The following is a 57,671-nucleotide window of genomic DNA, read 5'->3' on the forward strand; positions in this document are numbered from 1 at the left end:
ACATCGGAAATTCTCTGCCCATGAAAAGCCGAAATGCTACATGCGTCAGCCTTGACGAAAAGTTTGCAACAGAACCCAGCCAACTGGTCAAGATTTTCAAACAGACCCTTGGTCATCTGGTAAACCCGCTCTTCGTCCAGGTCGGGACGAACGATCAGATAGTTGATAACAGACGCGGTGGTGACATCCTTGTCCTGTCCGCTGTAGGTATCCGCCGGTATCGTGTTGACCTGATAAGGCGCGCCGATTTTCTCGATGATGTCGGCGGGAACCTCAACAACGTTGATGTCCACGGAGTTGGCCAGGTCGCGCAGCGAGGCTACGCCAAGTCCGGAAGATTGCAAGGTCGCATCCAATTGGCGGTTCTTCATCAGCTCGACAGATTCTGCAAAGGGCAGATATTCGATCTTGCCGAGATCGTCATAAGAAAGTCCGGCAGCCTCCAGAATGGTGCGCGCATTCAGTTCGGTTCCCGATTTGGGCGCGCCGACGGAAAGACGTTTTCCCTTGAGATCGGCCAATGTCTTGATGCCGGATTCCTTGGAGGCGACGATCTGGACATAATTCGGATATATCGCGGCAAGGGTGCTGAGATTGGTGAGCTTCTTTTTAAAGCCCGCAGCTTCATTGCCTTCATAAGCGTCGCGCAGGGAATCTCCCAGCGTGAAGGCGACTTCCCCGCGGCCGCTATTAATTAGGTTGATATTCTCGATGGACGCCTTGGTCGCCTGAACCGAGGGGCGCACATCGGGAATGCTCGAATAGATTTTTTCCATCGCGACCCCGAGCGGATAGTAGACGCCGCTGGTGCCGCCCGTCAGAATATTTACAAATTCTTCAGCTCGTGTTTGCGTTACACCGACGGCTAATCCTAGAGCCATGGCCAGAGAAACAGTAGTTTTACGATTAAAAAATTGCATGTTCCCTCCTCACCTCGAAAGATACCGCTGGACTATCATTTCAGCGATCAGACAAAAGTCTATGCAGAATGCTTTTCTGTCATATTCGAAAATGTCCTCCCACAGACTTGCTGAACGCTACAGCATTCTTTTTAGAATCCCAAACTGTTTTGGAAATCTGACGTCATCAATATAGATTCGTGCTTTATAAAGCAGCATACGAAGCCGAAATATCGCTGATACTATATATATAACGTATTGTATTTATTATTAATAATAATATTTAGATGGGAATCAAATATATAAAATTAATAATTTCAATTATACATTGAATAAGTGACGAAAATTTCAATTTTGCTGAATGGGTAATTCTTTCAGGGCGGCAGCAGCGATAGAAGACCGATAGAGCGCTTGACAAGCGATAGCTAGCTTTTCATGCTCCAAGACATAATTTGAACAAAATTAACGAGGGAACGGAGAGAAACATGACAGTGAGAAAGTTCAGTCGTCGAGCAGCATTTGCTGTTGTTGCAGGCATGGTTGCCGTTGGAACGGGCATTGCTTTCGCGCAAACTCCTGCGTTTTTTCGCATCGGCACCGGTGGAACGGCAGGCACCTATTACCCGATCGGTGGGCTGATCGCGAATGCTATTTCCGGTGCCGGGGATAAAGGTGTCCCTGGATTGGTGGCCACCGCTGTTTCATCCAACGGATCGGTCGCCAATATCAACGCGATACAATCTGGTTCACTGGAGTCTGGCTTTACGCAGTCGGATGTTGCTTACTGGGCTCACACTGGCACTGGCTTGTATGACGGCAAGGGCAAGGTCGAAGATCTGCGTCTGATCGCGACACTTTATCCTGAAACCATACATCTGGTAGCGCGTAAAGATGCAGGGATCAAATCTGTTGCCGACCTTAAGGGGAAGCGCGTTTCGATTGATGAGCCGGGTTCTGGTACGATTGTTGATGCTCGGATCGTTCTTGAGGCCTATGGCCTGAGTGAAAGTGACGTGAAAGCAGAGCATTTGAAGCCAGGTCCGGCGGGCGAGCGTCTGAAGGATGGCGCGCTCGATGCTTATTTCTTCGTTGGTGGATACCCCACGGGAGCGATTTCGGAACTTGCTACATCGAATGGCATTTCTCTTGTTCCGATTTCTGGCCCCGAGGCTGAAAAGATCAGAGAAAAATACACGTTCTTCTCACAGGATACTGTGCCGGCGGATACCTACAAGGATGTTGGACAGACAGAAACGCTCGCCGTTGCGGCTCAGTGGGTGACGAGCGCAAAGCAGCCGGATGAACTGGTCTACAACATCACAAAAACTCTCTTCAATGATGCAAGCAGGCAGGCTCTTGATGCCGGTCACGCAAAAGGCAAGCTTATCAAGCTTGATACAGCAACCACCAGTCTTGGAATTCCGCTGCACCCAGGTGCGGAACGGTTCTACAAGGAAGCAGGTGTTCTCAAGTAAGCCTATCCTTTCCAAGTGGAATGAATGGACGCGTTGAAACAGTACTCCGAGATGCGGGCACCAGACCGGTGGCCGCGCAAGGATGGGTTTCATGATATCCAGATGGATATGAAACTAACGAGGGCTTGTGTGGTGAACGGACAAGAAACGAAACTTTCGCCCATGGAATTGGATGAGGCCAAAGCGAGAGAGCTTGAAGAGCAGTTCGATTCCGAGATACGGTTTCGCCCGCTGGCACCGATTGCCGCTCGTATCGCCGGGTTCCTGCTCATCGTTTTATCTTTGTTTCACTACTATACTGCGGGTTTCGGCCTTTTATCGGAAATGGTGCATCGCGGCATCCATCTTTCCTTCGTGTTGGGCTTGGTTTTTCTCGTCTTCCCCTTTTCGCGCAAAGGTTATGATCAGCCTGAAACCTCTTCGCTGCTAAGGCCTCTCGGTATTTCGATCATTGACTGGACGTTGGCGATTATCGCTGTTGTGGCAGTACTCCACGTCCCTTTAGTACCGCTTGACGATCTTGCTTTCCGGGTTGGCAACCCGACCACCATAGACGTTGTTCTTGGAGGTTTGTTGGTCGTAGTGCTTTTGGAGGCGACACGGCGTTCGGTGGGCTGGCCGCTGCCCATTATCTCAATTCTGTTCATGCTTTACGCGCTCTATGGACGCCACATGCCCGGCATATTGGTTCATCCAGGTGCGTCTGTAAGCCAATTGATTGATCATCTTTATCTGACGACACAGGGCATCTATGGTATCGCGCTCGGCGTCGTTGCCACCTATGTCTTCCATTTTGTCTTGTTTGGTGTTTTCGCGACCCGTATCGGTTTGGGCCAGTTGTTTCTTGATTGTGCAGCCTGGGTGGCAGGGCGCTTCGCTGGCGGACCTGCAAAGGTCTCGATTTTTGGCTCAGCGCTATTCGGTATGATCTCTGGTTCTTCAGTCGCCAACACGGTCACGGTCGGTTCTCTGACTATCCCTGCGATGATCCGGCTTGGATATAAAAGGCATTTCGCGGCAGCGGTGGAATCGGCATCCTCAACGGGGGGACAAATTACGCCTCCGATCATGGGTGCAGCTGCGTTCCTGATGATCGAATTTCTCAACTTGCCTTATACGACTATCATCCTGGCCGCTATTGTGCCGGCCTTTATGCATTTTTTCGGTGTGTTGATGCAGGTTCATTTTGAGGCCAAGCGCAATGGTTTGCGCGGCATGACCAAGGAGGAGTTGCCAGATCTCGGTGAGGCCTTTAAGCGCGATTGGCCGACAGTCATTCCACTCGTGGTGCTTATTGGTGTTCTGTTGTCCGGTTATACGCCTTATCTCGCGGCCTTCTGGGGTATAACCTTGTGTATTGCGGTCGGCCTTCTTAATCCCCGCAAGCGCATGACGGTGGGGGAGATACTTGACGGTCTGCGAGACGGTGCGAAATACGCTCTTGCCGTTGGTGCAGCGGCGGCTACTGTCGGCATTATAGTGGGCGTGGTAACGCTCACCGGGGTTGGTTTCAAAATTTCCTATATAGTAACATCGACAGCCGCCCAGCTCGCCGGCTTTACTGGGACGATCCTGCCAGTTAGCTGGTTTGGACCGCAGAGTCTCACACTCCTTTTTACGCTCATAATGACCGGAATTGTCTGCATCCTCATGGGGTGCGGCATTCCGACAACGGCGAACTACATCATTATGGCCACGATTGCCGCACCTGCTCTGGGGCTTCTTGGTGTGGAGCCCATCGTCGCGCATTTCTTTGTATTCTATTACGGCGTTCTGGCCGACATAACACCACCCGTGGCGCTCGCCGCCTATGCAGCTGCGGGTATGGCGGGGGCCGATCCATTCAAGACCGGTAATACGGCGTTTCGCTTGGGATTGGGCAAAGTATTGGTGCCGTTTGTCTTCGTTTTCTCGCCGTCGCTGTTATTGGTAACATCCAATTTCAACTGGCCTGACTTCTTTATAGCGTTTTTCGGTTGCGCCATCGGTATTACCGCACTTGGCGCTGCGCTCTCTGGCTTTTTGTTGGTGAGAACAAAGCCTTGGGAGAACATCCTTATGATCTTGGCGGCGGTTCTGTTAGTTGCACCGGAGATTTACTCATCGATGGTGGGCTTGCTCATGTTAGTTCCCGTTGGAATTCGGCAATTTTCTGGGTTAAAAACGGCAAAGATGCGTGAAGCCCACTGAAGCTCTTCCATCCGATGCAAATTGCCTCATGTTATTCTGCCCGCAACGCTCACGATATATATTGTGCCAAACGTTGAATATGACGATGGATACTGCGGCCAGTAGAGAAAGAATTGTGGCGAGAGTTGGCGATAGGACGCCGCGTCTCCCGAGACAGAATCTTGACTGGCAATCAAGGGGCATAGCGCGTGAGTAGGCCTCCCTGCGGAAGGAAGGCCAATTTCTTCACTTAGACGCGTTGGAGGCTCTCTATTGTCTGACTGAGCATCCCTCGTGCGGAAGCAAGCAGGGCCTCCGCAAATATCGGATCGTTGATGTGTGCAGCAACTTTCTTTAGGCTAACGTTGCTTGGAAAGGCGGCTTCGCATTGTTGCGCGAAGACTGGTGGAATATCAGGCCTGTAGAGCGCGCCCTTTGTGCTGTCGTGGCTGGAAAAGCCGCCCAGGGGAACAATGAAGTCAACCGGTCCGGCGGCCTCGTTGAGAATTTTGGCTAAGTGCGCTGCGAGTTTTTCCAGATCGGATTCAGTCGTCCTGACCGCTGTTAGCGCTGCGTTGTGGACGTGGAAATCGCGTCCATTGAACGGACTTTCCTGCGCCGCCATAGCAGAAGGCATGATATAGAAATCGACGTTGCCCGGAGCAAACACGACAGGCACGCCTTTCTTGACAGCTGTGGTCGCCCTGTGTGGTCCGACCGCGCAAAGACCGCCTTGCAGATAATCATTGACCTCCACCAGAGACATGTCGATGACAGCAGCGACATTACGTTCATTGACAATTGTTTCCAGCGTCAAACCGCCATTGCCGGTGGTATGGAACACCATGACCTCGAAACCGTCTGCTTCCAGACCCTCTCGCACGGCGCGACAGCAACCTTCAGTCGTGCCTAATGTTGAGATGAGGATAAGCGGTTTCTGTTCGAATGCACAGGTGGGCGCGTAGCCTTTGGCCATGCCGGCCAAAGCGAAGGCACCGTTCCGATAGACGTCTCGGGAAATCGAATTCAAACCCGAGATATCGCATACGGAATTGAGCATAGCCACATCTTTGACGCCGACGAAACCGGCGGTCATTCCAGAGGCGAGCGTGGAGATCATCAGTTTGGGCATTCCGTAGGCAAAGGAACGCATGACCGACGTGCCCATCGTTGTTCCCATCGAACCGCCGACAGATAAAATACCGGATAGGGGGGTTGCACGATGGACTTGATGCGCTGCCGCGATCGCACCTTCGATCATTTTTTCAAGGATCTTTCCTTCATGACCGATTGCTCTGATTTCCTCGAGTGTGGAAGAGGCCGCGGCTGCAACCTGATGGGGCGAAATCTCAGCGCCGCCGATAATTTCGCGGACTGACGGATCGAGATGGATGACATCACATCCGGCCTCTTCCAGGCAACCGCGCATATAGGCGGCTTCGATCCGTTTCGTATCCTGCGTCACTATCATCAGGACGCGCGGGCGTTCGTTCGACATGGTTCTCCTCCCATTTTCAAACATTACAGATATCGATGTATTGTCCAGCGTCCTTCCTGGCTTCTCTGCTGGTTCAATAGTTTTCGCACCGTTCCGCGGGCGAGAGTTCCGCGTGCGCCAACCGTTATCCGGGCGAGCAATCGTTTCAACGGAATTGAGCGGCCAGCTTCTTAAGGCGCGCCCTTCACTCCAAGCAGCCGCATCGCGTTCTCTTTAAGGATAAGGGGGCGAACCTCGTCGCGAAACGCGGCAGTCTCGAAAGCGCCCAGCCATTTCTCTGGTGAGATCATGGGCCAATCCGAGCCGAAGAGCATTTTCCGCTTCAGTAACGTATTTGCATAACGCACAAGGATGTCGGGGAAATACTTCGGCGACCAGCCGGAGAGATCGATATAGACATTTGGCTTGTGGGTGGCGACCGCTAGCGCTTCCTCCTGCCAAGGGAAGGATGGATGCGCGAGAATAATGGGCATGTCCGGAAAATCCGTCGCCACGTCATCGAGATAAATCGGGTTGGAATATTTCAATCGCATACCGTTGCCGCCCCTCATGCCGGCGCCAACCCCGGTCTGTCCGGTGTGGAAAAGCGCGGGCTTTCCAGCTTCCGCGATTGCTTCGTAAAGAGGATAGGCCAGCCGATCATTGGGATAAAAACCCTGCATGGTCGGATGGAATTTGAACCCCTGAACGCCATGGTTCTCTATGAGATTTCGGGCTTCCCGAGCGCCAAGTTTTCCCTTGTGCGGGTCGATCGACGCGAAAGGAATGAGGATGTCGGAATGCTTGGCGCAGACGGCTGCGACCTCATAATTGCTATAGCGGCGGTATCCTGTTTCGCGCTCAGCGTCGACCGGGAAAATGACGGCGGCGATATTTTGAAGGCGATAATGTTCCGCTGTTTGATCGATTGTTGGCGGATGTCGCCACGGCGCCCCGAAATATTTGGCCATGGAAGCCTGCAGGTCATCGTAGCCATCATCGGCATGGCAGCCGCACGGCTCTTCCGCATGGGTGTGGAAATCGATCGCACGGATCTTTGCAAAATCAACCATGATGGTTGCCTTTCATGTCGTTGCCCCGCTTTGCAGCGAAGCTGGCGAACCAATCGAGCGCCGATGGGTTTTTCATCGCGTCTTTGTTCGCGACGTTTTCGAGTTTATCGCCCAGAAGCAGGCGACGGACTGGAATTTCCATTTTCTTTCCGGTCAGTGTCACCGGAATTGACGGTACAGCGATTATTTCATCCGGAACGTGGCGGGGACTGCGTTCCGAACGCAGTCGTTGTTTCATCTCTTTTATCAAAGTGTTGTCGAAGGCCTTGCCTTGCGCCAGTTGGACGAAGAGCGGCATGTAATAGCCGCCATCGTCTTCCTCGATACAGACGATGAGGCTGTCGACCACCTCCGGGAAGGTTTCCAGCGTGCGATAGATTTCAGCCGATCCGATCCGCACACCGAAGCGGTTCAAGGTGGCGTCCGAGCGTCCATAGACGAAACAGCCGCCATGACTGTTGAACTTCACCCTGTCGCCATGCGTCCAGACGTTCGGATTTATGACAAAGTAGGAGGCGCGGTAGCGCTCATTGTCCTTGTCACCCCAGAAACGCAGCGGCATGGATGGCATAGGCTTGGCTATGACGAGTTCACCGACTTCATCGATGACGGCGTCACCGGTTTCGGTGCGAGCCTGCGCGTCGGTCGCAAGGCCACGAGCCTGAATCTCTCCCGCCAGAACGGGAAGGAGGGGCGCGCCTGCAAGAATTCCGCTGCAAAATTCCGTGCCGCCAGACTGCGAAGTGACCCACAGGTCGGGTTTGACCGCGTCGTAGACCCAGGCGAAAACTTCCGGGGTGGCGGGAGAACCAACCAGCATCACTGACTCCAGCCTCGAATACGGAGCGTAGTTGGCAGGACGTATTCCCTGCTGACGGACCAGTTGCAGAAAGGTCGGATTGGTGCCGAAAACGGTTGCGCCGGTCTTGTCAGCGAGGTTCCAGAGAAACCGCAGGTCGGGGTAGCCCGGATGGCCATCATAAAGTACGGCCTCCGCACTCATAAGTGGCCCCCACATGAGGGTGTTCCACATCATCCAGCCGGTCGTGGAATAGAAAAACAAGCAGTCCTTTTCTTTTAGATCGAAATGGAACGCGGCCGATTTATAGTGCTCGAGCACTATGCCGTGATGTCCATGGACGATCGGTTTCGGTAGACCCGTGGTGCCTGAGGAAAAAAGGATCCACAGCGGATGATCCGAAGACACCCGTTCATAGGCGAAGCTTTCGGGTGTCACCTCGGCGCCGATAAGCATATCGTCCCAATAAAGGATTTGTCCCGCGAAGCCCGGTACTGTCTTCGGAGCCGAAGGCAGGTAATCGAGCATGACGAGGTGTTCGACCTCGGGAAGAGAGACGAGAATCTGCGCAAGCTGCGGTGTGCGGTCGAAGTCCTTGCCGCCGTAACGGTAGCCATTGGTGGCGAAGACCAGCTTTGGTTTGATCTGAAGGAACCGATCAATCACAGTCTGGGCGCCGAACTCCGGCGCAGCCGAAGACCAGACCGCGCCGATTGCGGTGACGGCGAGCTTGGCGATAACAGTTTCGGGAATGTTGGGCATATAAGCGACAACACGGTCGCCCTTTGTGACGCCCATGGCGCGAAGTCGCGTTGCAAGCTTGCGGACTTTGCCAGCAACCTCTCTCCAGCTAACGGCGCCGAGTGGTCGCAATTCTGAGCAATGACGCAGCATAATACGGCTCGGGTCACCGTCGAATTCGTGACGCAGGATGTGTTCAGCATAGTTGAGACGTGTTCCGGTAAACCAGCGTGTTTCTGGCATAGGGTCGTTTGTCACGATGGCGTCGATTTCGCCATCGTGAATGATCTCAAAATAATCCCAGATCGATCGCCAGAAACCGGGGATATCAGTGATTGACCAGTTCAGAAGCGATGGATATCCGTCGAACGACTGGCCACGCTCATGCTTGAGCCACGCCATATAGCGGCTGAGATTGGCCTTCGCCGCACGCTCCGGCGAGGCCGACCACAGAAATTCACCTTCATTGGTCACGCCGTTTCCTCCCTGGCATGTTGCTTCGGCTTAAAGCCAGTTGTTCGGGTTGAAGTCCTGAAGTCCGGTAAGCACGTGATGGGCCCGGGCTGGTTCGGGTACGCGGTCGAAGGCTTGCCTATCCGAGATGCCGGTGGTGACTCCAACGGCATGCGCTCCCGCCTCCCGCGCCATCCGGATTTCCAAGCTTGGATCGTCGCCGATGACGAGTGTTTCTTCCGGATGGACATCCAGAAAATTGCAGATTAGATGGAGCCCGAGTGTCGAAGGTTTTCCAAGAACGATTGGTCTGGCGTCAGTGACCTGCGAAATCATGGCGGCGATCGCCCCGGAAACACCGAGCATTCGTCCGTTGCCCGAGGCGAAGTAGGGTGCGTCGGAAACTGTGAAGAGTTCCGCGCCGTTCCAGACGGCCTCGCAGGCCGCTTCAAGTTCCGGTAATCCGAAGTCGCGCGTCCAACCAACGAGAACAGCATCCACCTTCGGCGTATTGCGGGTTGGCGTCAAAACGTCCAGCCCAGCTTCGCATAGTGGAACACGTGTGCCCTCCGCGCCGAGCACCATGATCCTGGTGTGACCGTTGTCGGTCAGGTATTTCGCGGCAACGCTGGCCGGTGTTAGAACATGCCCGTTGTCGAAGGCGAGGCCAGCGGCCGTCAGAAGCGGATAATAATCGGCTGGGGGGAAAAACGTCCCATTCGTGTAGGCTGCGGTCTTCAAGCCCGCCGCGCGACAGGCGGCGATGGTCTCAACGGCTCCCGGCAACGCCGTATAGGTGTGGGTCGCCTTGTCCATGACCGCCAGCGTGCCATCGATATCGAAGATAATAGCTCGTATCGCTTTTCGCGGGTTGTTCATTGGGAAGCTCCGGATTTGCGCAGTTCGAGGTTGAAACCGGGCTTGGTGACCCGAATTGAACTGATATCCGCGCGTAAACTCAAAGCCGTTACCAAGGATTTGGTTGGCGCATCGAAGGGCGCGTAGATGCGGTGCGCAGGGCCGGCAGCCAGCATCGCATCGACTTGCTCGGACGGCATCACCGCACGCAGCAGAAACTCCTCGTCGGATAGACCTTTTCCAAACCGCTTGCGCAATTCGGACAGCGGAGACATGACTGGTTCGTCTTCGAGTTCCATGGCGCGTTTCGACGATTTGATCCTGTCTTCCACATCCGGGTCGAGCGGAACGGCTGGTGCGCCGAAACGACCGATGGCGTATCGGATCACCTCGTCCGGAATCGTCTGGTAGCGTTCGCCACTGATTACGTTCAGTAGTGCCTGTGTGCCGACGACCTGGCTGAAGGGTGTCACCATAATTGGATAGCCGAGTTCGGCGCGCACACGCGCACTTTCCTCCAAGACCTGAGGCAGAAGATGGAGGCGATTGGCTTCCAAAAGCTGCCGTTTCAGCGTTCCCAGCATGCCGCCTGGCATCTGATGGCGGAAATAGCTTCTATCGAATTCCTGCGGCGCGCCCGGTGGAAGCCCTTCCGCCGAGGCGAGAGCATTGAAATAGGTGTCGACTTCGGCCAATGCGGCGTCGTCGACATCGACGCTATGGCCCATGTCACGGAGATTACGCACGACGGTCGCCGCCGGCGGCTGGGAACTGCCATTGGCTGCTGCGAGCGCGGCTGTGTGCAGGCACGAGACACCGCAATCCGCCGCTTCAAGATAGGCAAATTGCGCCAGTCCGATCGTTGCATGCGAGTGGAACTCGAAGGGGAGCAAACCTGTTTCAGCGTTGAGAGCTGGAAACAGTGTCCTTGCCCTTTCTGGCGTGATCAGTCCGCCTGGGTCCTTGAGATAGAGCCTGTCGAATTTCCCTGATTGGGCGAGAACACGCACAGCGGCGGCGAAATGATTATCATCGTGGACGGGACTGAGGGTGAAGGTTATCGCCGCCACGATGGTTTCGCCTCCGGCCTTGCGAACCAGATCCGCCATCTCCAGCATGGCGGGGACATTGTTCATCGGATCCATTACGGCGAACCGACGAATGCCGTTATTGACAAGCAAACGAAAGGCCAGCGCCATCAATTCATGACTTGCCACCTCCCATGAAATGAAGCGCATGCCGGTGGTGAGGAAACTCAGCGGCGTGTTCGGCATGGCCTCGCGCATAAGCCGCAACCGCTCCCATGGGTTTTCCTTCTTATAGCGTACAGCCACTGCCATATGCGTCGATGTCGTGAAGTCCAACGCGGCGTAGCCCACGCGGTCGAGAACGGGAGCGATGCTGAGCATCTGCGCCGTATTGAGTCCCGTTGCGCCCCAAAGACTTTGATTGCCGTCTCGGAGCGTCGTGTCGATAAGGTCGACGGTCATGGGGTTTCCTCCACAGGGTTCAGGACTTTTGGCAATAACCTGGCGAGGTAATTCGTATCGACACCCCCCTCACGAAACGAGGCGTCTGACAGGATGGCTTGGTGCAAAGCCGCATTGGTCGCAATCCCTTCCAGGGTGCTGATCCTGAGCGCTTGCAGCATGGTGTCGATGGCCTGCTCACGCGACTTGCCCCAGGCAATGAGCTTGCACACCATCGAATCGTAGAAAGGCGAGATCATCGCGCCAGCCTGCATATGTGTGTCCACACGCAGTCCCGGTAGTGAAGGAAACCATACCTGTGTCACGCGGCCTGGCGCTGGACGGAAATCCGCCTGAATATCCTCGGCGTTGAGACGACATTCGAGGGCGTGGCCGTCCAGTATGATATCGTCCTGGGCTAGTGGCAGGGGAGTTCCTTCAGCAATTTTAATCTGGAGGGCGACGAGGTCGAGACCCGATATCGCTTCCGTAACGGGATGTTCGACCTGGATACGCGCATTCATTTCAAGAAAATAGAAAGCTTCACGTTCCACATCGACAAGGAATTCGACGGTGCCAAGCGAGCGGTATTGAATATGGCGGGCGAAAGCCAGCGCCGCTTCGTGCAAACCGCGCCGCAATGTCTGCGATAGTCTGGGCGCTGGCGCTTCCTCGACGAGTTTTTGATAACGCCGCTGGACCGAGCAATCCCTTTCACCGACATGCAAGACGGTGTCGCCGTCTGACAAGATTTGCACCTCGACATGTCGACCCACGCTGACGAAGCGTTCAAGATAGACACGCCCGTCGCCAAAGGCGGCGGTCGCCTCAGCGATCGCCAGATCAAGGGTGGGGCCGAGCTGCTCGACATGGTCCACACGTTTCATTCCGCGCCCACCCCCGCCAGCAACCGCCTTCACCAGCAAAGGAAAGCCGATAGTTTCTGCGATTGTTGCAGCTTCATCGAGGGACGCGACCGATCCACCGGGCACCAGAGGCACTCCCGCCGCTTCTGCGTGGTGTCGGGCGATCAACTTGTCGCCTACCGCTTCCAACTGCTCCGGAGACGGGCCAATAAAAATCAGTCCATGCTCGCGACACGCGTCCGCCAAGGCCCTGTTTTCCGACAGAAAACCATAGCCGGGATGGATGGCGTCGCAGTTGGCGGCGAGAGCCGTGTGAATGATCGTATCGATCTTCAGGTAACTTTCAGTCGCGCGCGACGGCCCTATGCAGACGCTTTGGGTCGCGAGTTTCGCCCCCAGCGTGTCGCGGTCTGCTTCGGAGACCGCAAGCACTGTTTCGATCCCGAGCGAACGGCAAGACCGTATCACCCGCACCGCTATTTCTCCGCGGTTCGCTATAAGTATTCGCTTGATTTGCGCCATGTTCAGACCGGCTTTATCCGGATGAGCACCTGTCCGTACTCAACAAGCTTGCCATCGGAAGCGACAATCTCGACAACCTCACCGGCGACATCGGCTGTTACGGAATTCATAAGTTTCATCACTTCGATGATGCCTATCGCCGCGTTCTGGTCGATAACATCCCCGACCTTGATGAAGGGCTCGGAGCCAGGCTTTGGAGCATGATAGAACGTGCCAAGCAGCGGAGCCGCCACATCGATGAGGCCATCTGCCACGAGAGTTGGCTTTTCCGGCGCAGCACCAGAGACAACTGGCGGCCTCACATGCGGTTTCGTATCGGCTGGCGTGGGTGATAGCGTTTCGACCAGACCGCGCCGCATTTCGAGTTTCAGATCTCCAATCTCCAGCTTCAGTTCATCGAACTGAGAGCTTTCAACCAGACGCATAATGTCTTGTACATCATCACGAGTTAGAGACATGAGTTTACGCCCTCTGCTCACTCGGACAATATTGGGCGCAGTTCCTCGTTTGCGCGGCTATCCGGCGCCTGCATTTCATGGTTTTCCTCCCTGAATGGGCGGCGCGCAGGCTGACCAGAAACCATTCCTCAGGGTTTCGAGGCCGTGCTCGCCTCATGCTTTGGTAGGTTCTATGGCTACGGCCCGGCCCGTAAAGTGTCAATCAGTCACGGCGCATAGTTTCACCAGGTGAAACATCAAAGGAGCGTTTGAGCGCTTGGGCAATCTCATTGGCCGCGTCTGTCAGGCGCTCTGCGTATCGCTCTGCGGCCACGTTGCGCGGGAGAACCTTCTTCGCCCATGTGAGGTTGATAGCGCCCGGCACATGTCGTTCAACTTGGATCGCAACTGCGATGGAATCGCGGCCATCGTCGGAGTTGAGGCGGCCCTCATCGAAATGGCCGCCGAAATCGGGATCGCGCAATCCATAACCGCGCTGCCGGGTCTCTTCGATCATTCGCGTCACCAAAGCCGCATCTTGAGCGATGTGATCGCCCCTGCGACCGGAGCGGCGCAACATGTCGAGGATCGCTTCCCGTCTGGCGTCTTCACAATAGGCCAGGAAGGCGCGTCCTGTGGCGGAGCGCAGAAAATTGATTTCGAAGCCGACTGGTCCAAGTGGAATATGATGGAAGTAACTGCGTGGCGCATTGGTCTCTAACACCTCCATATGTGTCAACCGCGGAACCGCCAGTACGGAGGGCCAACGCACCTCATCGGACAACGCTTCGAGTATGGGGGAGGAGATTTCGATCAGTTGCATCTCGCGACTGACCTGTCCCGCGCGTTCGCTAAGCGAGTAGCTGGCAAGATAGGACCCATCCGCAATGCGCTGCCAGATTACTCCCTGCTCCATCAAGGTTTTCAATATTCTGAGCAGGGACGCCTTCGGAAGACGGGACATGCGGTGGAGATCATTCAAGCTCACCGCGCCGGCCGCCTGCACAAGCTGCATGACGTCCAGGCCGCGGGCGAGGGCTCTTATCGATTTGACCTGTGGTGTCTTCAAAGAACCATCCGTATTTATGGAATCAATCAGCGATCTTAGGACCGACTGCGTAAGTCGCCGTATAGCTTTTCATCGCCCGTTTCACTTCATCGATAAAAGCGGGCCGCGCTTCTTCTTCCTGTTCGAAAACATAGCGCAACAAGCGATCTCCAAGATAGGAAAGGAACGTTGCGCCAATGGGGCTGAACTTGATATCGCCGTGGGCGGAGCGCTCAATCAGCTCGACGATGCCCTTGTGGATATGTTCATTGATATCCCTGCCGGCCAGTTTTGCGACCTGTGTCAGTCGGTTGTTCAACCATAATTCCCGCACAGTAGGCTGGCCATAAAATTCTGCGAACCGATCATTGATCGCGTCAATCGCCGACTCCCATGTCGGAAAATCATCCGCCAGCAACTCGTCGATCAGGGCTCTTGCCTGTTCAAAATAGAGGATGCTCAGCGCTTCCAGCACGGCCTCGCCATTCTCGAAGTAATTATAAAATACGCCCGCCGTCACGCCCGACGCTTCGACGATGGGCCAAGGCGCCTGCACAAGCGCGTCATAGCCCAATTCCGGAAGAAGGCGATCAGCCTCTTCGAGAATGCGTTTCACCTTCGCCTTGCTGCGTTGCTGCGTGGGGGAGCGCCTCAACGCACTGCCAATGTCGATGTCCGAAATAGTTTTGATCATATTCTTTGACGTTTGCCCGATGGGAATGGATTGCCATATTTCCGGGCTCTTGACGACCCGCAAAATTGAAGCTATCACAAAACTAGAATAGATTCCATTCTAGTTTGGAGCTTTATGATGACGATCCCTTCAATATCCATTCCTATGTGGACGCCACTTTACAACCCGCCGCCGCATCGCTTCCATGATTGCAAGCGCATCATGCTTCTCTGTGCGGCGGAACCGGGCAGAGTTCAGAAACTGTTGCCAGCGCCCTTGGAAAGCACAGGGGATTTCGTTTTCATCAGCTGGCTGAAAATCGGAGAAGTTGAAGGCTATCTGGGTTCGTGCAATATCGCTATCAACTTCCCATGCCGATATGGCGAGGCAATCGGGAAGACATGCGCGCTTGAATATATTGATGTGGATATGGGACTAGCTGCTGGACGTGAAATGTGGCCGTGGCCCAAAAAGGGTGGCGATTTTGTCTGGAACGAAACAGACAAGGGCATTCATCTGGAATGTTCACGCCGCGGTGACTTGCTCTTCACTTCGGACGTGACGTTCCGGCAGGAGCAGCTTTCGGAAAACTGGCCTGAAAAGTATGGCGCTCCTGATATTGGTGCGAACAATCTTCAGGTTCGTCATATCGGCAATTCTCATGCCGAGAAGCCACACACAGCCGAAGTTTTGCAGGTGAGCTATCCCAATTCGCTTCTCCATTCGAGTGTAGCGGTTGACGCCACATTGGATATCACCAGCGGTCCGCGCGATTCCATGTCCGAGCTGGGTCCGCTGCGCGTTGTCGCCGCACGATACGACCATCAGGAGTTCGACTTCGATCTTGGTCGCGTCATCGGCAGCCACGCGCTCTGACAAGAACAAAAAGGGGAACTTGAATGAAAAAATATCTTCTTTTCAATACGATAATGGCGGCAGCCGTCTTGTCCGTGACGTCAATCGCAGCCGCCGCCAGCGGCTACGGCGATTGCAAGGTCACGGGTGAATTTGGGAGATACAAGCTGACGCCCGCTGTTGCTGACACGTTTACGGTGCAGGTTACCTTGCCTGCACCTGGTGATTACAACGGTGACACCGCTCAGGATATCAAAAGCGGTTACTCTTATTGTCTTGCGGCCGAGATTGCACATCGTGGAGGCCTTCCAGGCGTGACGGTGAAAAACGTATCGTTTGATGCGCTGATTACCGGACGGACAAAGAATTACGATGTCGCAATCATGCAGCTTTTCAAAACGCCTGCTCGTGAGGCCGTTGCTGATTTCAGCAAACCCTATCTGCGCGTCAACACGGGTGTTCTGGTGCGCGCCAAGAATGACATCACGCCTGAAACGATCAAGGATGCCAAAATTGGCATCCTGATTGGCTCTATTCAGGAGAAGTTCGTTTCGGACGTTTTGAAACCCAAAGAAGCCGCAGCACAATTCCAGAGCATCAATGATATGGTCACCGCCTTGAGGGCTCGCCAGATCGATGTTGTGCTTCTGGACACAACGCTATCGATGATCGCGGCGAAGCAGACGGATAATAAACTGAAGGTCGTCGGTCAGTATGATGTGGGCGGTGACGCCTCAATACTTCTTCCTAAAGGCTCTTCAAACACCGCAATTGTCAACTCAATCGTTGCCGATCTGCGCGCCGAGGGACGGCTAGATAGCTTGCTTGAAGAGCAGTTTGCGCCATTCATGGGTGGTAATCCCAATGATCTGCCGCTCTGGAAAGCGCAGTAAAATCATGGCTGCGATTGAGACGGAAATGTCCTTTTCAAATAGTTTGCTACCGCAAGGCGGTGTGGTCCCGCCACCGCCGACAATGCAGATAAAGATCGTTGCGTTGAGCATGGTGCTGGCGGTTATAGCCAGCGCTGCTCTGGTGGCTTCAAATGCCGCGCCGCAATTTGGCAGCGCCTCATCCTTGTTCGCTGGCTCGGTTGTGGCTGCACTTGTCGCGCTTATCCTTTTTCCTTCGCTGGTTTCCAGTTTTATGAAGGCAGACAGGGCGGCGGAGTGCTGGCGGCAGGGCAACGTGGTTGAAGCGCGCGCCCTCGCACAACGGGCGCGCGACTTTTCTTCGATCGCAATTGGTCTTTCCGTCTTCATGGCCGTGCTGGTCGCGGTCGGTTTCTTTCTGACGGTCAGCGATGGCGCAATTCGCGATACGTTTCTGCGTGGTGAACTGATCAGAACCAGCATGGTCGAAACTGCAAAAGCATTCGCGATCAATATTTCGCTGGCGATCGGCGCGGAAATTCTGGCGCTTATTCTTGGTCTGTTGTTCGCCCTTGGGCGATTGTTGCCCGGCAAGGGGATGGGCCCCGTGCGATTACTGGCAATCGGTTACATTGACCTGTTTCGCGGACTTCCCGCTGTCGTCGTCATTTATCTCATCTGCTTTGGCCTGCCACTTGCTGAAATACCGGTCATCAGTGAGGCAAATCCTGTTGTTTATGCGGTCATTGCGCTGGCTATGACCCATGCGGCCTATAACGCCGAAATATTCCGCGCCGGGATCGAGTCGGTTCATCCCAGCCAATACTCGACTGCGCTTTCCTTAGGGTTGACACCCCGGAGCGCGCTGATCCACGTGATACTCCCGCAAGGTATCGGTCGCGTTGTGCCGCCTTTGCTTGGTGGTTTTGTCGCGTTGCAAAAGGACACGGCTCTGGTCAATATCGTCGGGATCATCGACGCGTTTGCTCAGGCCAAAATCTATGCGGCCAATCATTACAACCTGTCGGCTGTAACCACAGTTTGTATCTTCTTTATCCTAATCACAATTCCGCAGACGCGCTTCGTCGATTATCTTCTCGCACGACGCGCCAGGAGCGCAAAGGTTGGCTCGGCATGAGTGCGTTTATCGAGATATCAAATGTCGAGAAATCTTATGGGACATTTCCGGTGCTCAAGGGCATCAATCTCTCCATCAATGCCCATGAGGTTGTCTGTCTGATTGGTGCGTCCGGTTCCGGAAAATCAACGTTGCTGCGTTGCATTAATGGTCTGGAGGCCATCGACGCTGGGCAAATCGCACTGCAGGGCGATGTTGTCACTGGACTGGGAGTCGATCTCGTGCGGTTGCGCCGGCGCGTCGGCATGATCTTTCAAAGTTTCAATCTGTTCCCCCATCTGACCGTACTTGAGAACGTTATTCTTGCGCCCCGCCAGACACAACTCCTGTCGCGTGAAGAGGCGACTGCGGAAGCGATGGCCATGCTGAAACGTGTTGGCCTGGACCATAAGGCCAAGTCGCGGCCCGACCAGTTGTCCGGTGGCCAGCAACAACGTGTGGCTATTGTCAGGGCCATGATCATGCGACCATCCGTGTTACTAATGGACGAGATAACCTCTGCCCTTGACCCCGCTCTGGTCAGAGAAGTTCTGGATTTGGTGCGCGAACTGGCCCAAACCGGAATGACGATACTCATGGCCACCCATGAGATGGCATTTGCACGAGAGGTTTCGACCCGTATCTGTTTTCTTTCAAAGGGCGTCTTGATCGAACAAGGAACACCCGACCAGATATTCGACCATCCACGGGAACAGGAAACACGAAACTTCCTTCGATCGCAAATCCGTGCTGTCGCTTAGGCAGCGTTTGTCAGTCTGTTGATCCACGCTCGAACAAGGTCGGCTTTTCGGCAAAAATATGAGCCGAAAGGCCGATAGGCGTTCCGGTTTCGCATGCAAAGGGCCAACATTTACCGCGAGCTGATTCAGGTTATTTGCGTATAGGCGGCAGCAGCCGCACGAAAACCTGATTGCGCTGCTGTCACATCGCTGGCCATTACGGTTATTGCAAATCCTTCTGCCCTGCGGCTGCGTGCGTTCTCGCCACTGTAAGAGTAGATGCCACAGCCTATTCCCCTAGTCTGACAGGCGCTCAATATCCGGTGCAGCGCTGCTGCAAGGCGTGGGCCCGGATCCGGAAATTCGCCCAAATCCACTGCAAGATCCCCGGCGCCGATAAAGATAAAGTCGAGTCCGGGTGTCGCAGCTATATCTTCGGCCACTTCAAGCCCGGCCACCGTTTCAATCATAACGCCAACGGCGGTATTGTCGTTCGATTTCTTGAGATACTCCGCCAGGTTTCCGCTCAACGGGCGAATACCGCCGACAGAACGTTTCCCCGCTGGGGCAAAACGCGCAGAAGCGACAATGTCACGAGCCTGTCCCGCATTTTCAACCAGTGGTGCGATAATGCCGTCCGCCCCGGCATCCAGAGCGGTGGTTATCCCTGCGCGGTCATGATCAGCCAAACGCACGAGACGCCATGGCGCTCCCGAAATGGGTCGCAATGCAGCTTCTAGTGCCGCCCGCTCCCACAATCCATGCTGAAGATCGAGGACGACGCCCTCCGCACCGCTGGCTTCTGCGATTTCAACCAGCGCGGGATTGCCGAGCGCTAGCCAATGGAGCGCAACGGTGCCGCGTTCCAGAATGTGACGCCGCAAGGAGGGACGCTCGATTGTCCACGAGATATGGTGTTGCGACATTATAGGGTGTTCCTTCGAATGCAGAACTTGAGAATGATCAATCCTCCCTTTCCGCGACAATGTATGGCAGCTGCGAGAAGGCGTATTCCGCATCGCAGGCGAATATGTACATGCGCTGGGCAACCGCCAGAGTGTCTCTCGCTCGAAATGCCGCGAGAAGATCGCGCATTCCCTTCAGCACTATTTTCTGCGTATGCGGGTCTACCAGCGTCACGTGCCTTACGATCTCGACCTGGTCCGTGAAATGCTGAAGCATTTCACTAAGCCGACGGTTTGGGCAGGCTGATACCCAAAGCGCGCGAAATTCTGTATTTGCGGTAGCAAGCAAAAGGGAATCGCCCGTTTCAACGGCTTTAGAAGCCTGTTCAACAAGTGCGTCCATCCGGTCGAGGTCAGTCACACTGAGAACACGCGCCGCGTTAGCCGCTACTTGCGGCTCAATCAAGCGGCGGGCTTCGAAAATTTCGGCAATATCGGTCGCGTCTGGTTTTCGAACTTCGAAGCCACGAGTGGTGGATTGCACGTGCCCTTCTGAAGCGAGCTGCAATAACGCCTCGCGCACTGGCATCCGGGATATTCCGAGTTGTTTGGCAATTGTCACATCGACCAGCTTTGTCCCGTGCGGAAACGCACCATGTCGGATTTTTAATCGCAACTCATCATAAACCCTTTGACGAAGGCTTTCTCCTCCAGAGGTAACGGTAGGGCGATCCACATCCAAATTCTGCATACTGTATACCGTTTATAGAAATTTGATTTCGGGGTTTTTGGCAGGTAAATTCAGTAACTGGGGGCTTATCGGCGCATTTTATTCAATACAGCGCTATTCTACAATATGGAAACTGCATTCAAAAAGACATTTTTTACATTTTCTCTTGACGGAAGCGATGAGATAATTATCGTATGGGTATAAACAGAATACTGTTTTTGGGCGGAATAAGAGGAGTTCCGTCTGCGATAGGCCGCAAATGGAAGCAGCATTCGCAGAATGCCAGCCTTCAAAGGGGAGTAGTTATGACGTTTGAATTGACGCGCCGCCGCGCGCTTACCCTGTTTGGTGCGGGGCTGGGCGGAGCATTCCTGAATATGGGAACCGCCATCCGCGTTCTTGCTCAGGACAAGGACAGCATTACCATCGCGTGGCCGTCAGACGTGCCTTCATGGGATCCTTGCCAGCGCGTGCAGCCGGATGCCCAGCCAGTCTATAAGATGTTGTTTGAGCAGCCGGTTATGCAGGATGTAGACCTAAGCTTTGTTCCCGGTCTGCTGACCGAGTGGTCGCTAGCGGATGACGGGCTGTCGTTTGCGTTCAAGGTGCGCCAGGGTGTGACTTTCCATGACGGAAGCAAGCTGACTGCTCAGGACATTCGCTTCAACTGGTATGAGCGCGTTCGGGAAAGCCTGAATGGTGGAAACAAGATCGATACGGCTAATATCTGGAAGAATATTACTGATATTACGCTTGATGACGACTATTCGGGCGTGTTCCATTTCTCCAGCCCAATGCCCACAGCTGTGCAATGGCTGGCCTTTATGGCCAACTTTGTAGTTCCAAAGGATTACATAACCAAGGTCGGTATTGAGGCTTTTCGAGATAAGCCGATCGGCACGGGCCCGTACAGGCTGGTTGAATATCAAATCAACAGTCGTATGGTGTTTGAACGAAATGAGGATTATTGGGGCGAAAGGCCCGCGATGCGCCGTGTTATCGTGAATGTGGTGAAAGATCCTTCAGCGCGAGCTGCCGCGCTTCAATCGGGGCAGGCCGACCTCACGATTAACGTCCCGGTGCGCGAAGCCAAGCGTCTTGGCGCGGTCCCCGGTCTTGCCGCGGAAATCAATCCGGTGACACGCATAGTCCTCATCCAAATCCGCCATGACAATGCTGTGGCGGATCAAAATCTTCGTCTGGCTCTACATCACGCAATTGATAAAACGGCACTATCCCGCGCTTTCTTTGCAGGGGCGGCAGTTCCACTGGCAGTGCCGGTAACACCCGGTACTCCCGGCTACGTTTCCGACTTCACGTTCTCTTATGATCAGGCTCTAGCCCGTGAACTTCTAGAAAAATCTGGCTATGGTCCGGGTAAGCCAGCCAAAGTGAAGTTTGCAACCACAAACGGCCATTTTCCATCAGATTACGATATTGCGCGCGCGCTGGTGGCGATGTGGCAAAAGGTCGGGATTGAGGCTGAGCTGGAGGTGATCGAATATGCCAAATATTTCGAACTCAACCGCGGAGGTCGTCTGCCGGACCTGACCCTATATGCCTGGGATAACGCCACCGGCGACCCCGAAATCTTCACGGGTTATATGCTCAATCCAGATCTCCCATTCTCCGTTTGGCACGCGGAGGAGCCGGGACAGACCATTCGTGATCTGTTCAATACGGCCAATTACGAAAGCCGTATCGAAGGATATCGTGCAGTCAACCGGAAGGCAGTAGAAATGGGAGCGAGCATTCCTTTGTTACAGAGTGTCCAGACTTTGGTTCGAAAAGCGGATCTGGACTATAAGAAATTCCAGAACGGCTGGGTGCTTGGACAGACGTTGCGTTGGAAATAATCACGTTTCGCCGTGTGGCTTGTTTGAGCCTGCGGCTTTCCCCATCGAAGTTTTCAACGCTACGGATTTCTAATGTTCGCCACGATCCTAAAAATGGTCGTGAAACGGTTTCTGGTCGCGATCCCGACAGTTGTGATTGTCGCCATGCTGCTATTCTCCGTTTTACGCCTGCTTCCCGTCGATCCCGCAGCAATGTCACTGCCTCCGAACGCCACGGTGGCTGAGCTGGAGGCCATGCGCCATGAGATGGGACTGGACCAGCCTTTGCCGACACAGTTCGGTATCTGGATGGGCCAGATGTTAAGCGGGGATTTCGGCATGTCGATCCAGCTTCGCCAGCCAGTAAAGACACTGGTGGGTGAAGCGCTGCCGGCCACGATCGAACTTGCATTTTTGTCCATGATCGTGGCCGCGTTGTTGGGGATTGTCGGTGGGCTGGTAGCGTTTCATTTCCGTGGAACCTCCGGGGAAGCTGCTCTTGATGTCGGTTCCATAGCCCTTTTGTCACTGCCCGATTTCCTCCTGGCGCTGATCCTGATGCTGATATTCGGCGTCTGGCTTCAATGGCTGCCTTTCATGCTGCGTCTGGATCCAGGCATTGAACGACCAGTGGTTACGGGCTTTCTATTACTAGACACACTTTTGGTGGGAAGACCGGACGCTTTTTTCAGTGCATTGCGCCATATGCTTCTACCTTGCGCCGCACTTGGGATTGCTGCTGCTCCTGCAATTATGAGAGTGCTGCGCTCAAGTCTGCTCGATGTTTATCAGGAGGACTACATCCACCAGGCCCGGCTGCGTGGACTGAGCGAGCGAAAAGTGCTGGTCAGTCACGCGCTTAAGAATGCAATCCTGCCGACCCTTGGTCTTATGGGAGTCCAGTTTGGTTTTCTGTTCGGGGGCACTTTACTTGTAGAGATGATTTTCTCCTACCCCGGTCTTGGCAATCTGATGATCGATGCGATCCGCAACGTCGATCTGCCCGTCATTCAGACCGTAGGGCTGACCTATTGCATTATGGCATTGATGATTTCGCTGGTGGTCGATGCACTATACCTCGTCCTGAACCCCAGACTGAGGACGCGCTGAGTCATGAAACGATTTCCCCTTTGGCTTAAAAACGGACGCAGTCTCATCGGGTTCGCTATCCTGATGTTTATAGCACTGGCTGCTGTGCTGGCTCCCATACTGGCGCCACACGATCCAAACGAACAAAACCTCATCGCTGCGCTGCTGCCGCCATTTTGGGTTGAGGGTTCTGACCCCGCCCATATGTTTGGAACAGACAGCCTTGGTCGCGACACTCTTTCGCGTCTCCTTTACGGTGCGCGTGTTGCAATGGTTGTTGCGGTTTTTGCCACCGCAGGGGCCACACTTCTCGGAGCTGTACTGGCTCATGTGGCCGGCTATTGCGGCGGCTGGGTAGATTGGCTGATCGGTCGGATCATTGATGTCTGGCTTTCTTTTCCGCCGGTGGTTCTTTCCCTGATCCTCATGGTTGGCCTAGGCTCAGGTCTCTTCAATGTGATCCTTGCCATTATCTTGGTGGATTGGACGCGGTTCTGCCGTGTTCTGCGGGCGGAAGTAATGGTAGTAAGCCATCGGGATTATGTCGCGGCGGCCCGATTGCTAGGCTTCTCACATCTTCGAACGGTGTTGCGCGAAGTTCTGCCAGCAACCTTGCCGCTGCTCATTACATTGATGAGCCTGGAGATGGGGGTTGCTGTGGTGGTTGAGGCAATCTTGTCCTTCGCGGGCATGAGCGTCGGCAACGAGGTGCCTGCCTGGGGCCAAATGATAGCCGATGCGCGTCAGGATATCTATACCGCGCCATGGAGCTTGTTACTCCCGGCATTCGTCGTTTTTCTGACGGTATTTGGCTTCAACATACTCGGCGACGGGCTTCGCCGCAGCATCGACACTCGCTTGACCCAGACGGAGCGCGCCTGACATGAGTTTGCTTGAGGTTGAACAGGTTTCGGTCAAACTGGCCAATGCCAAAGGTGAGTTCACTGTCCTCGACAGCCTGAGCTTTACGCTGCAGCGCGGTAAAGTTCTGGGTCTCGTCGGCGAGTCCGGCGCTGGCAAATCGATGATAGGCCGCACCATTGCCCAATTGCTGCCGGATGGCTTTGCTGCGGGCGGCGGAAAACTGCATTTTGATGGGCGTGACATGCTCGCGCTCAGTGATGCCGAACGGCGTCACCTTCTTGGACGCGATATTGCATTTATTCCCCAGGAACCACTGGCGGCTTTGAATCCGTCGCTGACAATCGGCCAGCAAATCCGCGAGCATATGGCCCATATTGCAGCAGCGCCGCGGCGTAGTTCGACCGCAAACTGGCGGACTGATGCTGTCGAGGCCCTGGAAGGTGTGCATTTGCACGATCCATCAGGCGTGCTGGAGAAATATCCACATCAGCTTTCAGGTGGCATGTGTCAGCGTGTGTTGATTGCAATGGCTTTTCTCAGCAAGCCCAAATTGCTGATTGCGGATGAGCCGACGACCGCCCTTGATGTTTCAGTTCAGGCAAGGATCGTTGCCCTGATCAGGGAAATGCAGGCGCGCTATGGCACCGCCGTAATCTTTATCACGCATGACCTGAGGCTGGCTCGGGATATCTGTGACGATGTGTTGGTGCTATATGCTGGCAAACAGGTCGAAGCAGGCACGGCTTGCCAAATTTTCGACAGTCCAGCCCATCCTTACACACGAGCTCTGCAACTAGCCATTCCGCCGACGGCTTCCGAACGGCGCGGACTGTTCATTCTTCCTGATCGTATGCCGGGTTTGATGAGCCTGGGCGAGATCACGGGTTGTTCCTTTGCATCCAGATGCCCGGTCGCGCAACCACGATGTTCAATTCAACGCCCACCTGCCGTTGAGGTTTGCATTGGCCACAAATCAAACTGCTTCGAGCCTGAGACTACCTCCGCAATTGAAGCTCCGCCGCCGCCGCAACACCACAAGCGAGACGCTTCCGCTGTACCTCTGTTAAGCGCCCGTGAAATCTCCCGAGCCTATGTCACCAAATCCAGATTGTTCCAAAAGGCGGAAGTTTTCCAGGCTGTGAAATCAGCCAGCTTCGATCTGGCCGCGGGCGAATTTCTTGGGGTTGTAGGCGAAAGCGGCAGCGGCAAGAGTACGCTCGCCCGTCTCCTTGCTGGCCTTGAAAAGACCAGTGGCGGCCACATGACACTGCTGGACCGTGATGTTAGCGGCAGCGACCGCGCAACCACTGCCTTCAGACGGTCACACATACAAATGGTATTTCAGGACCCGCAATCTGCGCTCAACCCCCGTCGGCGTGTAGGCGAGATCGTCACACAGGCAATGGAAGTCATGAACAGCAGTGCTGCTGACCGTGCAAGTCGCGCTGCCGAACTGCTGTCGGAGATTGGATTGTCGCCCGAAATGGCGCACCGCTATCCATCGCAAATGTCCGGGGGACAGAAACAGCGTGTGAATATCGCACGCGCACTTTGTACGGTTCCGAGATTACTCATTGCCGACGAGATCGTATCGGGCCTGGATGTTTCGGTACAAGCTCAGCTTCTGGAGCTTCTTCGCCGACTGAGGACGGAGCGGGCATTGTCGATCATCTTGATATCGCACGACCTTTCGGTCGTTCGCTATCTTTGTGACCGTGTGCTGGTACTTTACCGCGGAGAAGTCGTTGAATCAGGGGATGTGGACAGCGTATTTGCCAGTCCGCAGGCCGAATATACGCGCACGCTTTTGGCAGCTATGCCGGGTGAACGACAGGTGACTGAAACGACGAAAACTTCGTTTCCTCTCGCGGTAGGCACGGCGTGAGTTTCCATTCCATCAAGCGGACGAGACCGATGAATGACAGAGATCGCGCTGGCGAGGCGATAGTATTGGATAATGGAGCAGGATGATGCGTCGTTTTTATACGGGACGCGACATGAAACGCATCCTTTCAGTCGACGAGATGCGGGCTGCCGCGCTGAAGCGGCTTCCGGCGCTGGTCGCTGAGTATCTTGAGGGCGGTGCAGAGGATGAAATCACGCTTTCACGCAATCGCGATGTATTCAGATCAGAGATATTTCGGCCTCGCGTGTTAAGGGGGCAGTCCACGCCCGACCTGACAGCGGGAGAGGCGCTTCTTCCTATCGCTATCGCCCCCACCGGCTTTGCCGGTTTGTTTGCACAAAAGGGCGATCTGGCGTTGGCGCGTGCTGCCAGAAGTGCGGGCGTTCCGATGTGCCAGAGCACGGTATCGAACGCCGCTTTGGAGGAACTGTCGCCCATCCTTGGTTCGCTGCACTGGATGCAGATTTATATCTTCCGCTCTCGTCCGTTTATGGAGCAGCTTTTGGAGCGTTGTGAAGCGGCTGGAATTCAACGGCTCGTCGTGACACTCGACGCCAGCATCTTTGGAAATCGGGAATGGGACCGGCGTTCCTACACAGCAGACGGCACGCCAAGGCTGAGCCGCAAGATTGAGGCCGTCCGACATCTTGAATGGCTTTTTAGTGTGTATCTGCCGGGGTTACCAACTTTCGGGAATCTTGCTGCGTTCTTGCCTGAAGGCAAGCGCGATCTGGCCTCTGCAACTGCATGGTCGCGAAACGAAATCGAAGATCGTCTCGACCGCTCCTGGTTCGATTGGCTTCGCGCGAACTGGCAAGGCGAACTTTGGATCAAGGGGGTTTTGCGCGGAGATGATGCTCGCATGCTGCTGGATGCTGGTGCGAATGGTATCGTGGTTTCCAACCACGGGGGTCGACAACTGGACGGAGCCGCAGCCAGTCTCGACGCGTTGAGTGAGGTTATGGTAGCCGCAAAGGGCGCGCCCGTGTGGCTCGACAGCGGCATCAGACGTGGTGCCGATATTGCCAAAGCGCTCATAAGGGGTGCGGACGGCGTATTGGTAGGCCGCGCCGCCTTATACGGCCTTGCGGCAGGCGGCGAGGCAGGAGTTGCCCGAGTGTTGCAAATGCTCGGAGAAGAGCTTGCAAGGGTGATGGCTATGCTCGGCGTCAGGGACATTGAAGCTCTGCGGGACCCGGATCTTCTGGCTCACTTTCAGCAAATTTGATCAATATAGCTACGACGGGATACGTTCGTGTGTTGCGCCGGGAGTTGCTCGGGTCAGTCATAGAAGATTGCGACTATGATCGGCCACCCCGCGCCGACATAATCGAGATCCTGAATGATCTTGCGGACGATCCGGCTCACGACAATCACCTTCGTGTCCTCGATGCGTGTTCTCTGAATGCCTTGACGAATTGCGGCATCGAAACCACTACGCCCATCTCAGCCACATGTGGACGAAAAGCGCGTCATCATCGATGGCACGTCACGCGGGGGCGAACTGGCCTTGCTATTGGGCGCTTATTGGGAAGAGTTTGCTGCGGTTATCGCTTGGGTTCCTGCGGCACATGTACATCCCGCTTTTAGTAGCAACGATGCTTTACGCGAACGCTCGACCTGGACATTGCACGGTAAGCCTTTGCCTTTCGTGCCTCCGGCAAAGCGGCAAAAAGGGCCGCGTGATGTCGATCTGCGAAGTGGTCATCCTGTGTCGCATATCGAGTTTTTACGGATGGCGGCATCCGAGCCATATTATACTGAAGCCGCCATTCCGGTTGAAAACATCAACGGGCCGATCTTACTGATCTCCGGGGGGGATAATGTCATGTGGCCATCGGCCTTCTTTGCCGACTGGGTGGTGGAGCGGTTAAAGCGGGCAGGTTTCGCCCATGACGTGCAGCATCTAAGTTATGAAAATGTGGGTCATACGATTGGTCCACCCCATGCTCCGGCAACTGTCCTTGAATCCTATGAAAAACGTTCGCCACTTCCTTATCTATATGGTGGCTTGCCGGAATTCATCGCCAAGGCGAGGGTGGATGTCTGGCCACAAGTTCTGAGGTTTCTTGAAAAAGTTAGTGCTTCGAACTGATAAACGAACGGGTTCAGCAACGAAACAACAATATGCTGTCTGAACCTGAATCGGGAGCCTGATTTAACTGGTACCTCGTGTTACCGTTTAGCGGTCAGATAGTACGTTGACTGGCAATCAGGTCCCCGTTTTGTCTGTGAGCTGTTGCGCTCGTCTAAATTCTTAGCTGCACGCGAACGTGTTAATGGCCAGACAGAACAAGAGTGCGTACTGGCAACATAACCGCCTGAATTCGCAAGATCATAGCGTGGACCAGTGCGGTTGCGTCAACGGCATGTAAGAATATTGATCGAAAGGTACCAGCCTTTCCCGAATGCAACTCCTCGTGATTGCTGGTGTAAGCGTTGGCAATGCAGCTGCTCCCAGGGGGTATGTCTGCCAATTGGCCTCCGTAAAGGGGTTCGAGCGTAACAGTGATCGTTCCGGGAGTTGAAAGCTGTTTTACATCAACGAGTTGGTCACTTGCCCGGACCTGTCCACCTGCAATCACATCCTGCACCTCGGTTACAACCATTGGGATGATGGTAAATGGTTTACCTATACAGGTTGCTTCCGCAATCATGCCAGGCTTCATGACTTGTGCTTCTATCTGTCCAAAACCAGCAACGAGGCCAATCCGACCCGCGGTTTCTGGAACGAGCACCCCGGCTGGTCGAAGGAGCGGGTTAACGACTTCGCCGACCCGGAGTGTAAATTGCTGAACAGTTCCACTTACACCCGCCTTAACGATAGTTTTATTAAGCTCGACGTTCGCTTGTTCAGCTGATGCAACCGCACTCGCTTTCTGTGCGGGAAGCAACGTAGCGAGTTTTGTTTCGAGCGTCTGTTTGGCGGCCGCCGCCGCGGCAAGCTCGCTGGCTTTACCATCAGCAATTGACTGCAGCCTTTCAACCTCGTTTCGGGCAGCAACGTTGCGACGTTGCAGTTCGGCTTGCGTGTTTACGTCATTCTTCGCTTGTAGGAATGCCGCCTCTGCCTGCTTGATGCGCGCGTCAGCTGCGACGAGATCACTTTTGGCGACGAGCATCTCAGCATCCAGCTCGGCGATACGCTTTTGCGCTGTTTCAAGTGCCGCCTTCTGCTCACTGTTATCCAGTTTGAACAGCGGCTCTCCAGCCTTGACCGTCTGATTTCGGGTTACATAAACCTGATCTACACGTCCACCTATTTCAGGAAGGATAGTTACCGTCCGGAATGCTGCTGTGGCATTAGACGTAGAGGGGTGAAAGTAAAAGATCATAGTAATCAAGGAGACTGTAAGGATTATGCAGGCGGTGATCCCCCATCTCAGTTCAAACCAAACGGAGTAAATTGTTATCTCTCGCCCTATCCGCTTCCCTTGACGATACCGACGGAACAGATAGTCCGGGAATATAGTGACCAATGAGCAAAGCAAAAACTCCAACATTATTGTTGCTCCTGCTTTTTCTCTTCGGTTTCACTGGCTGCATTATTGATGATTTGTGCGGTATTGGCAGTGTCCGTCATGGCGGGTGCGGCACCCGTCGACGGCCCCATGCCCGATGGGGGAGACGCACTCGTCTGAGTTGCCGCTATCGCTATAGCGTTAACTCCCTGTCGGGTGAGAATACGCAAAGATCTGGCCATCGAGGTAATTGGAGAAAGAAAATCCGGTAGCTCTGTCATCGCAATCAATAATGCTGCGATCCAAAAAATCTGGTTGTGGGTGAAGAGCGAGATCAGCCCCAGAACCGCAACCAACTGCATTTGAACCTTATGTGTCCGATGCGCGATATGTTCCGGCAGCGCGTGGAGCCTTAAGTATAGAATACCGGTTAAAAACACCACGCAAACAAGAAAGACGATCACGACGTTCAGGAGTACATCGGTCTGTCCAGGTGGAGTAATAAACGCAGGTAAATGCCCAACCGCCGCTTTATGCACGGCGCCCGATCCTTGATCCATGCTGATCCAGCTCCCCATGGTCGGCTCATGCCAAGCGCCTCATCAAAGATGATGACAATAAGGAGCGCTTTGATCCGCCAACTCTTCTGCTCGAGAATGCCAACGTAACCAAGTTATTCAATAGCGCTGATAATATACTCTAAATTCAAGGCGTCGTATAGTAGGACTTTATTGTTGTAGTTGGCGCCCATTAAAGACTGTGAAGAATGCAGAGCTAACTCTAGCGTGCTATGGTAGCACGAGGCTGACAGGGCGGTAGAAATGGCTTCCAGGTTTTTATCGATCGCCGGTCAGGGCGATGCACGCCACGGATGAAGCGGGGAGACGGAAGGCCATTCGGCGCGTCCATGTAGCAGAGATATTAGCTATAAAAAAATCGGAAATACATTATTATGTGACCGGGATGTAGGCTGAACGCTTTGCACAAATGAATAGCCATAGCACTTTCTTTGTCGTTACTTCAGTCTGCTAAAAACTGTCGCCGTATGAATGGTTCAGGCTTTTTCTTTGATGGCTTTGAACATGCAAGATGGGAGGTTGGGTTGACGCACCATGATTTCTCGTGCCGCAGTTATCAGCCTTACGGCCGTTTCCCTCAAGGCTTATGCGTCGACTATATATGGCGGGATGTTGACGTTCCCGGCCCGGAGAACTGACATGGGAACTGTGTTGGCCCTGCGAAATTGTGCGTTAGCGTTGGCCACATTGGCGGTGTTGTCCATTTTGCAGAGTTCCGGTTGGGCACAGGACGTTCCCTCGGCGATGCCGCCTGAGAAAGTAAGACAGCTACTCGAAGTGCTCAATGAGCCAGATGTTAAGGCGTGGCTGGAAAGCAAAGCCGCTCCGCCGCCCAAAACTGCACCGGCGCTTTCGGACACCTTTGCAAGTTGGGAAACAGCAGTTCGCAACCGTATCGCCGGGCTTATTGCTGCTGTGCCTCGCATACCCCATGAGCTGGCGGACGCTTCAGATGTAATCGCCCGTGACGTTAATAACGGCAGACCAGGCATGGTCGTCCTCATTCTGGCCGCGCTGATGGCCATGGGTTTTGGTGCTGAATGGCTGGTTCGGCGATGGTTGCCGAAGGACGCATTATTTTACGGGCGGAATTTTGTTCCACAAGCAATCTTGACCGATCTAGCTGCGTTGTTGACCTTTTCGTTGGCCAGTATCGGGTCATTCCTGATATTAGAATGGCCACCATTGTTACGGAGGGTTGTATTGACCCTCCTCGTATCTGTTATCGCCTTCCGCTTCGTTCGGTGCATCTGCACGCCGGCCTCTCTCCTCCTTGCTATTCAGTCTTCAGCGTCGCCTGATCAGTCATCTGATGAAATGGGAAATGCCACGCTTGCCGAACAGCAACCGACGGCGCGCTTCTGGAGCCGGCGCATTGCCGTTATGGCGGGAATTTTCTTGTTCGGCTGGGCAATCATCAGCATCATGCGCGCAGTCGGCTTTTCGCCAGAAGTTGCACAGATAGGGTCATTTCTGCTTGGCCTTGGACTGCTGCCTGTCGCGATTGAGGTGGTTTGGCGTCGTCCAGGCCCACGCCCATCGCCTTTGAAGGCTATGCTGCTTACCCTCTTTTTGATCGCCCTCTGGTTGATCTGGGTCGGTGGAATGCTGGGTCTCCTGTGGGTCGGCATCTATGCACTCGTGCTACCGCCCGTTCTGCGCGGTGTAGGTCGCTTGGCACAGGCATTTGCTGGTAATGATAAGCCAGCGGGCGCCGTCGGCGTGATATTCGATGTCATCGTCTCCAGAGGGGCAAGAGCGTTGGTCATTGGAGCAGCAGTCGTCTGGCTGGCCTATTTGTGGAAATTCAGCGCCGCGGCATTGTCTGGAAACGGACTCGGCGAACGCTTGGTCAACGGCCTTTTCAACGCCATCATCATCCTGGTCGTGGCCGACTTGCTTTGGCAGTTGTCGAAGGCGTTGATCGACTTTCAGTTAAGGCCGGTCGATCCAGCCGATAGCAGCGTCGCAGCGATAGCGCGTTCGGGCCGGCTGCGCACATTGCTACCGATATTTCGCAATGCGCTTGCCGCATTCATTGCCGTCGTGGCCGTGTTGACAATTTTATCGGGTATGGGCGTACAAATTCTGCCATTGATCGCAGGAGCCGGCATCTTCGGCGTTGCCATAGGCTTTGGCGCGCAAACGCTTGTCAAAGACGTCTTGAGCGGGGTTTTCTATATGCTCGATGACGCGTTCCGTGTCGGAGAGTATATCCAGAGCGGTTCGTACAAGGGAACGGTGGAATCCTTCAGTCTGCGCTCTATAAGACTGCGGCACCATCGCGGTCCGGTCTTCACTGTGCCGTTCGGCCAGCTTGGCGCTATTCAGAACATGAGCCGCGATTGGGTGATCGAAAAGATGACAATCGGGGTTACCCACGACTCTGACGTTGAACTGGCCCGCAAGCTGATCAAGAAGATCGGTCAGGAATTGGCGGAAGATCCCGAGTTCGCAGCCGATACGATCGAGCCGTTGAAGATGCAAGGTATCGATAGCTTCGGCGAGTATTCAATCATCCTGCGAACGAAACTGATGACCAAACCTGGGACACAGTTCGGCATAAAGCGCCGGGCCAACATGATGATCAAACAGGCTTTCGAAGAAAATGGCATTAAGATTGCTTATCCGAAAGTTCACGTGGAGGGGGGCAGTGAGACGGCTGCGGCAAGTCACGAGATCATGCGCAAGATGCACGCACAAGCAGCGGCAACAGAAGAAAAAACATAATTAATTTCAACTGCGTGAGCGCTGACGAGCTAGCATTACAGTTGCATATTTATTCAATGTCTGAATCTATGGGTCTCCATGCATCGGAGGTCATGGATGTCGGGTGCATCAATCGAGACGACGCTTGAGCTTTGGGCATCATCGTTGCGCGACGTGAAGGCTCGTATGCGCGGACTGTTTACGCAGGAGCGCGTTGCAGCCTCTGCGAACCTTTTCCTGGACGGTTTGCTGGGTGACGAGCGGCGGAAGACTGGTTGGATGCGTGCTGAGGCGGCCGGTGATCCCGGTCCGTGGCGGCAACAAGCCATTCTGGGACGCGGGCGCTGGGATGCAGATGAGCTGCGCAACATCGTACGAGAGTATGTCGTAGAAAACCTCGCCACGGATGATGCGGTCCTGGTCATCGACGAAACAGGCTTCCTCAAGCAGGGCAAGACATCAAGTGGTGTTGCCCGTCAGTATACAGGTTCGGCTGGCAAGATAACGAACTGCCAGATCGGTGTATTCGCCGCCTATGTGTCCGTTCGCGGTCATGCCTTTATCGATCGGGCCCTGTACTTGCCGAAGAGCTGGACCGGCGATCCGTCAAGGCTTGCAGCAACCCATGTTCCTGAGAATGTAGCCTTCACTACCAAACCAGGGCTGGCTATCGATATGATACAGCGTGCACTGGCAGCTGACGTGCCATTTTCATGGGTGGCTGGCGATGCGGTGTATGGCGTCGGGGAAATTGAAGGTTGTCTGCGCCGTGCCTGTAAAGGCTATGTTCTTGGTGTAAAATCCGATCATCACTTCGGATCCTGGGCTGGCAAGCCTCAGGTTGCTGGCACCGCGCAGAAGATCGCTTGTGATTTGGCTTCAGATGCATGGCAGCGTCTGTCCGCTGGCGAAGGCACGAAAGGCCCACGACTTCATGACTGGGCCTATTGTGAACTCGCCGATCTTGATGCTGACGAATATAATGAGACAGCTTCCGGGCTTTGGACCCGTGGCCTGCTGATCCGGCGCAATATCAGCGACGGTGAGCTTGCATTCTTCACCACATGGTGCCCGGCCGGGACGGACATCCAGACGCTTGTTTCCGTTGAAGGCCATCGCTGGGCAATCGAAGACAGCTTCGAGACCGCCAAGAACGAGCTTGGCCTTGATCACAACAAAACCCGGTCATGGCATGGCTGGCATCGTCATGTCTCCCTCGTCATGCTCGCCTTCGCCGTGATGGCGGTGATCCGGTGAGCCGAGGCGAGCTGAGCGAATCCGAATGGCGTGTTTTGAAGGATTTGCTTCCGATAGAAGCCGTCAATCGGGGACGGGCGCGTCGTCTGGAGCAAAATCGAGCAATCATCAACGACATACTTTGGAGACTTCGTTGCGGTACGCCGTGGCGGGATGTTCCACCCAAATACGGCAATTGGAATACGATCTATCGACGCTTTCGGCGCTGGAGCGAAGCCGGGGTGGGAGGCTGTTTCTATCACGCTCGCTGAGATCATGGCTAACAGCGGCCACTACAGCATCGATAGCACCACAGTTCGGGCCCATATTTCGGCAGCGGGCGGAAACGTATGGCCCGCCCCGTTGCAAGGGACAATTGGGTGATGGTGTGAACAGTCTGCACAAACGTATCCGGCATGTTGGCGCGCTGGCCACTGCCAAGATGGAGATCCGCGCGTCCTGATCCTCATAAAGGGGCCGGCCTCGAAGGCCATTTTACGCCGGAGGTTTTCGGGACACCGATAGACTGTCAGGCCATCTTCCTTTTACCACTCGCAGTTCATCGTACCCGGCGCGTTTTCGCCATGTGCGCATTTCTATATGTCTTATGCTTGCACCGGCACCGGCATGCTCTTGTAGCTTCGCGCGTGGTGGAGCAAGGCCCACACGGTTCGCGCCATCTTTGCCGCTAATGCGACGACAGCGACATTGGAATGACTACGCGCAAGAAGTCCTCGCAGCCACGCCCCGATTGCAGTGTCGCTATTTGCTAACGTGGGCATGGCGGATCGCGGGCCCTGGATTAGCATCTTACGCAAGTATCTGCTGCCGCGTTTCGTAATGCCCAAGAGCTTTGGTCTTCCACCGGTGGTGGCTTGACGAGGCACGAGGCCCAACCAAGCTGCGAGGTCGCGTCCCTTGGCGAAGGTCGCTGCGTCACCGACGGCAGCGACCAATGCTGTGGCGTTCAGCGCCCCAATCCCGGGAATTTCTGTTAAACGCCGAGCCCGCACATCGGCTCGGGCCATCGCTGCGAACTCGGCATCAAAGGCTGCGATACGCCGATCAAGCTCCTCCCAGCGTGTGCGCATGTCACCCAGCAAAAACACCATGCGCGGGCTCAGTGCGACCGTATCGGTATCCAGCAACTCGCTGAGCAAGAATCGTAGTCGAGCATGTCCCTGTGCGACGACATGCCCGCGCTCCAAAAGTAAGCTTCTGATCTGGTTGGTCAGCGAAGTGCGTTCACCGACAAGGCGGTCGCGCACGCGGTGGAGCGTCTGAACGTCGAGTTGTTCCCTCACTTTTGAGTTCGACAAAACGCATGGTGGGGCGAGTTGCGGCTTCGGCGATCGCCTCTGCATCACGGTCATCGTTTTTCTGAGCCTTGACGTAAGGCCGCACATATTCCGGCGACATGAGTCTAACCTCGTGCCCCAGAGCCGCCAGTGACCGTCCCATATGATGGGCACCACAGCAAGCTTCCATCGCGATAGCACATGGCGACAGTTTGGCAGCAAAACCGATAACTCCATCACGTCGCAGCCGCTTTCGAACAACAACCATTCCGCTTTCGTCCAGCCCAACAAGGCTGCAGCTATTCTTGCCCAGGTCAATACCAAGGATCATTATTTGCATGGTTCGCTCCTTCCTCTCTTGAACACTGGCATCATACACTGGTGCCGGCAGGAGGGGCGGGCCATCCATAAAGGGGGATTCATCGACGCGCTCTTGGCCGCTCGCGGGGCGGGTTCACCAGTAAACTTCACTGTCTGGCTGATGCCAGAGGAAGACCGCTTGCCTTCCATCTGACGGTTGGCGAAGCCGCAGATTGCAAGGCTTACGACACTCTGATCAGCTTACCCGAGCAAGCGCCACAGGCGCTTCTTGCTGACAAGGGATATGATGCGGATGCCATTCGTGATGATCTTGCCAGCCGCAATATCAAGCCCGTCATTCCTGGCAGAGCAAACCGCCGCGTGAAGATTGAATATGATCGCACGCTGTATAAACAGCGCAACCTAATCGAACGGATGTTTGGCAGACTGAAAATCAACCGCGCCATTGCTACTCGATACGACCAACTCGCCGAGAGCTTCATCAGCATGGTTCATATTGCTACCGCAAGATACTGGCTCAAATGCGTCCACGCCGCCTAGTATCCTATGGCTGCACCAGCGACGGCTCGACTATCGATTGCGCCATAATAGCGGTTGTCGCCACCCTTTTCCGTGGCCGCCATGTTCTTGCCGCCTACGAGAATGCCTGCCGCCTCGCCCCAGACCGGCCAGTTATGGTCCTCGCCGACCGTATAGCCCATGCCGGTCAGCAGCCGGATCGTATCGGGCGAAAGCGCGTTCGCTTCCATATAGACCCGATCAGGCAGCCACTGGTGATGAATGCGGGGCGCATCGATAGCTTCCTGAATATCCATGCCATGGTCGATGACATTCATGATCGCCTCCAGCGTGATCGTGATAATGCGCGAACCGCCGGGACTGCCAATAACCATGAACGGTTTGCCATCCTTCGATACAATGGTCGGGCTCATCGAGGACAGCGGTGACTTGCGCGGTTCGATGGCGTTGGCTTCGCCTTGTATGAGACCATAGAGATTGGCCACGCCCGGCTTGATGGTAAAGTCGTCCATCTCGTTGTTGAGCAGAATGCCGGTGCCTTCGGCCACCTTGGCCGTGCCGAACGAACCGTTCAGCGTGTAGGTCACGGCGACGGCATTGCCGTCCTTGTCCACGATGGAATAATGCGTGGTTTCGTTGGACTCCTTGAATTCGGCCGGTTTCAGCGACTCGCTGACACCGGCGCGATAAGGATCGATACGGCTGCGAATTTCAGCGGCATAGGCCTTGCTGGTGAGTTTCTCGATTGGATTATCGATGAAATCAGGGTCGCCCAATGCCGTGTTGCGGTCCACATAGGCATGGCGCATCGCTTCCACCATCAAACGCGTGGTTTCCGCCGAGCCATAGCCGAGATAGGAAATCGGATAACCCTCCAGCACGTTCAGGATTTCACAGATGATCAGTCCGCCTGAAGAAGGCGGCGGCGATGAGACTATGTCATAGCCGCGATAGCTGCACTTGACCGGTTCTAGCTCTCGAACCTTGTATTGCTCGAAATCGGCCTTGGCGAGAATACCGCCTTTTTCCTCGCTCGACTTGACGATCAGATCGGCGATTTCGCCCTGATAGAAGGCTGCCGGACCTTTTTCCGAAATGGCCGAAAGCGACTTTGCTAAATCTGGCTGGACAAGCTTTTCACCCAAGGAAAGCGGTTTTCCGTCTTTCAGGAAGATTCTCGCCGCTGCCGGGTCTTTCGCCAGTCTTTCATTGCCGTCGGCAAAGGAGAGAATATCGCCCAGCTCCAGCGTAAAGCCGTCCTTGGCGAGTTTTAGTGCTGGATCAATCAGCTCCTCGCGCTTGCGGGTGCCATATTTTACGCGTGCCTCCTCGAGGCCAGCCACCGTGCCTGGCACGCCGATGGCGAGATAGGTTTCAGTACTGGCGCCCTCGACCGGCTTGCCATCCTTGTCCAGATACATGGTCTCAGTGGCGGCGAGCGGCGCGCGCTCGCGAAAATCCAGAAAGGTGCTCTTGCCGTCCTTGAAGCGGATCGTCATGAATCCACCCCCGCCGAGATTACCGGCAGTCGGATAGACAACCGCCAGCGCATAGCCGACCGCGACTGCCGCATCGACGGCGTTGCCGCCGTTCTTCAGCACATCGATACCGACTTGCGAGGCAAGATGCTGGGCCGTAACCACCATGCCATTCTGGCCTTCCGCCGGGGCTGGCGATGCCGCTTGAGCCAGAGGTAGATGACTTGCAATGGCGATGACAGTGGCAAGGGAAAGCGATTTCAGTGCGTAATGCTGCATGTCTTTCCTCCCAAGAGTTCTCCCGGATGGGTATCCGGTAACATCGTCAGCAATATTGATTGCAAAAGCAAGCAGGAGAAAATTATCCTGATTGATGTTGTGAACAGGGAGTGGGCGATACCAACTGGCCAACTTGCGGAATGACGTGGTGATTTATTGCTTCAGACTTTATTGCAATGTCTGCAATTTTCGGAGGCTGCGTCGGACTGATTAGCACCTTCCGCTCATTGCTTAGCGCTAACAATAGCTTAGAAAGACCTAAAGCTCAGGTCGCGGGTTCATTTCCCTTCAAGGCGTTTAGGGAACTCGATTGTTGCGGTTGAGAAGCTTGGCCCAGATTCTTGACTGACAAGCCGCACATCGGCTAACGGCGGAGTCAGCATAGAACACTTCGTTGTAGACGAATGGCTAAAAATTTAACCCAGAGAATGCACCGAGCGACACGTAAATATTTCTCGACTTAAAGGCTGGCAAAAAATCGGTCGGGTTCGAGTAATCCTTCTGATGCGTTGAAATAATCGGACAATCGCTATTTAATATTCATTCTATTATGAAATTTTAAAAATATAATGAATATACTGTTAAGAATAAATATGCTAAAATTTCTTGCAGACAAGAAGCATAATTGTTTCTACGTTGAATAGGATCCGATCCTCAAGAGCAGATTTTGCCATTAAATCGCGCTCAAAAATTATTGAACCTGTAAACCGGTTTGTCAGATAGTAATAGCTAACCGCGGCAATCGTAATATTCAGTTGCACAGGGTCGATGCCTTCACGAAAAACACCGTCCCTTACTCCTCGCTCCAATAGTTCCGCGACCATACTGACAAGCTTGCGACTGGAAGCCCGAACGATTTCGGATTTCTTGAGATGTTTGGCTCGATGCAGATTTTCGCTGTTTACGAGCGTGAGGAATTCGGGATTCTTGAGATAATACTCCCACGTAAAGCGCACGAGCCTTTCGAGCGCGGCTTTTGGATCAAGGTCCTTGAGATTTAATTTTTGCTCCGCAGCGCGAATTTCAAGATAAACGTTCTCTAACACAATGCGGAAGAGATCTTCCTTGCTTCCGTAGTAGTGATAAATCATCCGCTTGTTGGATTTGGCCTTTTCAGCAATATCGTCCACGCGGGCGCCGCCCAAACCGTTCTTTGCAAATTCTTTTTTTGCAGCTTCCAGAATGCGCAGCTTTGTAGCCTCGGCATCGCGGATACGTGGTTTTTGGCCTGATTTTTCTTGCTGCTCGCTTGTCACGCTCAAGGCCTGTCCTCCGCTGGGGTTGGTGTGTGCAATTTACTCATACACGTACGAATCGCGTGTCGTCAAAATCGAACCGTTAACACGACACGCGCAAGTTCATTGTAAGCCACTTGACGAGAAGTGCAATAATGCAGTAACCAGTTAGTGCGTTATAGGAGTGGCGCCGATCACGGATAGCGGACGAACGAACTCGCCAATGTCGAGCCAGTCGCAGCCCGGGATACGTTTTCAGACGGAATTCGGGAGGAACATATGTCAAGCTTCATAAAAGATTTTATTGAGCGTGAGACGCTTAACCGTCGGAATTTTCTTTTCGCCGCTGCAGCCGGAATGGGCACTGTTGCCATACCAGGAGTTTTCGGGCGTGGTGGGGCGCTGGCTGCATTGAGCGATCCCGCGATTGCGTGGAGCTATCGCGACCGCGCATCAGCATATTGGAATTCGGTCGTTTCGGGCGGCGAAGCCTTCGTGGAATCGCTTGGAAGGCCAAAAACGGCGCTAGTCAGTCTGATCAACGAGGGCTCGACTGAAAAGTCGCTGGCAGACATCAAGGCGTTTCTCGCCAAGAGCAATGGCAATTGCGCGATAGCCTGCGATCCCAATGATAGCCCCAATGCGCGTCCCGTGGTTGAAGCAGTCCAGGCCGCTGGCGGTTTTATTTCCACGATATGGAACAAAACCGACGATCTGCATCCCTGGGACTTCGGCGATAACTACGTCTCCCATATGACGTGGTCGGATGAGAAGCCGGCCGAGGAGACCGCGCGCATCCTTTTCGAAGCCATGGGCGGCGAGGGCGGGGTGGTGCATCTTGGGGGTATCGCTGCCAATAATCCGGCTGTTGAACGCCTTAACGGCTTAAAAAATGCCCTGAAAGATTTCCCGAACATCGAATTGCTCGATGCACAGCCTGCTGACTGGGATACCCAGAAGGGTGCAGCATTGATGTCTTCCTTCCTGACTCGATACGGAGACAAGATCAAGGGTGTGCACTGCGCAGCTGACAATATCGCTTACGGCGTTATTGAAGCCCTGCGCGCCGAAGGCATCGAAAATATGCCGATCGTGGCCTTTGACGGCAATCCGGAAGCCGTGCAAATGGTGATGGAAGGCCAGCTTCTCGCTACGGTATTTACCAACCCCCATTGGGGCGGCGGCATCAGCGCTGCGCTCGCCTATCATGCCGCGATTGGAGCCTTCAAGCCTTCGGAGGAGCCAAAAGAACATCGCGAGTTCTATGGGCCGACGATCCTCATCACCCAAAAAGATGCGGCCGAGTTCAAGGCTAAGTATCTGGATGCGGTTCCCGCATATGACTGGAAAGATTTCTGGGGGCCTACGAACGGTCAGATCAAATACTGATCTTTGCCGATTGGCGGCGGCCGGAGTGCCGTCGCCATTTTTCCCAGTTCAGACTTCATAGGAAGAGGTAGTCCGACGTGGCACGTCATCTATCGCGCGAAACCTTGATCAAGTGGGCACCGCTTTTGGTGCTGATAGCCCTTATCATTCTTTTCACTGCGCTCAATCCCACATTTTTCTCGGTCAGGAATTTCGCACGCATTGCCATTGCATCGGCTCCGGCACTCATGGTGGCTGTGGGTGTGACTTTCATAATCATAATGGGGTCGATCGATCTCTCCATGGAAGGGGCGATTTCACTGACAGCGGTCTCGTTTGCCTTTGTCTTCGCTTATTTCGGCGGATCCTCGACAGGTCTCGGATGGATTGCCCTTCCGATAATATTGATGCTTGGCGGTTTCATAGGCCTATTGAACGGACTTGTGCATGTTAAGCTAAAGATACCGTCTTTTATGGCAAGCCTTGCCATGGGGTTCGTTGGAACAGGGGCTGCGATCCTGCTCACAGGCGGAGATATCGTCAGAGTTAGCGATAGCGCTTTTCGGAGCTTGCTGACCGTTCGCTGGCTGGGATTTCCATTGATGGTTTACATTGCGGCTTTTTTCTTCCTCGTGGCCTGGTTCATTCAGACGCACACCACGCTTGGGCGCAATTTTTATGCGGTCGGTGGCGGTGAGGATCTTGCTCACGCATCGGGTCTTAACGTCAAGCGCGTCCGTATTGTGGGCTTTGCGCTTGCGGGTATTTTCTATGCCATCGCCGCCATACTGGTTGTGGCGCGTATAGGCCAGGCGGAATCGGTAACAGGTGCAAACTTCATGTTCGTGTCCATCACTTCCGTTGTGGTCGGTGGTGTGGCTCTCTGGGGCGGAATCGGGGGCGTGTGGAATGCGCTCGTGGGCGTGTTGATCGTCAATGTGATAGACAACGGACTGGTCGTTATTGGCCTTCCCGATTTCATTCAGGACGGCGTGCTCGGTCTCCTTGTTATTGTGGCGGTTGTGTTGTCGACCGACCGCAAGATGGTCTCCTTCGTCAAGTGAGGTGTGCACTATGTATGAGCTCAAATCCCTCGACAAGAAATTCCCAGGCGTTCATGCCCTGAAGGGTATCAATTTTCACATCAAGCGCGGCGAGATCGTCGGATTGGTCGGCGAAAACGGCGCCGGTAAATCTACTTTGATGAAAGTCATTTATGGCGCCTATCAACCGGACGGAGGACAGGTGCTCATCAATGGAACCCCCGTTCGCTTTGCTAATCCGCGCCAGGCGATGGAAAAGGGTATCGGGATGGTGTTCCAGGAGCAGTCGCTCATCCCGAACCTCACTGTGATGGAAAATATCTTCCTTGGTTACGAACGCCAGTTTGTGCGTTTTGGCGTCGTCAACTGGAAGGCAATGGCAAAAGCGGCGAGCCAACAACTTGCCAAGGTAAAGCTTGATATCGATCCGACACTTGTCACGTCGAAACTGTCATTTGTTCAGCGTCAGTTGGTGGAATTGGCGAAGGTACTGACACTGGAAGAACGTGTCGCTGGCGATCTTGTCATTTTGCTCGACGAACCCACCTCGGTTTTGTCAAAGGAAGAGGTGGGGCTGCTTTTCAAACTGGTACGAGAACTGACAACGCGTGCGTCCTTTATATTCGTCTCTCACCGCATGGATGAGGTGATGGAACTTTCTGATCGCATCTACGTCATGAAAGATGGCCAGATCGTGGATGTTGTTGATCGCGGCGGCGCGAGCGCCGAAGAAATCCAGCATAAGATGGTGGGGCGCAACGTCGACAAACAATATTATCGGGAACATCTCCAGAAGCCTTTTGACGCTGCAAATGTGCTTGTCGAGATGGAGAATGTCGGCCTGCCTGGCCGGGTCCGCGATATTTCGTTCAAGCTTCATGCCGGCGAAGTGCTTTGTCTGGTCGGCACGGAAGGGTCGGGCCGCGAGGCAATCCTTCGGACAATCTATGGCATGTTGACGCCGTCAATCGGATGCTTGCGGATCAAAGGGCAGGAGGCGAATGCTTATTCTCCGCGCCAGTCGGTTGCCAATGGCGTTGGCTATGTGCCGCGCGAGCGCAAGATTGAGGGCATTGTGTCAGGCATGAATGTCTATGAGAACATGACCCTTTCACAAATGAAGAACCATTCAAGCGGTGGCGTTCTGCGGGTCGCGGAGGAACGGGCCCTTGCCCGTGGCTGGATCGACAAGCTGTCGATCAAAGCTCATTCCGAGTTCGCCGATTGTGGCAATCTGTCAGGCGGCAATCAACAAAAGGTTGTGCTGGCCAAATGGCGTTCCGGCGGTTCTGACATCATGCTCCTCGATCATCCCACCCGAGGTCTCGACATCGGCGCCAAGGAAGACGTCTACGACATGATCCGTGAGATGAGCGCAGCAGGAGTTGGGATCGTTTTGGTTGCAGATACGCTGGAAGAAGCGATTGGATTGTCGCATACCATTCTCGTTCTCAAGGATGGGCGTATCCAGAAATGCTTTTCAGCCGACCCGGCTTCCAAACCGACGCCGTTTGATCTGCTGCATTATATGATCTGAGGATAAGATGGATATTCAGCGCCTTAAACCACACTTGCCCTGGATTACTCTGGTTGTGCTTGTCGCGATTGTGGGTTTCGCCGATCCAGGCTTTTTGCGACCGTCAAACCTTCTGAGTATAGCGGGTGATATTGTGCCACTTTTCATCATGGCACTCGGTCTTACCTTTGCGATCTACATTGGCGGCATCGATCTCTCGGCTCAATCGATGGCAAATATGGTAACGGTCATCGCATCTGTTTACCTTGCATCCCTGGGGCCGTGGGTGGCCGTGCTTTGTATTTTGTCGGGCTTTGTTCTTGGCGCGCTTTCCGGCTTCGTAACGACAAGGCTTTATGTGCCGTCTTTCATTTCGACGCTCGCAGTTGGTGGCATTGCGTTTTCAATCGCACAATGGCTCTCCGGTCAACGAGCGCTCAACATGGACGCCATTCAGCGTAACGAAACTTTCGGCTGGATGATCGGCCGTAGTTTTGGTGTGCCGCATGAATTGCTCATCGCGGGGGCATTGGTGGCGATCTGTCTATTTATTGAACGCCGCACCACACTTGGGCGTGCGCTTAAGGCGGTCGGAGCCGGAGAGCTAGCCGCTGCGGCTTCAGGTCTTGATGTCAAGCGTTTCAAGGTTCTGGCTTTCGCCATATCAGGTGCCTTGGCTGCGGTCGCAGGCCTCCTTTTTGCGGTCAAGCTCTCCGGTGGCGCGCCGACCATCGCCAATGGCTTTTTGCTTCCCGCAATTGTTGCTGTGCTGGTCGGAGGCACGCCGCTTACAGGTGGTGTCGGCGGGGTGATCAACACTGTTGTCGGAACCCTGATCGTTGCGGTTATCCGCGCATCGATGCTCTATTTCGAAATCGACGCGACCAAGCAGCAAATGCTGTTCGGCATCGTGCTTATCGCGGCAATCGCCCTGACGATCGATCGCGCCAAACTGCGCACGGTAAAGTGAGAAGGATAGCTCATGAAAATGAAGGCAGCTTTCCTTTCAACTCCACGTCGTTTTGAGGTGCGTGAGATCGATGTGCCTCGCATAGGGCCGGAGGACGTGCTTATACGCGTGGCGCGAACCGGAATTTGTGGAACCGATATTCATATTTTCAACGGTCACTATGCTGTCGATAGTTTGCCGCTGGTTCCAGGTCACGAATTTTGTGGAACGGTTGCCGAGTGCGGTGCCAATGTAAAGCATCTTTCGGTTGGATCGCGCGTCGTCGTTGATATCAATATAGGCTGTGGAACCTGTTTCTGGTGCCGCCGCAACGAGGTGCTTAACTGTGCGGAAGTCATTCAGCTTGGCATTGGCCGTAACGGGGCTTTCGCGGAATATGTTTCGGTTCCTGCGCGACTGGCCATCCCCGTATTTGCCAATATTGCCGATGACATCCTTGCGCTGACCGAACCGGTTGCCTGTGTGGTGCGCGCGGCGCGCAAAGCGGGCGTGAGTTTTGGCCAGTCAGTGGTGGTGCTCGGCGCCGGGCCAATTGGAAATCTTCATGTGCAGATGATGCGGCTGGTCGGCGCAGCTCCGATTATCGTCGTTGATCTTTCACCGGAGCGCTGCCAAATGGCCCTTGCCGCAGGCGCGGACTTCGCCGTAAGCGATCCTGCTGAAGTTCGCCGGACGGTTTTGCAAATGACGGGCGGACGCGGTGCCGACTTTGTGATTGAAAGCGTCGGCAGCCGCAAGCTCTACGAGCAAGCCTTCGATCTGATCAGACGGGGCGGGCACATTGCGTTCTTTGGCATTACCGCACCGGACGAAGCGATACCGGTCAATATTCTTCGAACAGTACTCGAGGAGAACGGTCTGAAAGGCTCTGTGGCCGGCATGGGCGCGGACATGCACGATGCGCTGACCTTGCTGTCGCATGGGCGCTTTCAGACGGAAAATTTCACGAATGCAAGCTATAGCCTGGAGGATATCCAGGAGGCTTTCGAAACCATTGGTCAGCGACCGCAACATCTCAAGACGCAGATCGCCATTGCGGCGTGATAAAATCGAAGTGGAGGTATCCGATGGATCACAATAACGCATTCCTTTCACCCCCGCGCCAAGCACGTACTTTCGGTATCTTTATCGATGGTCAGTGGAAGGAGGGCACTGATTACTTCGAGCGACTTTCGCCGGGTCACGGAACGCCTGTCACACGAACTGTTCGGTGTTCCACCGAGCATCTTAACGAAGCTGTAGGGGCGGCGCGGCGCGCCTTTGAGGATCGCCGCTGGTCGGGTCTGTCAGGAGCGGCCCGCGCTGGTGTGCTTCTAAGGGCAGCGGAGATTCTGCGTCGCCGACGCGATGAGATTGCCTATTGGGAGACGCTGGAAAACGGTAAGCCGATCTCGCAGGCTCGTGGAGAAATCGACAATTGCATTGCCTGTTTTGAAGTTGGCGCAGGTGCGGCACGGCTTCTGCACGGCGATAGTTTCAATTCACTCGGTGACGATCTTTTCGGCATGGTGTTGCGTGAGCCTATCGGTGTTGTTGGCCTGATTACACCTTGGAATTTTCCGTTCCTGATTTTGTGTGAGCGCGTGCCGTTTATTCTGGCCTCCGGCTGCACTATGGTCGTCAAGCCATCGGAGGTGACGTCGGCGAGCACATTGTTGTTGGCCGAAGTACTGGCGGAAGCCGGTCTGCCTGCAGGTGTCTTTAATGTGATTACCGGCTCTGGACGTATTATTGGTCAGGCAATGGCTGAACATCCGGATGTTGACATGCTCTCCTTCACTGGTTCAACCGCTGTGGGGCGTTCTTGCGTTCATGCCGCCGCTGACTCCAATTTCAAGAAACTTGGTCTGGAACTGGGCGGCAAGAATCCGATCGTTGTATTTGCCGATGCAGATCTGGAAGACGCGGCGGATGCCGCAGCATTTGGAATTAGCTTCAATACAGGACAGTGCTGTGTTTCTTCATCGCGCCTGATTGTTGAGCGTTCAATCGCTGCGGATTTTGAAAAGTTGCTCGTGGAGAAAATGGCCAAAATCCGCGTTGGTGACCCGCTGGATCCAAATACCCAGGTTGGAGCAATAACGACTGAAGCGCAGAACGCTACGATTCTGGACTATATAGCCAAAGGCGGAGCGGAGGGTGCAAAGCTTCTTTGTGGCGGATCGCCGCTTGACCTTGGCCGCGGACAATATATTGCACCGACGCTTTTCTCGGGCGTTTCTCGAGAAATGGCGATTGCTCGGGATGAGATTTTCGGCCCCGTACTCTGTTCCATGCATTTTGATACACTCGAAGACGCCATCCGAATGGCCAATGATACGGTCTACGGTCTTGCGGCAAGTGTCTGGACCAAGAATATCGACAAGGCGCTTATGGTAACACGACGCGTACGTGCCGGCCGGTTCTGGGTGAATACGATCATGGCGGGCGGGCCGGAAATGCCGCTTGGAGGCTTCAAACAGTCTGGTTGGGGTCGCGAGGCCGGGATACACGGCGTCGAGGAATATACGCAAATCAAGTCCGTTCACGTCGAAATAGGCAAACGCTCGCATTGGATAGCATGATGACGACAGGTTTTGATTATGTGATCGTCGGGGGAGGGAGTGCTGGCTGCGTCCTTGCCGCGCGTCTTTCGGAAAATCCTTCTGCACGTGTCTGTCTTATTGAAGCGGGCGGACGGGACAGTCATCCTTTCATCCATATGCCGGTTGGCTTTGCTAAAATGACTACGGGCCCCCTGACTTGGGGGCTCAAAACCACCCCTCAACGACATGCGAACAATCGTGAGATTCCGTATGTGCAGGCTAAAGTACTTGGCGGTGGCTCGTCCATCAATGCCGAGGTTTTTACACGTGGTCATCCGAGCGATTACGATCGCTGGCAAAGTGAAGGCGCTGAAGGATGGAGTTTCAAGGATGTACAAAAGTATTTCCTTCGTTCGGAGGGTAACACGATTCTGTCGGGTGGCTGGCATGGAACCGATGGGCCTCTTGGAGTTTCAAACCTTCCTGATCCACAACGCATGACGCGTGCATTTGTGCAGAGCTGCCAGGAATACGGTATTCCCTATAACCCGGACTTCAACGGACCAACCCAGGAAGGGGCTGGCGTTTATCAGACGACGATCCGTAATAACCGCCGCTGTTCCGCAGCCGTTGGCTATCTGCGGCCGGCCCTGAAACGCCCAAACCTGACTCTGGTCACCGGCGCATTGGTCCTGCGGATTGTTTTTGAAGGCCGGCGCGCTGTTGGGGTCGATTACGAGATCAACGGCAAACAAATGACAGCGCGTGCCGATAGTGAAGTGCTTGTGACGTCCGGTGCAATTGGTACACCAAAACTGATGATGCTGTCAGGCATTGGGCCAGCCACTGCCCTGCGTAGCCATGGCATTGATGTGATAGAGGACCTCGCGGGCGTTGGTGAGAATCTGCAGGATCATTTTGGCGTCGATATCGTCGCTGAACTTCAGAATCATGACAGCCTTGATAAATACAACAAGCTCCACTGGATGTTGTGGGCGGGTATTCAGTATTCCCTGTTCAATTCAGGTCCTATCACCTCGAATGTTGTTGAAGGTGGTGCATTCTGGTATGGCGACAAAGAGTGCGCCAGTCCTGACCTGCAGTTCCATTTCCTTGCCGGTGCAGGGGCGGAAGCTGGAGTTCCAAGCGTATCGAAAGGGGCTTCAGGCATAACGCTCAACTCATATACGCTTCGACCGAAGTCACGTGGAACGGTTGCCTTGCGCTCCGCCGATCCGCGGGACTTGCCGGTCATCGATCCCAATTATCTCGCTGACCCGGAAGATTTGAAAATTTCTGTTGAGGGCTTGAAGATCAGTCAAGAGATATTCAATCAGCCGTCCCTGCAAAAATACATCAAGGTGCTGCGCTTTCCTGATAAGAATGTGAGGACGCAGGCGGACTATATCGCTTATGCCCGTCAGTATGGTCGCACGTCCTATCATCCCACTTGCACCTGCAAGATGGGAACGGATGCAATGTCTGTCGTTGATCCGCAACTGCGTGTGCATGGCGTTGACGGCATTCGTATCTGCGACAGTTCCATCATGCCAAGTCTGGTCGGCTCCAATACCAACGCCGCGACCATAATGATTGCAGAAAAAGCTGCCGACATGATCCGCGGCAACGCCTGATCCAATCGATATATTCATAAGAAGGCGGCCATTGGCCGCCTTCTTTTTTCAGTCCCATTCGGGCGTCCAAGGCAGTTGGCCTGACTTGACGACACGATAATCGAGGGCATTGAGGGTATCGATCCTGTTCATATCGATCGACGACAAAGTAAAATCCATAATGTTGAAATTGGCCTTTATATTTTCCGGCCGTGTCGACATCGTATTCAGCGGTATGCCCTTTTGTAATATCCAGCGTAACGCGATCTGCGCTGCCGATTTGCCATAGCTATCGCCAATCTCTGAAAAGAGATTGTGCTTGAATACCTCGCCTCGGGCGATTGATGCATAAGAGGATAGCGGAATGCCTGTCTGCTCTGCGGCCGCAAGAAGTTTTCTCTGGTCCAGCAAAGGGTGGAATTCAATTTGGTTGGTGACGAGCGGCACGTCAACGATCATTTTGGCCTCATGCATCATGCGTGCGGTATAATTTGATACGCCGATGAAGCGGGTAAGGCCCCGCAACTGTGCTGATTGCAGCAGGCGCAGGGAAGAAGCAATCTCACCGCCTGTGTCGGGCCAATGCAAAAGCAGAACATCGACATGATCAAGCCTGAGGGCTTTCAGACTGGCTTCGACCGAGGGAATAAACTTATCTTCCGAATAATTTTCGGGATGCACCTTTGTTGTAATGCACAGTTCGTCACGGGCAATGTCACACATCGCCAATGCGTGGCCCGTATCTGTCTCATTGCCATACATTTGCGCCGTATCGAAGGCTCTGTAGCCTGCGGCAAACGCTGCTTCCATGGCATTTCGCAATTCCGCTCCCTTAAGCGGATAGGTACCAAAACCGCGCTGAAAGCTCTTTTGAAAATAGATGTTCATGTGTCCTCCCTGATTGGTGTTGAGGCTGCGCGGCGAGAACCGGCTTGCGTGCCCGCACCGCTTGTGATTAATGTATAACTAGTTAGTTACTTAATGCAAAGGCATGTGGAGGTTTTGATGCGGAAGGTGAAGTCAGCGGAGGACGCGGTAAAGCTCATAAAGGACGGTGCAGTCATAGCCGTCAACTCATCTTCCGGCCTTTGTTGCCCTGATGCCGTTTTGAAGGCTTTGGGTGAGCGGTTCGACAATGAGGGGCACCCGCGCGGCCTGACTTCAGTTCATCCGATTGCGGCCGGCGATTTCTTTGGCACGCGCGGCGTCGATCATATCGCGAAGCCCGAAATGCTTGTCCAGATTATCGGCGGCTCATACCCATCCGGGCCCAGCAATGCCGAGCCTCCGCTTATCTGGCAGATGATTGTGCAAGAGAAGCTGGCCGCATGGAATGTGCCTTCCGGTATCGTCTTTGATATGTTGCGTGAGGGCGCGGCCAAACGGCCCGGTGTGCTGACAAAGGTCGGGATGGATACTTTTGTGGATCCCGATCAGGAAGGCTGCGCTATGAACGCCAGCGCACGCGCGAAACCATTGGTCAATCGGGTTTCTTTTGAAGGAGAAGACTGGCTGCATTTTCCGGCCATTCGTCCCGATGTAGCGATCATTCGCGCGACGACCGCCGATGAGAAGGGCAATCTCACCTTCGAGCATGAAGGCGCGACACTTGGAGCCATGGAAATGGCGCTGGCCGCCCGAAATTCTGGAGGCATCGTAATCGCACAGGTGAAGCGTGTCGCGGCAAGCGGTACAATCCGCCCGCATGACGTTCGGGTGCCCGGTATTCTGGTCGACGTGATCGTAGAGGCGCCCGATCAGTTGCAAACCACGGCAACGCAGTACGATCCGGCGATCTCGGGCGAGCTTTTCCGTCCGCTTGATAGTTTCGATATACCAAAGCTCGATGTGGGCAAAGTCATCGCGCGCCGCGTTGCACAGGAACTGAAGGCTGATTGGGCGGTCAATATTGGTTTCGGCATTTCAGCCAATGTACCGCGAATCCTGATTGAAGAAGGACATCACGGAAAAATCACCTGGGTTATCGAGCAAGGGGCGGTAGGTGGTGTGCCGTTGCTTGATTTCAAGTTCGGTTGTGCTTCCAATGCCGAGGCGTTTGTCGCTTCCCCGCACCAGTTTAGCTATTTTCAGGCAGGGGCTTTTGATTGTTCGCTCCTGTCATTTCTGGAAGTCGATGCCGACGGATCGGTCAATGTCAGCCGACTGGCGGCAACGCCACATCGCACCGCAGGCGCAGGCGGTTTTGTCGACATCACCACTCGGGCAAAGAAAATCGTTTTTTCCGGCAACTTCAATGCGGGCGCAAAGATGCGCGTCGAAGACGGCCGCCTCGTGATCGACAGGGAAGGCAAAATTGCGAAGTTTGTTCGTAAGGTGGATCAGGTCAGCTTTTCCGGCAAGCGTGGCCGCATGCAGGAACAGGATGTGACCTATGTCACCGAGCGTTGCGTGATCCGTCTGGAACAGGACGGGCTCGTTGTGACGGAAGTTGCGCCCGGCATCGATCTTCAGCGCGATGTTCTCGATCAGGCCGCTACACCATTGCGTGTTTCCAGGACTTTGAAGACGATGGAGGGAGCGCTGTTTCGCCCTGGCCTGATGGAACTTGCACTATGAGTGATGCACGTATCGAGCTTCTTTTAGAAGGCCATATTGCGCGCATGACAATTCGGCGCGCGGACAAACTCAACGCAATCGATGCCGGCATGGCGGATGCCCTGCTTGACGCCTGCCGAAAGATCGAGCGGTCCGATGCCGGTGTGGTCATTCTCACCGGAGAGGGGCAAAAATCCTTCTGTGCGGGCGGCGACATAGATGCTTGGAGCCAACTTGATGCGGATAATTTTTCACGCCGCTGGTTGCGTGATGGACATGACGTTTTCGATGCGCTGGCGCGGCTGAGCGTGCCGGTCATCGCTGTGTTGAACGGGCATGCTTTGGGCGGCGGACTTGAACTCGCGGCCTGCGCCGATATGCGCATCGCGGAAGCACATGTGAAAATAGGCCTGCCGGAAACCGGTCTCGGGGTGATACCCGGCTGGTCGGGAACCCAGCGTGTGTCGCGGCGCTTCGGCTCCGGGCTGGTTCGTCGCATGGCGCTCTTTGGTGAAGTGTTTTCTGCCGATGAGGCGCTTTCGCTTGGCTTGGTGGATCAGGTCGTCGCGATGGGAAATGGCTTGATGGCTGCTGAGGCGTCTGCCTCTCGCTTGCTGCAGCGGTCACCGCGCGCAACGGAACTCGTCAAGATGCTGATCAATGTCGCTGAAGGCGAGGAAAGCGAGCGTATTGTGGAGGCTCTGGCCGGAGCGGTCGCTGTCGCTTCGGATGATTTGGAAGAAGGTCTTGCAGCCTATCGGCAGAAGCGCCCCGCCAGTTTCAAGAAATTCCGCCGGTGAGATGGGCATATGATATCCGACGATAAACGTTTTCTGACGGAGCTTTTTCATAGCGCGGTTGCTGCTGCCGATCCACAAAAAGCGCTTGGCGCTCACCTCCCCATTCCTCCACGCGGGCGGACGGTCGTGATCGGCGCCGGTAAGGGCGTGGCCCAGCTTGCTTCAGCATTTGAAAAATTATGGGATGCGCCGGTCGAGGGCGTTGTGGTGACGCGGTATGGCTATGCGATGCCTTGTGATCATATCAAGGTAATGGAGGCCGCGCATCCAGTGCCGGATGCCGCAGGGCTGGAAGCATCCAAGGCGCTTTTCGAAGCGGTTCGGGGCCTTACCAAGGATGACCTCGTTGTTGCCTTGATTTGCGGCGGCGGATCAGCGCTGCTCCCAGCCCCGCCGGGGGATCTGACGCTGGAGGAAGAGGCCGCGATGAACAAGGCGCTTCTTGCAAGCGGCGCTCCAATATCGGTGATGAATGCGATCCGCAAGCAGGTTTCGGCAATCAAAGGCGGGCGTCTGGCTGCGGCTTGCTATCCTGCGCGTCTGGTGACGCTGGTCGTATCTGACATTCCCGGCGATGACTCGGCACAAGTCGCCAGTGGGCCGACCATACCGGACGCCATGGATCGTCAAAGCGCACGCAATCTGGCCAAGGTTTGGAATATTGGTCTTCCCGAGCGCATCGAAGCGTGGTTGGCAGGAGATCAAGGGCTGGCGCCAAAGCCGGAAGACGCTGTGTTTGCGGGTAACGAGGTGCGGGTCATCGCTTCCGCGCGTCTTTCCCTGGAAGCAGCGGCCGGGCGGGCGGAGGCCATGGGAGTTCCGGCGGTCATTCTGTCGGACGCGATGGAAGGTGAAGCACGCGATGTGGCTCGTGTTCACGCGGCAATGGCGCGTGAAATTGCAGCGCGTAATCGCCCTTTCACCCGCCCCGTCGTCATGCTTTCGGGGGGAGAAACAACTGTGACCATAAAGGGCACTGGTCGTGGCGGGCGCAATACGGAATTCCTTCTCTCACTTGCGCTCGCAGCCGAAGGTGTTCCTTTCGCAGCACTGGCGGCCGATACCGACGGTATTGACGGTTCAGAGGATAATGCCGGTGCCTTCGCTGATGGACACAGTATGCAACGTTTACGAGAAATGGGGATGGACCCTTTTTCGCTCCTTGCTCGTAACGATGCGTGGAGTGCATTCAACCAGTTGGGAGATTTGTTTATCCCCGGTCCGACGGGAACGAATGTCAACGATTTCCGTGCAATCCTGATTCGATAGACAGCCAGCCCGCGCTTTATGCATCGCGCGGGCTGAAATTTCCTCTTATGTCGGCACGGGCGCGTCTTCTCGTAACAAGCCTTTTTGCTTGAGGTCGTTCCAGAACTCCGTTGGAATCGGATGGGCGAACCAGGCGAGATTTTGCTCCAGCTGTTCAAGCGTGCGCGTGCCCGCCATGAAGGAGGGGACGGCTGGATGGGCAACGACAAATTGAAGAGCTGCAGCGGCCAGCGGCACATCGTGCTCCCGGCAAACAGCTTCGATCTTTGCCACTTTTTCCATGATTTCACGTGGTGCAGGGGCGTAGTTGTATTTGGCGCCTTCGCGTGCGCCCGTGGCAAGGATGCCGGAATTAAAGCCACCACCAACGACAACGGCAGCACCGCGTTCCTCACACAATGGCAGGAAAGTATCGAGCGCTTCCTGCTCCAGTAGCGTATAGCGGCCAGCCAGCAGGAAGCAGTCGAAATCATTACGCTTCAGCGCTTCGTGGCACACTTCCCATTCATTGACGCCAACGCCGATTGCCTTCACGAGTTTCTCGGAGCGAAGCCGTTCCAGTGCTCGCCAGGCGCCATCCATTGCCTGATTGAAAACCTCGGCCTGTTCGCTGCCGCGCGTGTACACATCAATATCGTGGATGAAGCACATATCCATTCGCTCCAGCCCCAGGCGTTGCAAACTGTCTTCGAACGCCCGTAGTGTGCCATCATAGGAATAATCGAAATGCATAGTGAATGGGGCTGCATTCGTCCACGGCGCAAAGTTGATTGTATTGCGTGGCGCGGGGCGTAAAAGTCGGCCCACCTTCGAGGCCATGACGAAATCATCACGTTTTTTCCAACGCAAGCTGTGGCCCGTACGCAGTTCTGCCAGACCATGGCCATACATTGGAGCTGTATCGAAGAAGCGTATGCCAGCATTCCACGCGCGAGAGAACATTGCTTCGGATGTCGCTTCATCAATCTCGCGGAAAATATTCCCCAGCGGTGCTGTTCCAAACCCGAATGCGGTGACCTCGAGGTCGGTTCTACCAAATTTACGTTTTTCGTCTGGCTGCATGAAACTCCTCCATAAGTAACCAATTGGTGCATAATAATCACGAGGCAATTCGGGGCGCAAGCCGCTTCCTTCGGATCGCATCTTTTCCGTCTTGACCTTACAAGGAATAAGAATGTATGTAACTAGATAGTTACTTTATTGGAGGAGATGCCGATGTTTCTCACGCAGACACAACAACAGGCACGCGATATGGCGCGGGCCTTTGCCGACGAAATGATACGTCCCGTGGCGGAAATGCTGGACAGAGAGGAGAGTTTCCCTGCGGACCTTTATGTCGAGATGGGTAAACTGGGCCTTTTTGGCATTGGCGTACCCGAAGAACTCGGTGGGCCAGGTTTTGACACGCTGACCTATGCCGTCGTTATGGAAGAACTGAGCAGGGGCTATGCGTCTGTCGCCGATCAGTGCGGCCTTATAGAGCTCATTTCCACTCTATTGGTGCGACATGGCACGAGCCACCAGCAGGCTATGTTGCCGGAGATTCTTTCGACGCAAGCAAAGGTAGCCTATTGTATAACCGAGCCCGAAGCAGGCACTGACGTTTCAGGCATTCGCACGACAGCGGAACGTGACGGCTCTGGCTGGCGGCTCAATGGCGGCAAGATCTGGATCCACAACGCGCCTGTCGCAGATTACGGATTTGTGCTGGCGAGAACCGACAAGGAAGCTGGTAATCGGGGAATGTCCATTTTTATTGTGGACCTTCATGCCGCAGGTGTCGAAAAAGGTCCTAAAGAACACAAAATGGGTCAGCGTGCGAGTCAGGTCGGCGCTTTGACATTTACCGATGTCCGCCTGTCCCCCGATGCCATGCTTGGCGTTGAAGGTCGCGGGTTTCATATGATGATGTCCGTGCTCGACAAAGGCCGTGTCGGTATCGCATCGCTTGCGGTGGGTATCGCTCAAGCCGGTCTTGAAGCTGCGCTTGATTATGCAGGGACGCGCAAGCAATTCGGCAAGCAGATCGCTGAATTCCAGGGTGTGCAATGGCTGCTGGCCGATATGGCAAAAGATATTGAAGCTGCACGGCTTCTGGTTCAATCGGCGGCATCAAAAATCGACAGCGGGGGTGATGCGACCAAAGCCTGCTCGATTGCCAAATGCTTTGCTGGCGATATGGCTGTTCAGCGCACCGCAGACGCTGTTCAGGTTTTCGGAGGCTCAGGTTATATCCGCGGTTTTGAAGTCGAGCGGCTTTATCGCGACGCCAAAATTACACAGATCTATGAAGGCACGAACCAGATACAGCGCATGATCATCGCGCGAGAACTCCTGAAAAAAGGAGCCAGGGCGTGAACGCACACAACAACCATCGGGTTGCGCTGGTGACCGGATCATCGCGTGGCATTGGGCTTGCCGCGGCGCAGGCTTTGGCCAAGGAAGGTTTCGCTGTCGCAGTCAACGGCCCGTCAGACGATGCGGAATTGGCTGCGGCGGTGGAAAAAATTGCATCTTTGGGCGCTCAAGTCACGGCTGCCCCATTCGACGTCACTGATATTGCCGGATATGAAACTGCGCTTGATCAGATTGAAGCGAAACTGGGACCGCTTACCACGCTTGTCAATAATGCGGGCGTCGGCGTTTTGAAACGCGGCGACATGCTGGACGTCTCAGAAGAAAGTTGGGACCGCTGCTTTGCCGTTAACTCGAAAGCTGTGTTTTTTTTAAGTCAGGCCTTTGCGCGACGCCTTCTTGAACGGCAGCGGTCGGCAAGCTTCCACTCGATTATCAATGTCACGTCTTCAAACGCGGTGGCTGTAGCTGTCCAACGCTCGGAATACTGCGCTTCAAAAGCCGCCGCCGCTATGATTTCCAAGGCGCTGGCAGTGCGCCTGGGACAAGACGAAATAGCCGTCTACGACGTGCAGCCGGGATTGATTGCAACAGAGATGACAACTCCGGTTATTGAATCCTATCGCACGCGCGCCGAGCAGGGCCTCACCTTGTTTCCGCGCGTCGGAGACCCGCAGGAGATCGGTACCCTCGTAGCTTCCTTAGCTTCTGGGCGGCTTCCTTATACAACTGGCATGACGATTCCTGCTGACGCGGGCATGCTCGTACCACGCTATTGAGGTTACACCATGAAGATTGCACTTCCCGACGCAAGCGGTCGGCTCTCGGACTATCATATGAGTGGCAAGACGATTGCGTCCGCGAAACTTGGATCAAATCCCGCACGTATTATCTATTCCGCTGCTCATGTCGTGGCTGATCCATTCACGGCCAGCGATCCTTCCGGACGCGCTGCGATCGACTGGAGCAAGACGATGGAATTCCGCCATTATCTTGCTGGCCTGGGACTTGGAATAGCGGAAGCTATGGACACGGCGCAGCGGGGCATGGGGCTCGACTGGCCGGGAGCACTTGAACTCATACGCCGCACACGTGAGGAGCTTCCTGATGCGCTGGTCGCTAATGGTTGTGGGACGGATCATCTCGATCCTTCAAAAGTTACAAGTCTGGATGAGGTGCGGCGGGCATATCTGGAGCAGGTTGAAGCCGTCCAGAAGATTGGCGGGCGCATTATCCTTATGGCATCTCGCGCTTTGGCGCGTGTCGCGAGTGGACCGGATGACTATATCAAAATTTATTCCGAAGTGCTTTCGGCATGTGACAATCTGGTAATACTGCATTGGCTTGGCGATATGTTCGACCCGCAGCTTGCGGGCTATTGGGGGGCTTCATCCTTCGAGCCGGCAATGCAAACGGCTCTCACCATCATCGAGAACAATAGCCAGAAGATAGATGGCATCAAAATATCGCTGCTGGATAAGCAAAAGGAAATTCAAATGCGCCGCCTGTTACCGGCTGGCGTGAAGATGTTTACGGGAGACGATTTCAACTATCCCGAACTGATCGAAGGCGACAGTGAAGGATTCTCGCATGCCCTCCTGGGTATATTCGATCCCCTTGCACCTGCGGCAGCCTATGCTGTCGAACAACTGACGAATGGAGACAAGGCGGGCTTCCGTGCGACATTGGACCCAACGGTGCCGCTTGCAAGGCTGATTTTCCGTGCGCCAACCCAATACTATAAAACAGGCGTAGTTTTCATTGCTTGGTTGAACGGCTTTCAAGATCACTTTGTGATGTTGAACGGCGCACAGGCTATGCGTCCACTTCCTTATTTTGTCGAACTTTTCCGGCTTGCTGACCAATGTGGTCTGTTGCGCCATCCCGAGCGTGCAGCAGACCGCATGAAAAAGCTGCTGGCGCTTTATGGAGCCTGATGATGCGTGATTTCTCGCAGGATCACTCAGCACTTGCGCTCAACACTGCCAGTCTGGGCCACAATCTCGACGGCCATGGCGCCGGTTGGTCCCCCGAGCGGCTTATTGATGCCTGTGCGGCGCGCGGTTTCGGTTCGATCGTGTTCTGGCGGCGTGAAATCGGCAGGCGCGCGGTGGAGATCGGTGAACGAACGCGGGCGGCGGGCCTTTCGGTTGCCGGGCTGTGCCGTACGCCATTTCTTGTCGGGGCTGATGCGGTCAATCGGGATGTTGTGATTGATGGTGCAAAGGCATCAATCGATATGGCCGCCGAACTCGGCGCGGCTGTGTTGACCATTGTCGTCGGTGGAGTACACCCAGCTTCGAAAGGTCCGGCGGAAAGTCTGAAGATTATTGCGGACCGCCTTGGTGACATCGTGCTTTATGCAGCCGAACGCAATGTTAGGTTGGCGCTCGAGCCTCTTAATCCCGTATATGCCGGTAATCGTTCCTGCTTGACCACCCTTCGCGATGCCGTTGACATTTGCGAGGCGCTTGCCGAGCCCAATCTTGGTATTGCAGTCGATGTTTATCATGTCTGGTGGGATACTGACCTTCCGGCTCAGTTGAAGCGAGCTGGCAAGGAGCGCATCTTGGGATACCACCTTTGTGACTGGCTCGCGGATACCAGCGATGTGCTGCTTGATCGCGGCATGATGGGCGATGGCGTCGCCGATCTGAGGTTCATTCGAGA

The 57,671-nt window shown here is 54.6% G+C and carries 46 protein-coding genes and 3 pseudogenes (1 of these 49 running past the window's edge); 30 read left to right on the top strand and 19 right to left on the bottom strand.

Annotated elements, in window-relative coordinates; genetic code table 11:
- The coding region (locus FIC94_RS20830; protein WP_235892079.1) for a TAXI family TRAP transporter solute-binding subunit at nucleotides 1–920 on the bottom strand (920 nt) is incomplete at its 3' end.
- Between the two features lie 464 nt (nucleotides 921–1,384).
- Between FIC94_RS20830 and FIC94_RS20835 the strand changes: the two genes are divergently transcribed.
- Nucleotides 1,385–2,374, top strand: coding sequence for a TAXI family TRAP transporter solute-binding subunit (locus FIC94_RS20835; RefSeq protein WP_140026264.1), 990 nt, complete (start codon nucleotides 1,385–1,387; stop codon nucleotides 2,372–2,374).
- A gap of 108 nt (nucleotides 2,375–2,482) precedes the next feature.
- Nucleotides 2,483–4,564 carry a TRAP transporter permease gene (locus FIC94_RS20840; RefSeq protein WP_180918093.1) on the top strand — a complete coding sequence of 694 codons (2,082 nt, stop codon included), beginning with the start codon at nucleotides 2,483–2,485 and terminating at the stop codon, nucleotides 4,562–4,564.
- 229 nt (nucleotides 4,565–4,793) lie between these two features.
- On the opposite strand, the gene FIC94_RS20845 is transcribed toward FIC94_RS20840, so the two are convergent.
- From FIC94_RS20845 to FIC94_RS20885, 9 genes are all read right to left on the bottom strand, one after another.
- Nucleotides 4,794–6,041, bottom strand: coding sequence for a Tm-1-like ATP-binding domain-containing protein (locus FIC94_RS20845; RefSeq protein ID WP_140026265.1), 1,248 nt, complete (start codon nucleotides 6,039–6,041; stop codon nucleotides 4,794–4,796).
- 170 nt (nucleotides 6,042–6,211) lie between these two features.
- Nucleotides 6,212–7,093: an amidohydrolase family protein gene (locus FIC94_RS20850; protein WP_140026266.1), complete on the bottom strand. Its 882-nt coding sequence runs from the start codon at nucleotides 7,091–7,093 to the stop codon at nucleotides 6,212–6,214.
- Nucleotides 7,086–9,107: an acetoacetate--CoA ligase gene (locus FIC94_RS20855; protein WP_140026267.1), complete on the bottom strand. Its 2,022-nt coding sequence runs from the start codon at nucleotides 9,105–9,107 to the stop codon at nucleotides 7,086–7,088. The genes FIC94_RS20850 and FIC94_RS20855 overlap by 8 nt, the downstream gene beginning before the upstream one ends.
- A 30-nt stretch (nucleotides 9,108–9,137) precedes the next feature.
- Nucleotides 9,138–9,965, bottom strand: a complete 828-nt coding sequence (locus tag FIC94_RS20860; protein ID WP_140026268.1) for an HAD-IIA family hydrolase — start codon at nucleotides 9,963–9,965, stop codon at nucleotides 9,138–9,140.
- Nucleotides 9,962–11,434: a biotin carboxyl carrier protein gene (locus tag FIC94_RS20865; RefSeq protein ID WP_140026269.1), complete on the bottom strand. Its 1,473-nt coding sequence runs from the start codon at nucleotides 11,432–11,434 to the stop codon at nucleotides 9,962–9,964. The genes FIC94_RS20860 and FIC94_RS20865 overlap by 4 nt, the downstream gene beginning before the upstream one ends.
- Complete coding sequence (locus FIC94_RS20870) at nucleotides 11,431–12,801, bottom strand: acetyl-CoA carboxylase biotin carboxylase subunit (protein ID WP_140026270.1); 1,371 nt, start codon at nucleotides 12,799–12,801, stop codon at nucleotides 11,431–11,433. Before FIC94_RS20870 ends, FIC94_RS20865 begins: the two co-directional genes overlap by 4 nt.
- 2 nt (nucleotides 12,802–12,803) lie before the next feature.
- Nucleotides 12,804–13,259: an acetyl-CoA carboxylase biotin carboxyl carrier protein gene (locus FIC94_RS20875; RefSeq protein WP_140026271.1), complete on the bottom strand. Its 456-nt coding sequence runs from the start codon at nucleotides 13,257–13,259 to the stop codon at nucleotides 12,804–12,806.
- 202 nt (nucleotides 13,260–13,461) lie between these two features.
- Nucleotides 13,462–14,307 (bottom strand): helix-turn-helix domain-containing protein, encoded by an 846-nt coding sequence (locus FIC94_RS20880; RefSeq protein WP_140026272.1) that lies wholly within the window; start codon nucleotides 14,305–14,307, stop codon nucleotides 13,462–13,464.
- A 22-nt stretch (nucleotides 14,308–14,329) separates the two neighbouring features.
- Nucleotides 14,330–14,980, bottom strand: a complete 651-nt coding sequence (locus FIC94_RS20885) for a TetR/AcrR family transcriptional regulator (protein ID WP_140026273.1) — start codon at nucleotides 14,978–14,980, stop codon at nucleotides 14,330–14,332.
- A 144-nt stretch (nucleotides 14,981–15,124) separates the two neighbouring features.
- Between FIC94_RS20885 and FIC94_RS20890 the strand changes: the two genes are divergently transcribed.
- From FIC94_RS20890 to FIC94_RS20905, 4 genes are read left to right on the top strand one after another with little or no spacing between them, the layout of a single operon-like run.
- Complete coding sequence (locus FIC94_RS20890) at nucleotides 15,125–15,835, top strand: acetoacetate decarboxylase family protein (protein ID WP_268967500.1); 711 nt, start codon at nucleotides 15,125–15,127, stop codon at nucleotides 15,833–15,835.
- A gap of 23 nt (nucleotides 15,836–15,858) precedes the next feature.
- Nucleotides 15,859–16,707 (top strand): ABC transporter substrate-binding protein, encoded by an 849-nt coding sequence (locus FIC94_RS20895; RefSeq protein WP_140026275.1) that lies wholly within the window; start codon nucleotides 15,859–15,861, stop codon nucleotides 16,705–16,707.
- 4 nt (nucleotides 16,708–16,711) lie between these two features.
- Nucleotides 16,712–17,824, top strand: a complete 1,113-nt coding sequence (locus FIC94_RS20900; RefSeq protein ID WP_180918083.1) for an amino acid ABC transporter permease — start codon at nucleotides 16,712–16,714, stop codon at nucleotides 17,822–17,824.
- Nucleotides 17,821–18,564, top strand: coding sequence for an amino acid ABC transporter ATP-binding protein (locus FIC94_RS20905; RefSeq protein ID WP_140026277.1), 744 nt, complete (start codon nucleotides 17,821–17,823; stop codon nucleotides 18,562–18,564). Before FIC94_RS20900 ends, FIC94_RS20905 begins: the two co-directional genes overlap by 4 nt.
- 125 nt (nucleotides 18,565–18,689) lie before the next feature.
- Here the strand turns inward: FIC94_RS20905 and FIC94_RS20910 are convergent, their stop codons facing one another.
- Complete coding sequence (locus tag FIC94_RS20910; protein ID WP_180918085.1) at nucleotides 18,690–19,469, bottom strand: HpcH/HpaI aldolase family protein; 780 nt, start codon at nucleotides 19,467–19,469, stop codon at nucleotides 18,690–18,692.
- Between the two features lie 37 nt (nucleotides 19,470–19,506).
- Complete coding sequence (locus FIC94_RS20915) at nucleotides 19,507–20,199, bottom strand: GntR family transcriptional regulator (RefSeq protein ID WP_140026279.1); 693 nt, start codon at nucleotides 20,197–20,199, stop codon at nucleotides 19,507–19,509.
- 284 nt (nucleotides 20,200–20,483) lie between these two features.
- Between FIC94_RS20915 and FIC94_RS20920 the strand changes: the two genes are divergently transcribed.
- The 6 genes from FIC94_RS20920 (at nucleotide 20,484) to FIC94_RS20945 (ending at nucleotide 27,967) form a co-directional block, all read left to right on the top strand.
- Nucleotides 20,484–22,034: an ABC transporter substrate-binding protein gene (locus FIC94_RS20920; RefSeq protein WP_180918087.1), complete on the top strand. Its 1,551-nt coding sequence runs from the start codon at nucleotides 20,484–20,486 to the stop codon at nucleotides 22,032–22,034.
- 72 nt (nucleotides 22,035–22,106) lie between these two features.
- On the top strand, nucleotides 22,107–23,123 hold the full coding sequence (locus FIC94_RS20925) for an ABC transporter permease (protein WP_210237314.1): 1,017 nt from the start codon (nucleotides 22,107–22,109) through the stop codon (nucleotides 23,121–23,123).
- A gap of 3 nt (nucleotides 23,124–23,126) precedes the next feature.
- A complete protein-coding gene (locus tag FIC94_RS20930; protein ID WP_140026282.1) occupies nucleotides 23,127–23,984 on the top strand; it encodes an ABC transporter permease in 858 nt (285 codons plus the stop codon).
- Between the two features lies 1 nt (nucleotide 23,985).
- Nucleotides 23,986–25,851 (top strand): ABC transporter ATP-binding protein, encoded by a 1,866-nt coding sequence (locus FIC94_RS20935; protein ID WP_140026284.1) that lies wholly within the window; start codon nucleotides 23,986–23,988, stop codon nucleotides 25,849–25,851.
- 112 nt (nucleotides 25,852–25,963) lie between these two features.
- Nucleotides 25,964–27,100 (top strand): alpha-hydroxy acid oxidase, encoded by a 1,137-nt coding sequence (locus tag FIC94_RS20940; protein ID WP_180918089.1) that lies wholly within the window; start codon nucleotides 25,964–25,966, stop codon nucleotides 27,098–27,100.
- Between the two features lie 228 nt (nucleotides 27,101–27,328).
- Nucleotides 27,329–27,967, top strand: coding sequence for an acyl-CoA thioester hydrolase/BAAT C-terminal domain-containing protein (locus tag FIC94_RS20945; protein WP_180918091.1), 639 nt, complete (start codon nucleotides 27,329–27,331; stop codon nucleotides 27,965–27,967).
- 181 nt (nucleotides 27,968–28,148) lie between these two features.
- Here the strand turns inward: FIC94_RS20945 and FIC94_RS20950 are convergent, their stop codons facing one another.
- Both FIC94_RS20950 and FIC94_RS20955 read right to left on the bottom strand, forming a co-directional pair.
- Nucleotides 28,149–29,375 carry an HlyD family secretion protein gene (locus tag FIC94_RS20950; RefSeq protein WP_140026288.1) on the bottom strand — a complete coding sequence of 409 codons (1,227 nt, stop codon included), beginning with the start codon at nucleotides 29,373–29,375 and terminating at the stop codon, nucleotides 28,149–28,151.
- Entirely contained in the window at nucleotides 29,375–29,893 is a 519-nt protein-coding gene (locus tag FIC94_RS20955) for a hypothetical protein (protein WP_235892080.1), read from the bottom strand. Before FIC94_RS20955 ends, FIC94_RS20950 begins: the two co-directional genes overlap by 1 nt.
- A gap of 657 nt (nucleotides 29,894–30,550) precedes the next feature.
- Here FIC94_RS20955 and FIC94_RS20960 point away from each other — a divergent pair.
- From FIC94_RS20960 to FIC94_RS20970, 3 genes and pseudogenes are all read left to right on the top strand, one after another.
- Complete coding sequence (locus tag FIC94_RS20960; protein WP_140026289.1) at nucleotides 30,551–32,641, top strand: mechanosensitive ion channel family protein; 2,091 nt, start codon at nucleotides 30,551–30,553, stop codon at nucleotides 32,639–32,641.
- A 78-nt stretch (nucleotides 32,642–32,719) separates the two neighbouring features.
- The gene (locus tag FIC94_RS20965; RefSeq protein WP_371830938.1) at nucleotides 32,720–33,877 is read left to right on the top strand and encodes an IS701 family transposase; all 1,158 of its coding nucleotides are present in this window, start codon (nucleotides 32,720–32,722) and stop codon (nucleotides 33,875–33,877) included.
- Nucleotides 33,874–34,201: pseudogene (locus FIC94_RS20970) on the top strand (transposase); the annotation flags it as partial. The gene FIC94_RS20965 and the pseudogene FIC94_RS20970, both read left to right, overlap by 4 nt.
- A gap of 260 nt (nucleotides 34,202–34,461) precedes the next feature.
- Here FIC94_RS20970 and FIC94_RS20975 read toward each other — a convergent pair.
- Nucleotides 34,462–35,494 (bottom strand): annotated as a pseudogene (locus FIC94_RS20975) (IS110 family RNA-guided transposase).
- A 74-nt stretch (nucleotides 35,495–35,568) separates the two neighbouring features.
- Between FIC94_RS20975 and FIC94_RS20980 the strand changes: the two are divergent.
- Nucleotides 35,569–36,015: pseudogene (locus tag FIC94_RS20980) on the top strand (IS5 family transposase); the annotation flags it as partial.
- On the opposite strand, the gene ggt reads toward FIC94_RS20980, so the two are convergent.
- Together ggt and FIC94_RS20990 are read right to left on the bottom strand one after the other, a co-directional pair.
- On the bottom strand, nucleotides 36,012–37,751 hold the full coding sequence (gene ggt / locus FIC94_RS20985; protein WP_140026292.1) for a gamma-glutamyltransferase: 1,740 nt from the start codon (nucleotides 37,749–37,751) through the stop codon (nucleotides 36,012–36,014). The pseudogene FIC94_RS20980 and the gene ggt overlap by 4 nt on opposite strands.
- Before the next feature lie 596 nt (nucleotides 37,752–38,347).
- Nucleotides 38,348–39,013: a TetR/AcrR family transcriptional regulator gene (locus FIC94_RS20990; protein ID WP_109366364.1), complete on the bottom strand. Its 666-nt coding sequence runs from the start codon at nucleotides 39,011–39,013 to the stop codon at nucleotides 38,348–38,350.
- A 252-nt stretch (nucleotides 39,014–39,265) separates the two neighbouring features.
- Between FIC94_RS20990 and FIC94_RS20995 the strand changes: the two genes are divergently transcribed.
- The 7 genes from FIC94_RS20995 (at nucleotide 39,266) to FIC94_RS21025 (ending at nucleotide 48,042) form a co-directional block, all read left to right on the top strand.
- A complete protein-coding gene (locus FIC94_RS20995; protein ID WP_140026293.1) occupies nucleotides 39,266–40,375 on the top strand; it encodes a sugar ABC transporter substrate-binding protein in 1,110 nt (369 codons plus the stop codon).
- Nucleotides 40,376–40,452: 77 nt separating this feature from the next.
- Nucleotides 40,453–41,418 carry an ABC transporter permease gene (locus FIC94_RS21000; RefSeq protein ID WP_109366362.1) on the top strand — a complete coding sequence of 322 codons (966 nt, stop codon included), beginning with the start codon at nucleotides 40,453–40,455 and terminating at the stop codon, nucleotides 41,416–41,418.
- 10 nt (nucleotides 41,419–41,428) lie between these two features.
- Complete coding sequence (locus tag FIC94_RS21005; RefSeq protein ID WP_140026309.1) at nucleotides 41,429–42,934, top strand: sugar ABC transporter ATP-binding protein; 1,506 nt, start codon at nucleotides 41,429–41,431, stop codon at nucleotides 42,932–42,934.
- A gap of 7 nt (nucleotides 42,935–42,941) precedes the next feature.
- Nucleotides 42,942–43,883, top strand: coding sequence for an ABC transporter permease (locus FIC94_RS21010; RefSeq protein ID WP_140026294.1), 942 nt, complete (start codon nucleotides 42,942–42,944; stop codon nucleotides 43,881–43,883).
- A 12-nt stretch (nucleotides 43,884–43,895) separates the two neighbouring features.
- On the top strand, nucleotides 43,896–44,927 hold the full coding sequence (locus FIC94_RS21015) for a zinc-dependent alcohol dehydrogenase (RefSeq protein ID WP_235892082.1): 1,032 nt from the start codon (nucleotides 43,896–43,898) through the stop codon (nucleotides 44,925–44,927).
- 23 nt (nucleotides 44,928–44,950) lie between these two features.
- Nucleotides 44,951–46,447 carry an aldehyde dehydrogenase family protein gene (locus FIC94_RS21020; RefSeq protein ID WP_140026311.1) on the top strand — a complete coding sequence of 499 codons (1,497 nt, stop codon included), beginning with the start codon at nucleotides 44,951–44,953 and terminating at the stop codon, nucleotides 46,445–46,447.
- Nucleotides 46,447–48,042, top strand: a complete 1,596-nt coding sequence (locus FIC94_RS21025) for a GMC family oxidoreductase (protein WP_078341256.1) — start codon at nucleotides 46,447–46,449, stop codon at nucleotides 48,040–48,042. Before FIC94_RS21020 ends, FIC94_RS21025 begins: the two co-directional genes overlap by 1 nt.
- A 48-nt stretch (nucleotides 48,043–48,090) precedes the next feature.
- On the opposite strand, the gene FIC94_RS21030 is transcribed toward FIC94_RS21025, so the two are convergent.
- Nucleotides 48,091–48,909: an aldo/keto reductase gene (locus tag FIC94_RS21030; RefSeq protein ID WP_140026296.1), complete on the bottom strand. Its 819-nt coding sequence runs from the start codon at nucleotides 48,907–48,909 to the stop codon at nucleotides 48,091–48,093.
- A 117-nt stretch (nucleotides 48,910–49,026) separates the two neighbouring features.
- On the opposite strand from FIC94_RS21030, the gene FIC94_RS21035 reads away from it, so the two are divergent.
- The 3 genes from FIC94_RS21035 to FIC94_RS21045 are packed head-to-tail and all read left to right on the top strand — an operon-like array spanning nucleotide 49,027 to nucleotide 52,646.
- Entirely contained in the window at nucleotides 49,027–50,598 is a 1,572-nt protein-coding gene (locus FIC94_RS21035; RefSeq protein ID WP_140026298.1) for an acyl CoA:acetate/3-ketoacid CoA transferase, read from the top strand.
- Complete coding sequence (locus tag FIC94_RS21040; RefSeq protein WP_140026300.1) at nucleotides 50,595–51,377, top strand: enoyl-CoA hydratase/isomerase family protein; 783 nt, start codon at nucleotides 50,595–50,597, stop codon at nucleotides 51,375–51,377. The genes FIC94_RS21035 and FIC94_RS21040 overlap by 4 nt, the downstream gene beginning before the upstream one ends.
- 9 nt (nucleotides 51,378–51,386) lie before the next feature.
- Nucleotides 51,387–52,646 (top strand): glycerate kinase type-2 family protein, encoded by a 1,260-nt coding sequence (locus FIC94_RS21045; RefSeq protein ID WP_140026301.1) that lies wholly within the window; start codon nucleotides 51,387–51,389, stop codon nucleotides 52,644–52,646.
- A 45-nt stretch (nucleotides 52,647–52,691) separates the two neighbouring features.
- Here the strand turns inward: FIC94_RS21045 and FIC94_RS21050 are convergent, their stop codons facing one another.
- Complete coding sequence (locus FIC94_RS21050; RefSeq protein ID WP_140026303.1) at nucleotides 52,692–53,708, bottom strand: aldo/keto reductase; 1,017 nt, start codon at nucleotides 53,706–53,708, stop codon at nucleotides 52,692–52,694.
- A gap of 153 nt (nucleotides 53,709–53,861) precedes the next feature.
- Here FIC94_RS21050 and FIC94_RS21055 point away from each other — a divergent pair, with 153 nt between their 5' ends.
- The 4 genes in view from FIC94_RS21055 to FIC94_RS21070 are tightly spaced (at most 9 nt apart) and all read left to right on the top strand, a layout consistent with a single transcriptional unit that may run on beyond the window.
- Nucleotides 53,862–55,004 (top strand): acyl-CoA dehydrogenase family protein, encoded by a 1,143-nt coding sequence (locus FIC94_RS21055; protein WP_140026304.1) that lies wholly within the window; start codon nucleotides 53,862–53,864, stop codon nucleotides 55,002–55,004.
- Nucleotides 55,001–55,780 (top strand): 3-ketoacyl-ACP reductase, encoded by a 780-nt coding sequence (locus tag FIC94_RS21060; RefSeq protein WP_140026305.1) that lies wholly within the window; start codon nucleotides 55,001–55,003, stop codon nucleotides 55,778–55,780. Before FIC94_RS21055 ends, FIC94_RS21060 begins: the two co-directional genes overlap by 4 nt.
- 9 nt (nucleotides 55,781–55,789) lie before the next feature.
- Complete coding sequence (locus FIC94_RS21065) at nucleotides 55,790–56,938, top strand: dihydrodipicolinate synthase family protein (protein ID WP_140026306.1); 1,149 nt, start codon at nucleotides 55,790–55,792, stop codon at nucleotides 56,936–56,938.
- A 2-nt stretch (nucleotides 56,939–56,940) separates the two neighbouring features.
- A protein-coding gene (locus tag FIC94_RS21070) for a sugar phosphate isomerase/epimerase family protein (protein WP_109366460.1) crosses the window boundary here: on the top strand, nucleotides 56,941–57,671 show its 5' portion. 127 nt of this gene lie beyond the right edge of the window; the window shows 731 of its 858 coding nt (coding positions 1–731); it begins with the start codon at nucleotides 56,941–56,943; its stop codon lies beyond the right edge, outside the window.

This window comes from Ochrobactrum teleogrylli (genome assembly GCF_006376685.1).
GTDB classification, from domain to species: Bacteria; Pseudomonadota; Alphaproteobacteria; order Rhizobiales; family Rhizobiaceae; genus Brucella; species Brucella teleogrylli.

Excerpts from the sequence above, each read along its gene's own strand:
- FIC94_RS20860 (WP_140026268.1), bottom strand. The coding sequence starts at position 9,965 with ATGAACAACCCGCGAAAAGCGATACGAGCTATTATCTTCGATATCGAT.
- FIC94_RS20995 (WP_140026293.1), top strand. The coding sequence starts at position 39,266 with ATGTCAAGCTTCATAAAAGATTTTATTGAGCGTGAGACGCTTAACCGT.
- FIC94_RS20840 (WP_180918093.1), top strand. The coding sequence starts at position 2,483 with ATGAAACTAACGAGGGCTTGTGTGGTGAACGGACAAGAAACGAAACTT.
- FIC94_RS21050 (WP_140026303.1), bottom strand. The coding sequence starts at position 53,708 with ATGCAGCCAGACGAAAAACGTAAATTTGGTAGAACCGACCTCGAGGTC.
- FIC94_RS21010 (WP_140026294.1), top strand. The coding sequence starts at position 42,942 with ATGGATATTCAGCGCCTTAAACCACACTTGCCCTGGATTACTCTGGTT.
- FIC94_RS20910 (WP_180918085.1), bottom strand. The coding sequence starts at position 19,469 with ATGTCGCAACACCATATCTCGTGGACAATCGAGCGTCCCTCCTTGCGG.
- FIC94_RS21020 (WP_140026311.1), top strand. The coding sequence starts at position 44,951 with ATGGATCACAATAACGCATTCCTTTCACCCCCGCGCCAAGCACGTACT.
- FIC94_RS20835 (WP_140026264.1), top strand. The coding sequence starts at position 1,385 with ATGACAGTGAGAAAGTTCAGTCGTCGAGCAGCATTTGCTGTTGTTGCA.
- FIC94_RS20930 (WP_140026282.1), top strand. The coding sequence starts at position 23,127 with ATGAAACGATTTCCCCTTTGGCTTAAAAACGGACGCAGTCTCATCGGG.
- FIC94_RS21035 (WP_140026298.1), top strand. The coding sequence starts at position 49,027 with ATGCGGAAGGTGAAGTCAGCGGAGGACGCGGTAAAGCTCATAAAGGAC.
- FIC94_RS20900 (WP_180918083.1), top strand. The coding sequence starts at position 16,712 with ATGGCTGCGATTGAGACGGAAATGTCCTTTTCAAATAGTTTGCTACCG.
- ggt (WP_140026292.1), bottom strand. The coding sequence starts at position 37,751 with ATGCAGCATTACGCACTGAAATCGCTTTCCCTTGCCACTGTCATCGCC.
- FIC94_RS21005 (WP_140026309.1), top strand. The coding sequence starts at position 41,429 with ATGTATGAGCTCAAATCCCTCGACAAGAAATTCCCAGGCGTTCATGCC.
- FIC94_RS20865 (WP_140026269.1), bottom strand. The coding sequence starts at position 11,434 with ATGACCGTCGACCTTATCGACACGACGCTCCGAGACGGCAATCAAAGT.
- FIC94_RS21030 (WP_140026296.1), bottom strand. The coding sequence starts at position 48,909 with ATGAACATCTATTTTCAAAAGAGCTTTCAGCGCGGTTTTGGTACCTAT.
- FIC94_RS20935 (WP_140026284.1), top strand. The coding sequence starts at position 23,986 with ATGAGTTTGCTTGAGGTTGAACAGGTTTCGGTCAAACTGGCCAATGCC.
- FIC94_RS21015 (WP_235892082.1), top strand. The coding sequence starts at position 43,896 with ATGAAAATGAAGGCAGCTTTCCTTTCAACTCCACGTCGTTTTGAGGTG.
- FIC94_RS20885 (WP_140026273.1), bottom strand. The coding sequence starts at position 14,980 with ATGATCAAAACTATTTCGGACATCGACATTGGCAGTGCGTTGAGGCGC.
- FIC94_RS20870 (WP_140026270.1), bottom strand. The coding sequence starts at position 12,801 with ATGGCGCAAATCAAGCGAATACTTATAGCGAACCGCGGAGAAATAGCG.
- FIC94_RS20920 (WP_180918087.1), top strand. The coding sequence starts at position 20,484 with ATGACGTTTGAATTGACGCGCCGCCGCGCGCTTACCCTGTTTGGTGCG.
- FIC94_RS21065 (WP_140026306.1), top strand. The coding sequence starts at position 55,790 with ATGAAGATTGCACTTCCCGACGCAAGCGGTCGGCTCTCGGACTATCAT.
- FIC94_RS20955 (WP_235892080.1), bottom strand. The coding sequence starts at position 29,893 with ATGGATCAAGGATCGGGCGCCGTGCATAAAGCGGCGGTTGGGCATTTA.
- FIC94_RS21040 (WP_140026300.1), top strand. The coding sequence starts at position 50,595 with ATGAGTGATGCACGTATCGAGCTTCTTTTAGAAGGCCATATTGCGCGC.
- FIC94_RS20905 (WP_140026277.1), top strand. The coding sequence starts at position 17,821 with ATGAGTGCGTTTATCGAGATATCAAATGTCGAGAAATCTTATGGGACA.
- FIC94_RS21055 (WP_140026304.1), top strand. The coding sequence starts at position 53,862 with ATGTTTCTCACGCAGACACAACAACAGGCACGCGATATGGCGCGGGCC.
- FIC94_RS20890 (WP_268967500.1), top strand. The coding sequence starts at position 15,125 with ATGTGGACGCCACTTTACAACCCGCCGCCGCATCGCTTCCATGATTGC.
- FIC94_RS20925 (WP_210237314.1), top strand. The coding sequence starts at position 22,107 with ATGTTCGCCACGATCCTAAAAATGGTCGTGAAACGGTTTCTGGTCGCG.
- FIC94_RS20960 (WP_140026289.1), top strand. The coding sequence starts at position 30,551 with ATGGGAACTGTGTTGGCCCTGCGAAATTGTGCGTTAGCGTTGGCCACA.
- FIC94_RS20965 (WP_371830938.1), top strand. The coding sequence starts at position 32,720 with ATGCATCGGAGGTCATGGATGTCGGGTGCATCAATCGAGACGACGCTT.
- FIC94_RS20845 (WP_140026265.1), bottom strand. The coding sequence starts at position 6,041 with ATGTCGAACGAACGCCCGCGCGTCCTGATGATAGTGACGCAGGATACG.
- FIC94_RS20940 (WP_180918089.1), top strand. The coding sequence starts at position 25,964 with ATGAAACGCATCCTTTCAGTCGACGAGATGCGGGCTGCCGCGCTGAAG.
- FIC94_RS20850 (WP_140026266.1), bottom strand. The coding sequence starts at position 7,093 with ATGGTTGATTTTGCAAAGATCCGTGCGATCGATTTCCACACCCATGCG.
- FIC94_RS20895 (WP_140026275.1), top strand. The coding sequence starts at position 15,859 with ATGAAAAAATATCTTCTTTTCAATACGATAATGGCGGCAGCCGTCTTG.
- FIC94_RS20915 (WP_140026279.1), bottom strand. The coding sequence starts at position 20,199 with ATGCAGAATTTGGATGTGGATCGCCCTACCGTTACCTCTGGAGGAGAA.
- FIC94_RS20875 (WP_140026271.1), bottom strand. The coding sequence starts at position 13,259 with ATGTCTCTAACTCGTGATGATGTACAAGACATTATGCGTCTGGTTGAA.
- FIC94_RS20950 (WP_140026288.1), bottom strand. The coding sequence starts at position 29,375 with ATGTTGGAGTTTTTGCTTTGCTCATTGGTCACTATATTCCCGGACTAT.
- FIC94_RS21045 (WP_140026301.1), top strand. The coding sequence starts at position 51,387 with ATGATATCCGACGATAAACGTTTTCTGACGGAGCTTTTTCATAGCGCG.
- FIC94_RS21025 (WP_078341256.1), top strand. The coding sequence starts at position 46,447 with ATGACGACAGGTTTTGATTATGTGATCGTCGGGGGAGGGAGTGCTGGC.